General features: G+C 63.7%; 50 protein-coding genes (1 of these 50 running past the window's edge). 32 read left to right on the top strand and 18 right to left on the bottom strand.

Features of this window, described 5'->3' with window-relative positions; all coding sequences use genetic code 11:
• From VNN77_10765 to VNN77_10785, 5 genes are all read left to right on the top strand, one after another.
• Window positions 1–576, top strand: the end of a protein-coding gene (locus tag VNN77_10765; GenBank protein HXG51876.1) for a DegT/DnrJ/EryC1/StrS family aminotransferase. It extends 618 nt beyond the left edge of the window; 576 of the gene's 1194 nt are visible here — the last part of the coding sequence; the start codon falls outside the window, past its left edge; its stop codon occupies window positions 574–576.
• Between the two features lie 62 nt (window positions 577–638).
• Window positions 639–1217, top strand: coding sequence for a D-sedoheptulose 7-phosphate isomerase (locus VNN77_10770; protein HXG51877.1), 579 nt, complete (start codon window positions 639–641; stop codon window positions 1215–1217).
• 13 nt (window positions 1218–1230) lie between these two features.
• Window positions 1231–2178, top strand: a complete 948-nt coding sequence (locus tag VNN77_10775; protein ID HXG51878.1) for a hypothetical protein — start codon at window positions 1231–1233, stop codon at window positions 2176–2178.
• A 206-nt stretch (window positions 2179–2384) separates the two neighbouring features.
• Window positions 2385–3167 (top strand): SAM-dependent chlorinase/fluorinase, encoded by a 783-nt coding sequence (locus tag VNN77_10780; GenBank protein ID HXG51879.1) that lies wholly within the window; start codon window positions 2385–2387, stop codon window positions 3165–3167.
• A gap of 24 nt (window positions 3168–3191) precedes the next feature.
• On the top strand, window positions 3192–3668 hold the full coding sequence (locus tag VNN77_10785) for a dCMP deaminase family protein (protein ID HXG51880.1): 477 nt from the start codon (window positions 3192–3194) through the stop codon (window positions 3666–3668).
• Window positions 3669–3696: 28 nt separating this feature from the next.
• Here VNN77_10785 and atpE read toward each other — a convergent pair whose 3' ends face one another.
• The 5 genes from atpE to hemL all read right to left on the bottom strand — a co-directional run bounded on the left by atpE (window position 3697) and on the right by hemL (window position 6852).
• Window positions 3697–4023, bottom strand: a complete 327-nt coding sequence (gene atpE, locus VNN77_10790) for an ATP synthase F0 subunit C (GenBank protein ID HXG51881.1) — start codon at window positions 4021–4023, stop codon at window positions 3697–3699.
• A 67-nt stretch (window positions 4024–4090) separates the two neighbouring features.
• Window positions 4091–4888, bottom strand: a complete 798-nt coding sequence (atpB, locus tag VNN77_10795) for a F0F1 ATP synthase subunit A (GenBank protein HXG51882.1) — start codon at window positions 4886–4888, stop codon at window positions 4091–4093.
• 3 nt (window positions 4889–4891) lie between these two features.
• On the bottom strand, window positions 4892–5272 hold the full coding sequence (locus VNN77_10800) for a hypothetical protein (protein ID HXG51883.1): 381 nt from the start codon (window positions 5270–5272) through the stop codon (window positions 4892–4894).
• Window positions 5235–5453 carry an AtpZ/AtpI family protein gene (locus VNN77_10805; GenBank protein HXG51884.1) on the bottom strand — a complete coding sequence of 73 codons (219 nt, stop codon included), beginning with the start codon at window positions 5451–5453 and terminating at the stop codon, window positions 5235–5237. The genes VNN77_10800 and VNN77_10805 overlap by 38 nt, the downstream gene beginning before the upstream one ends.
• Window positions 5454–5556: 103 nt before the next feature.
• Window positions 5557–6852 (bottom strand): glutamate-1-semialdehyde 2,1-aminomutase, encoded by a 1296-nt coding sequence (hemL, locus tag VNN77_10810; protein HXG51885.1) that lies wholly within the window; start codon window positions 6850–6852, stop codon window positions 5557–5559.
• A 374-nt stretch (window positions 6853–7226) separates the two neighbouring features.
• Here hemL and dnaA point away from each other — a divergent pair, with 374 nt between their 5' ends.
• Both dnaA and dnaN read left to right on the top strand, forming a co-directional pair.
• Window positions 7227–8558: a chromosomal replication initiator protein DnaA gene (gene dnaA / locus VNN77_10815; GenBank protein HXG51886.1), complete on the top strand. Its 1332-nt coding sequence runs from the start codon at window positions 7227–7229 to the stop codon at window positions 8556–8558.
• A gap of 229 nt (window positions 8559–8787) precedes the next feature.
• Window positions 8788–9894, top strand: coding sequence for a DNA polymerase III subunit beta (gene dnaN / locus VNN77_10820; GenBank protein HXG51887.1), 1107 nt, complete (start codon window positions 8788–8790; stop codon window positions 9892–9894).
• A gap of 3 nt (window positions 9895–9897) precedes the next feature.
• On the opposite strand, the gene VNN77_10825 is transcribed toward dnaN, so the two are convergent.
• From VNN77_10825 to VNN77_10840, 4 genes are all read right to left on the bottom strand, one after another.
• Complete coding sequence (locus VNN77_10825) at window positions 9898–10764, bottom strand: isocitrate lyase/PEP mutase family protein (GenBank protein ID HXG51888.1); 867 nt, start codon at window positions 10762–10764, stop codon at window positions 9898–9900.
• 19 nt (window positions 10765–10783) lie between these two features.
• On the bottom strand, window positions 10784–11143 hold the full coding sequence (locus VNN77_10830; GenBank protein ID HXG51889.1) for a hypothetical protein: 360 nt from the start codon (window positions 11141–11143) through the stop codon (window positions 10784–10786).
• 115 nt (window positions 11144–11258) lie between these two features.
• The gene (locus tag VNN77_10835; GenBank protein HXG51890.1) at window positions 11259–11966 is read right to left on the bottom strand and encodes an SDR family NAD(P)-dependent oxidoreductase; all 708 of its coding nucleotides are present in this window, start codon (window positions 11964–11966) and stop codon (window positions 11259–11261) included.
• Window positions 11967–12157: 191 nt separating this feature from the next.
• On the bottom strand, window positions 12158–13120 hold the full coding sequence (locus VNN77_10840) for an ABC transporter substrate-binding protein (protein ID HXG51891.1): 963 nt from the start codon (window positions 13118–13120) through the stop codon (window positions 12158–12160).
• Between the two features lie 121 nt (window positions 13121–13241).
• Between VNN77_10840 and VNN77_10845 the strand changes: the two genes are divergently transcribed.
• Window positions 13242–14231 (top strand): ABC transporter substrate-binding protein, encoded by a 990-nt coding sequence (locus VNN77_10845; GenBank protein ID HXG51892.1) that lies wholly within the window; start codon window positions 13242–13244, stop codon window positions 14229–14231.
• A 10-nt stretch (window positions 14232–14241) separates the two neighbouring features.
• Here the strand turns inward: VNN77_10845 and VNN77_10850 are convergent, their stop codons facing one another.
• From VNN77_10850 to VNN77_10865, 4 genes are all read right to left on the bottom strand, one after another.
• Window positions 14242–14943, bottom strand: coding sequence for a class II aldolase/adducin family protein (locus VNN77_10850; GenBank protein HXG51893.1), 702 nt, complete (start codon window positions 14941–14943; stop codon window positions 14242–14244).
• A 50-nt stretch (window positions 14944–14993) separates the two neighbouring features.
• A complete protein-coding gene (locus tag VNN77_10855; protein HXG51894.1) occupies window positions 14994–16529 on the bottom strand; it encodes a benzoate-CoA ligase family protein in 1536 nt (511 codons plus the stop codon).
• Between the two features lie 12 nt (window positions 16530–16541).
• Window positions 16542–18014 carry an aldehyde dehydrogenase family protein gene (locus VNN77_10860; GenBank protein HXG51895.1) on the bottom strand — a complete coding sequence of 491 codons (1473 nt, stop codon included), beginning with the start codon at window positions 18012–18014 and terminating at the stop codon, window positions 16542–16544.
• 104 nt (window positions 18015–18118) lie between these two features.
• A complete protein-coding gene (locus VNN77_10865) occupies window positions 18119–19867 on the bottom strand; it encodes a thiamine pyrophosphate-requiring protein (GenBank protein ID HXG51896.1) in 1749 nt (582 codons plus the stop codon).
• Between the two features lie 154 nt (window positions 19868–20021).
• Between VNN77_10865 and VNN77_10870 the strand changes: the two genes are divergently transcribed.
• The 4 genes from VNN77_10870 to VNN77_10885 all read left to right on the top strand — a co-directional run bounded on the left by VNN77_10870 (window position 20022) and on the right by VNN77_10885 (window position 24370).
• On the top strand, window positions 20022–21059 hold the full coding sequence (locus VNN77_10870; protein HXG51897.1) for a cupin domain-containing protein: 1038 nt from the start codon (window positions 20022–20024) through the stop codon (window positions 21057–21059).
• A 39-nt stretch (window positions 21060–21098) separates the two neighbouring features.
• Window positions 21099–21578, top strand: a complete 480-nt coding sequence (locus VNN77_10875; protein ID HXG51898.1) for an NUDIX domain-containing protein — start codon at window positions 21099–21101, stop codon at window positions 21576–21578.
• Window positions 21579–21865: 287 nt separating this feature from the next.
• Window positions 21866–22420 carry a peptide-methionine (S)-S-oxide reductase MsrA gene (gene msrA / locus VNN77_10880; protein ID HXG51899.1) on the top strand — a complete coding sequence of 185 codons (555 nt, stop codon included), beginning with the start codon at window positions 21866–21868 and terminating at the stop codon, window positions 22418–22420.
• Window positions 22421–22534: 114 nt separating this feature from the next.
• A complete protein-coding gene (locus VNN77_10885) occupies window positions 22535–24370 on the top strand; it encodes a hypothetical protein (GenBank protein HXG51900.1) in 1836 nt (611 codons plus the stop codon).
• 193 nt (window positions 24371–24563) lie between these two features.
• Here VNN77_10885 and VNN77_10890 read toward each other — a convergent pair whose 3' ends face one another.
• On the bottom strand, window positions 24564–25514 hold the full coding sequence (locus tag VNN77_10890; protein ID HXG51901.1) for an ABC transporter substrate-binding protein: 951 nt from the start codon (window positions 25512–25514) through the stop codon (window positions 24564–24566).
• 297 nt (window positions 25515–25811) lie between these two features.
• Between VNN77_10890 and VNN77_10895 the strand changes: the two genes are divergently transcribed.
• The 11 genes from VNN77_10895 (at window position 25812) to VNN77_10945 (ending at window position 36417) form a co-directional block, all read left to right on the top strand.
• Window positions 25812–26378: a polymer-forming cytoskeletal protein gene (locus VNN77_10895; protein ID HXG51902.1), complete on the top strand. Its 567-nt coding sequence runs from the start codon at window positions 25812–25814 to the stop codon at window positions 26376–26378.
• A 135-nt stretch (window positions 26379–26513) separates the two neighbouring features.
• Window positions 26514–26942 (top strand): hypothetical protein, encoded by a 429-nt coding sequence (locus VNN77_10900; protein ID HXG51903.1) that lies wholly within the window; start codon window positions 26514–26516, stop codon window positions 26940–26942.
• Window positions 26939–27484, top strand: a complete 546-nt coding sequence (locus tag VNN77_10905) for an ATP synthase F0 subunit B (GenBank protein ID HXG51904.1) — start codon at window positions 26939–26941, stop codon at window positions 27482–27484. Before VNN77_10900 ends, VNN77_10905 begins: the two co-directional genes overlap by 4 nt.
• The gene (atpH, locus tag VNN77_10910) at window positions 27481–28023 is read left to right on the top strand and encodes an ATP synthase F1 subunit delta (GenBank protein HXG51905.1); all 543 of its coding nucleotides are present in this window, start codon (window positions 27481–27483) and stop codon (window positions 28021–28023) included. The genes VNN77_10905 and atpH overlap by 4 nt, the downstream gene beginning before the upstream one ends.
• A gap of 9 nt (window positions 28024–28032) precedes the next feature.
• Entirely contained in the window at window positions 28033–29541 is a 1509-nt protein-coding gene (atpA, locus tag VNN77_10915) for a F0F1 ATP synthase subunit alpha (protein ID HXG51906.1), read from the top strand.
• A 63-nt stretch (window positions 29542–29604) separates the two neighbouring features.
• Window positions 29605–30465, top strand: a complete 861-nt coding sequence (atpG, locus tag VNN77_10920) for an ATP synthase F1 subunit gamma (GenBank protein ID HXG51907.1) — start codon at window positions 29605–29607, stop codon at window positions 30463–30465.
• Window positions 30466–30490: 25 nt separating this feature from the next.
• Window positions 30491–31900 (top strand): F0F1 ATP synthase subunit beta, encoded by a 1410-nt coding sequence (gene atpD, locus VNN77_10925; protein ID HXG51908.1) that lies wholly within the window; start codon window positions 30491–30493, stop codon window positions 31898–31900.
• A gap of 9 nt (window positions 31901–31909) precedes the next feature.
• Window positions 31910–32326 carry a F0F1 ATP synthase subunit epsilon gene (locus VNN77_10930; protein HXG51909.1) on the top strand — a complete coding sequence of 139 codons (417 nt, stop codon included), beginning with the start codon at window positions 31910–31912 and terminating at the stop codon, window positions 32324–32326.
• Between the two features lie 25 nt (window positions 32327–32351).
• The gene (locus VNN77_10935; GenBank protein HXG51910.1) at window positions 32352–33485 is read left to right on the top strand and encodes a cupin domain-containing protein; all 1134 of its coding nucleotides are present in this window, start codon (window positions 32352–32354) and stop codon (window positions 33483–33485) included.
• Window positions 33486–33592: 107 nt separating this feature from the next.
• Window positions 33593–35110 (top strand): ethanolamine ammonia-lyase reactivating factor EutA, encoded by a 1518-nt coding sequence (locus tag VNN77_10940; GenBank protein ID HXG51911.1) that lies wholly within the window; start codon window positions 33593–33595, stop codon window positions 35108–35110.
• Between the two features lie 170 nt (window positions 35111–35280).
• Window positions 35281–36417: a cupin domain-containing protein gene (locus VNN77_10945; protein ID HXG51912.1), complete on the top strand. Its 1137-nt coding sequence runs from the start codon at window positions 35281–35283 to the stop codon at window positions 36415–36417.
• Window positions 36418–36424: 7 nt separating this feature from the next.
• On the opposite strand, the gene VNN77_10950 is transcribed toward VNN77_10945, so the two are convergent.
• Window positions 36425–37351 (bottom strand): LLM class flavin-dependent oxidoreductase, encoded by a 927-nt coding sequence (locus VNN77_10950; GenBank protein HXG51913.1) that lies wholly within the window; start codon window positions 37349–37351, stop codon window positions 36425–36427.
• A gap of 107 nt (window positions 37352–37458) precedes the next feature.
• On the opposite strand from VNN77_10950, the gene VNN77_10955 reads away from it, so the two are divergent.
• The 6 genes from VNN77_10955 to VNN77_10980 all read left to right on the top strand — a co-directional run bounded on the left by VNN77_10955 (window position 37459) and on the right by VNN77_10980 (window position 44552).
• Complete coding sequence (locus tag VNN77_10955) at window positions 37459–37890, top strand: cupin domain-containing protein (protein HXG51914.1); 432 nt, start codon at window positions 37459–37461, stop codon at window positions 37888–37890.
• A gap of 276 nt (window positions 37891–38166) precedes the next feature.
• The gene (locus VNN77_10960; protein HXG51915.1) at window positions 38167–39258 is read left to right on the top strand and encodes a mandelate racemase/muconate lactonizing enzyme family protein; all 1092 of its coding nucleotides are present in this window, start codon (window positions 38167–38169) and stop codon (window positions 39256–39258) included.
• A gap of 74 nt (window positions 39259–39332) precedes the next feature.
• Window positions 39333–40709, top strand: a complete 1377-nt coding sequence (gene mnmE, locus VNN77_10965; GenBank protein ID HXG51916.1) for a tRNA uridine-5-carboxymethylaminomethyl(34) synthesis GTPase MnmE — start codon at window positions 39333–39335, stop codon at window positions 40707–40709.
• A 198-nt stretch (window positions 40710–40907) separates the two neighbouring features.
• Window positions 40908–42773 carry a tRNA uridine-5-carboxymethylaminomethyl(34) synthesis enzyme MnmG gene (gene mnmG, locus VNN77_10970; GenBank protein HXG51917.1) on the top strand — a complete coding sequence of 622 codons (1866 nt, stop codon included), beginning with the start codon at window positions 40908–40910 and terminating at the stop codon, window positions 42771–42773.
• Between the two features lie 119 nt (window positions 42774–42892).
• On the top strand, window positions 42893–43693 hold the full coding sequence (locus tag VNN77_10975; protein HXG51918.1) for an AAA family ATPase: 801 nt from the start codon (window positions 42893–42895) through the stop codon (window positions 43691–43693).
• Window positions 43665–44552, top strand: a complete 888-nt coding sequence (locus VNN77_10980; protein HXG51919.1) for a ParB/RepB/Spo0J family partition protein — start codon at window positions 43665–43667, stop codon at window positions 44550–44552. Before VNN77_10975 ends, VNN77_10980 begins: the two co-directional genes overlap by 29 nt.
• 285 nt (window positions 44553–44837) lie before the next feature.
• Here the strand turns inward: VNN77_10980 and VNN77_10985 are convergent, their stop codons facing one another.
• The 3 genes from VNN77_10985 to VNN77_10995 form a co-directional block, all read right to left on the bottom strand.
• Window positions 44838–46877 carry a thioredoxin domain-containing protein gene (locus VNN77_10985; protein HXG51920.1) on the bottom strand — a complete coding sequence of 680 codons (2040 nt, stop codon included), beginning with the start codon at window positions 46875–46877 and terminating at the stop codon, window positions 44838–44840.
• Window positions 46878–46959: 82 nt separating this feature from the next.
• Window positions 46960–47625, bottom strand: a complete 666-nt coding sequence (locus tag VNN77_10990; GenBank protein ID HXG51921.1) for a class II aldolase/adducin family protein — start codon at window positions 47623–47625, stop codon at window positions 46960–46962.
• A gap of 60 nt (window positions 47626–47685) precedes the next feature.
• Window positions 47686–47889 carry a cold shock domain-containing protein gene (locus VNN77_10995; protein ID HXG51922.1) on the bottom strand — a complete coding sequence of 68 codons (204 nt, stop codon included), beginning with the start codon at window positions 47887–47889 and terminating at the stop codon, window positions 47686–47688.
• A 69-nt stretch (window positions 47890–47958) separates the two neighbouring features.
• On the opposite strand from VNN77_10995, the gene VNN77_11000 reads away from it, so the two are divergent.
• From VNN77_11000 to VNN77_11010, 3 genes are all read left to right on the top strand, one after another.
• Window positions 47959–49047: a hypothetical protein gene (locus VNN77_11000; GenBank protein HXG51923.1), complete on the top strand. Its 1089-nt coding sequence runs from the start codon at window positions 47959–47961 to the stop codon at window positions 49045–49047.
• A gap of 177 nt (window positions 49048–49224) precedes the next feature.
• Window positions 49225–50163, top strand: coding sequence for a 4-hydroxy-3-methylbut-2-enyl diphosphate reductase (gene ispH, locus VNN77_11005; GenBank protein ID HXG51924.1), 939 nt, complete (start codon window positions 49225–49227; stop codon window positions 50161–50163).
• Between the two features lie 212 nt (window positions 50164–50375).
• Window positions 50376–51740: an ammonium transporter gene (locus VNN77_11010; protein HXG51925.1), complete on the top strand. Its 1365-nt coding sequence runs from the start codon at window positions 50376–50378 to the stop codon at window positions 51738–51740.
• The last annotated feature ends 234 nt before the right edge of the window (window positions 51741–51974 follow it).

Raw genomic sequence — 51974 nt, forward strand, 5'->3', positions numbered from 1 at the left:
TTTCCGAGCAAGACCCTGGGCGGTTACGGCGACGGCGGCGCGGTCGTCGCCGCGTCCGAAGCCGCCGCCGAGCGCCTCCGCGTCCTGCGGATGCACGGCGAGCGCGTCAAGTACCGCCACGAGCTGATCGGCATCAACTCGCGCCTCGACTCGCTCCAGGCGGCGGTGCTTTCGGTCAAGCTCCGCCACCTCGACCGCTGGTGCGCGCAACGCGTCGAGCGCGCGGCGACCTACGACCGGCTGTTCCGGGAAAGCGGTCTGCCCGGCGCCGGAATCCTCGCCCTGCCGGAGCTTTGCCCGGGACTGGCGCATGTCTTCAACCACTACGTCGTCCGCGCAGAGCGCCGCGACGACCTCCGGAGCCATCTAGCCGACCGGGCCATTCAGGCGGAAATTTATTACCCGCTGCCGCTTCACCTGCAGCCCAGCTTTGCCCATTTCGGCCACCGGCCGGGAGATTTCCCCCGGGCGGAACGGGCCTCCCGGGAGGTGCTGGCCTTGCCGCTCTACCCGGAGCTTTCCGACGCGCAGCAGCGAACGGTGGTGGAGGCCGTCGCCGAATTCTACCGCGTATAGCTTTACGCCTTTCTTCGCGTGTGTTAGAAACTTCCGGAACCGCCAGGTTGCCGGGGTGCGCCATGCGAGAGACCATCCGACGCGCGTTCGAAGAAAGCGTGGAAGTCAAGCGGGCGTTTTTGCGCGACCACTGCGACGCGCTCATCGCCGCGGCCGAGGCCGTGGTCGATTGCCTCCGCCGGGGCAACAAGCTCTTGATCTTCGGCAACGGCGGCAGCGCCGCCGACGCGCAGCACATCGCGGCCGAATTCGTCAATCGCTACCGCGCCGAGCGACCGCCGCTCGCGGCCATCGCCCTGACCACCGACAGCTCCGCCATAACCAGCATCGCCAACGATTATGAGTACGCCGAAGTTTTCGCCAAGCAGCTCCGGGCGCTCGCCAAGCCCGGTGACGTAGCCTGGGCGATCTCCACCAGCGGCAACGCTGCCAACGTGCTCCGCGCCGTCGACACCTGCCGCCGCCTGGGGATCACCACGATCGGCATGACCGGCGGCGACGGCGGCAAGCTGCGCGGCAACGTCGACCACCTCCTGTGCGTCTCGGCGACAAAGACCACGGCTCGGATCCAGGAAACTCACATCCTCATCGCCCACGTCCTTTGCGAGCTGGTGGACGAGCAACTCTTTCCCTCGAGCTAACCCCACCGGCTCCATGGCCGCCAAGACCTTCAAACCGCTCGATTTTTCACGGGTCCGCACCTACCCCGCCGCCAGGAGGCCAAGCAAGGTTCAAAGCTCCCTGCTCGGGGGAAAGCTGCGCCGGGGAATCACCCTGCGGTCCTGGATCGAGAGTCTCCCGGACATCCTCGCCGCCCGCAACTTCAAGGCCGTCGCGGCCAAGATCGCCGCAGCGAGCCGGAGCGGGAAAACGGTTTTGCTCGGCATGGGCGCTCACCCGATCAAGGTGGGCCTGAGCCCGCTGATCATCGACTTCATGGAGCGCGGGATCGTCCATGCGGTCGCGCTCAACGGAGCCGGCATCATCCACGATTTCGAGCTCGCCTTCATGGGCAAGACCTCGGAAGATGTCGCTGCGAGTCTCAAAGACGGCAGCTTCGGCATGGCGGAGGAAACCGGCTCTTTCCTGAACCGGGCGATCAGCGACGGTGTCGCCGGCGGCCTCGGCATCGGCGCCGCGGTAGGCGCTGCGATCCTGGCGGCGAAGCTGCGGCACCGGCGGCTGAGCATCCTCGCGGCCGGGGCCCGCCTGGGCATTCCGGTGACCGCGCACGTCGCCATCGGCACGGATATCATTCACATGCATCCACGGGCCGACGGCGCCGCGATCGGGGAGGGCACGATGCGCGACTTTCGCACGTTCGCTTCCGTGGTCGCCACGCTCGACGCCGGTGTTTACCTGAATCTGGGCTCGGCAGTGGTGCTCCCCGAGGTATTCCTCAAGGCCGTAAGCCTCGCCCGCAACCTCGGCCACCCGCTGCGGAACCTTACCACGGTCAACCTCGACTTCATCGCCCACTACCGCCCGCTCACCAACGTGGTCTCGAGACCTACGCTCGACGGCGGCAAGGGCTATCACCTGACCGGCCACATGGAGATCATGGTGCCGTTGCTCTTCGCCGCCGTTCTGGAAGCGCTGTGAAAGCCGGCGCTTGCGGTCCGGCAACCCTCCTTTACGCTCCTTCGCTTTTCTGGTTACATACGAAGAGGGCATCCAGACGTCGACGGAAAACCGGCTCCGGTTTTTCCGCCGCTCAGTCCTGGGATCTTGAGCCAGTGAACCCGACGGGACGGAGACCTCGACGACGTCCGCCCGGCACCGGCGCACACCGGTAGACGCCGAATCCCATGCTGATCACGCTCACGACCGACTTCGGCTACGTCGACCCGTTCGTCGGCATCATGAAAGGCGTGATTGCCACGATCAACCCGGCCGCGCGGGTGATTGACATCACCCACGGCATTCGGCCCCAGGACGTTCTCGCGGCGGCGCTGGCGCTGAGGGAGGCCGTGCGCTACTTCCCCCCGGACTCCATTCACGTGGTCGTGGTCGATCCGGGGGTGGGCACGGAGCGGCGGCCGCTGCTGATCGGATACGGGGGCACCTACCTCGTGGGACCGGACAACGGCGTCTTGAGCCTCGCCTTCGAGGGACGCGAGCCCGATTGCCTGGTTTGCCTTTCGAACCCCGCTTACCATCTGCGCCCCGCGGCCGCGACCTTCCACGGGCGCGACATCTTCGCGCCGGCGGCGGCGCATCTCTCCTTGGGCGTTCCGCCGGCCGCCTTTGGCTACGGGGCGAGCACGTTCATCCGGCTTGAGCTGCCGGCGGTAAGAAAGTCGCCAGCCGCGCTCCATGGCTGCATCCTCTATATCGACGGCTTCGGCAACCTTTTTACGAACATTCGCGAGGCCGACCTGGCGGACTGGGACCGTCGGACGCTGACGATCACCGTTCGCGGGCAGATGATCCGCGGCCTGGCCTCGAACTATGCGGCCGGCGCTTCCGGCGAGCTGATCGCCCTGGTCAACAGCTGGGGTTTCGTGGAGATCGCGCTTTTTCGCGGCAGCGCTCAGCTGAAAACTGGAGCCGTCATCGGCGATCCGGTCAGCGTCGCCGTCGGCTCTTAGGGCCCGCCGGCCCAGGAGGTCATCATGAGCGAGAGGTTAACTTGGGATCAGTACTTCATGACCATTACACGCCAGGTCGCGGAGCGATCGACCTGCACGCGGGCCAAGGTAGGGGCGGTCATCGTCCGGGACAAGAACATACTCGCGACGGGCTACAACGGCGCTCCGGCCGGCATGCCGCACTGTACAGATGTCGGCTGCCTGATCTACCACTCCCGGACGCCAAACGGCGACACGGAGGAGAACTGCTTCCGCACGATCCATGCCGAGATGAACGCGATTGCGCAGGCGGCCAAGAACGGCTCGAGCATCAAGGACGCCTCCATTTACATCACGCACACTCCCTGCATTCACTGCCTCAAGGTGCTGGTGAATACGGGCATCAAGAACATCTATTATGAAAAGCCCTACAAGCTGAACACGCTGGACGAGCTGCTGCGCTATACGCAGGTCAACCTCTATCCCGTGGAGCTTCCAGAGGGGCCGGCGGGAGGGCAGTAGCCCTCCGCCGGCCCCCGGCCCCACGCACCTAAATCTTGGCTTGCAAGAGAATGGCGATCACGAAGCCGTAAAGCGCGAGAGCTTCAAGCAACGCGAGCGTGATCACCAGCGGCACGAACAGGCGATCGGCGGCGTTGGGATTTCGGCCGATGCTTTCCATTGCCGACGCGCCGACGCGGCCCTGACCGAGAGCCGCGCCGAAAGCGGCGATCGCGACGGCCACTCCGGCCGCAATCGCGATGGCGACCTTGGCCGGTGCTTCCGGACCGGCCGCGGCACCCTCGGCAGCGAACGCCAGCCCGGAATGGATCACGGCTAGGCCGACCGCCGCCGCAAGCGAGACCAGCTTCTTCATCTTACCCCTCCTTTCCAGCGAATCCGGCCATCCCCTCCTCTCTCCTCATCCTCTGCGCGGCCGGCGCTTAATGATGTCCGTGAGCCGAGTGTTGCGCCCCCTCTTCCTCGTGGTCGTGGCCATGGCTGATCGCCAGGGCGACGTAGATCATGCTCAACAGCGTGAAAACGAACGCCTGGATCACCGACACGAGGGTCCCCATCGCGTAAAATGCTACCGGCACGACGACTTTCGTGAGGCCGACGAAAGCTTCGATCACCTGATGGTCGCCCATCATGTTGCCGAAGAGCCGCAGCGACAGCGACACCGGTCTGAAACCGTGGGAAAACAGCTCGAGAATCAGGAAAAAGCTCGCGGAGATCAGCAGCACGGGAACGAACGCCAGCTTCGCCGCCGCGCTGCGCCCCGGGAGACTCGTCATCGGACCCAGAAAGTGCTTGAAGTAGCCGATCCCCTGCTCGCGCACGGCGATCACGTTGTAGCCAACGAACGAAACCAGCGCCAGACCGAGCGTGGTGTTCAAGTTGCTGGTCGGCGGCGAAAAGCCGGGCAGCAGTCCCAGAAGATTGCTGAGCAGAATGAAAAAGAAGAAGGTCGCGAAAAACGGCACGTACTTCCGCCCCGCCCTGCCGATGATCGCGTCGCTCTGGCTCACCACGAGCTGGAGCAGCAGCTCCGCGATGTTCCGTACGCCCAGGCCCTCGTCGGGAATGGCCGGGTCCCGAGCGCGCTCGAGCGCCGCACGAGCGGCTGCGGCGAAGAGGAACAGCAAAACCGCCGCGACCAGCGCAAAAAAGGTGTGATCCCCTACGGCGTGCCGCACTCCTTCGGGAAGCAGGAAGTACCAGGTGAAAGGATGTTCCATGGTTCAGCTCTCGCCGAGTCCGACGGCGCCGCGCGCCGTCTCGAACAGGATTGCGGGAAGCAACGCTGAGAAGCCGAGCGCGAACGACACCGGCTCGAGCTTCAGTCGGAAAAAGGCGAACGCCAGGATCCCGAGAAAGCAAAGCACCTTGAGCACGAGCAAACCCACGGCAGCCCTCGTCCGGCCTTTCCCCGCAAGCGGCTTGAGCACGACCGCAACCGCGCAGCTCAGGAGGTAGAAGTTCAGCCCCATGAACAGCCCGCCGGCTGCAACCGACCCAGGTTCCGCGACTCCCATGGGTCCGAGGGCCGCGATCAGCGCCACGACCACGAGCCCGTGCCACAGCTCAATCCGCTGGATGGTTTTCTTCGCCGCGTCGTTCACGGTCTTCCCCAGAAAAAAAACGGACCCACTGCACCAGGCGAACCATCGCGCCGCCGAACGCGACGGCCGTCACCGCGATGAACAACCATGGCGAGGTGTCGAAATACCGGTCGGCGAGATAACCGACCAGCGCGCCGCCGAGAACGGTTCCAGGCAGTTCGAACGCGATTCCCAGATACAAGCCTGCTTTCCGCAGGAGCGGAGCCTGGCGGTCGTGCCGGCCGTTGGGGCGGCCCCCAACTTTCTCCACTGCGGTAGGTTCTTAGCACGCGCGCCCCGGCGGGTCAACCGGAGCCTTCCCGGGCAGCCCACCGATCCAGAGCGTCGACGGCGCGCTCCAGATCGGCGCGGCTGTGCGCCAGGGAGACGAAGGCCGCTTCGAACGGCGCCGGCGGCAGATAGATGCCGCGGCGCAGCATGCCGTGAAAGAACCCGGCGAACCGGCGCCGGTCGCACCGGCGCGCGTCGGCGGCGTTGCGAACGCTGCGCACGCCGAAAAAGACGGTCATCATAGAGCCGACCCGGTTGATGACGGCCGCGATGTCGTGCCGTCGCAGCGCCTCGGTGAACCCCTCCTCCAGAAAGCGCGACTTCCGCTCCAGCTTGCGGTAGGCGTTCCGGTCGCGGGCAAGCTCTTCGAGCGTCGCAAGGCCGGCCGCAACCGACAGCGGGTTTCCGGAAAGGGTGCCCGCCTGGTAGACGGGGCCGTCGGGCGCCAGAAGGTCCATGATCTCGCGCCGCCCACCGAATGCCGCCAGCGGCAAGCCGCCGCCGGCGATCTTCCCCAGACAGGTCAGGTCCGGCCTGACTCGGTAAAGCTCCTGGGCGCCTCCAAGCGCCAGCCGGAAGCCGGTGATGACTTCATCGAAGATCAGCAGCGCGTGATGGCGGCGCGTAAGATCGCGCAGAGTGCTGAGGAATCCAGGCTGTGGCGGTATCACGCCCATGTTGCCGCACACCGGCTCCACGATCACGGCCGCGATCCGGCTGCCGTACCGGGCAAAGAGGCGTTCGACGGAAGGCGAATCATTGAACGCCGCGACGATTGTTTCACGGGCGGCTCCACCGACGACCCCGGGACTGTCCGGGAGACCGAAGGTCGCGGCTCCGGAGCCAGCGCGGACCAGCAGACCGTCGGCATGGCCATGGTAGCAGCCGTCGAACTTCACGATCTTCGGGCGCCCCGTAAAAGCCCGGGCCAGCCGCAGCGCGCTCATCGTCGCCTCGGTCCCTGAGCTCACGAGCCTGACCTTCTCTATCGAAGGCACGAGCTTGCTGATCAGCTCCGCCAGACGAACCTCAAGCGTCGTCGGCGCCCCGAAAGTGGTGCCGTGCTGCAGAGCGTCCCGGACGGCGCGCACGATCCGGGGATGACGATGGCCGAGAATCAGCGGACCCCACGAGCCCACGAAGTCGACGTACTCGTTCCCGTCGACGTCCCGCACGCGCGACCCGTTGCCCGAAGCGATCAGCACAGGATGTCCGCCGACCGCCTTCCACGCTCGCACCGGACTGTTGACGCCGCCGGGGATCAGTCGCTGGGCGCGCCGAAACCAGGCGCGCGATTTGGCGCTGCGCATCGTGCATTTCCCGTAACACCGCGCGCCGATTCCTGTCAACGTTGCGCGCCAGCGTGTGAAAAAAAATTTTTTTACTTTTTTTGTTGCAAAGGAAATGGAAAAGGATTATGAAATTTTCCTCGGTTGTTTGGGAGAAAATTTTTCGCGCCGTGTCAGCCGCGACCGGCGCAAGCGTCACGACGTTTTTTCCAGAGACTTCTCTTTCCGCGGTACCAAGGCTTTTCCATGGGTAGCTTGTTGACGTTTTTGCAGCGTGGCCTTCGAAAGAGGAGGCTTTTCGCATGGGTCTTGGAGTTATCCACAGCTGTGGATAACTCTGTTCGTAAGTACAACCCGGAATCGCCTGGAAATCCGCTCTCTTAGCGGTGTACGTCATGGAACTATGGGAAAAAGCCCTTGTCCATCTGAGAGAAAAGCTAGGGAAACAGAATTTCGAGACATGGATCAAACCGGTGCGGGCGGAGTCGATTAACGATGACACGCTTGTCCTCGAAGTGCCCAACAAGTTCTTTCGCGACTGGCTGTCAGAGCACTACCTGTCGCAGATCGCTGCCGTCCTTTCGGCGCTATCGCACAAGCAGATCCGCGTCTCGCTCGCCGTCAATAACCGCGTGCAACCGAAGGAAGCGCCGGCACGCGCACAAAAAAAAGAAGAGCCGGAGCCGCCGAGGGGGCAGCGATTCAATAACTTAATCCCGAAGTACACCTTCGAGAATTTCGTTATCGGCGCGAGCAACCAGTTCGCTCACGCCGCCTCGATGGCCGTGGCCAACCAGCCGGGAGACCACTACAACCCTCTGTTCATCTACGGCGGGGTCGGTCTTGGTAAGACGCACCTGGCCAACGCGATCGGGCACCGTGCGGTCGCTCACCGGCCGGGTCTCAAGGTGCTTTACCTGAGCTCGGAATCTTTCATGAACGAGCTGATCGCGTCGCTGCGCCGCGACCGCATGGACGAATTCAAGACGAAATTCCGCAACATCGATATCCTGATCCTCGACGACGTCCAGTTCATCGCCGGCAAGGAAAGGACGCAGGAGGAGTTCTTTCACACATTCAACTCGCTCTACGAGACGCACAAACAGATCGTGATCACGTCCGACAAGTTCCCCAAGGAGATCCCAGGGCTGGAGGACCGCCTGCGCAACCGCTTCGAGTGGGGGCTGATCGCAGACATCCAGCCGCCCGACATGGAAACCCGGGTGGCGATCCTGCAGAAAAAAGCGGAGAGCGAGGGCGTTCAGCTGCCGCACGAAGTCGCCATTTTCCTGGCTTCCAACATCGACTCGAATGTCCGCGAACTCGAGGGGTCGTTAACCCGCCTCGGCGCCTTCGCCTCCCTCACGAAGTCGGTGATCACCGTTGAACTGGCCAAGGAGGTCCTGCACAACACCCTCAAGAGCTCCCACAAGGAGATCACGATCGAGAGCATCCAGAAAACGATCTGCGAGTACTACAACATCAAGCTCGGCGATCTCAAGGCCAAGAGGCGCACCAAGAACATCGCGATTCCCAGGCAGGTCGCGATGTACCTATGCCGCAAGTATACGGAAACCTCGTTCCCGGCGATCGGCGACAAGTTCGGCGGCCGCGACCACTCCACGGTCATCCATGCCTCCAAAGCCATCGAGAAACGGCTCAAGGAGGATCCCTACATGCAGAGCACAATTGAAAAGCTCGAGCGGACGCTGAATGTCCGCAAGTAGCTTGTGCACATCCTGTGCGCAAACCGTGGCCGCAAACGGGGATAACCACCTGCCTTTGCTTCCCGCGCCGGGCCAGACCCAAAAAGCGGGCGCTGCGGTCCGGCACTAGGAACAAGCCAAGTCGGCGCCAGCGCTAGATTCTCAGCGCTTGTTGCTCTTGTCCACAGTGCTATTGCTACTGCGGATTTAATTCATATATACAAGGAAGGATAAGGGTCGGGAGGTTCCTATGGAATTAAACGCTACGCGAGGCGATCTCCTCGCCGCGCTCTACTGGACTCAGAGCATCGTCGAGCGGCGCAATACCATGCCGATCCTGGCCAACGTGCTGATCGACGCGCAAAAAGACGGTGTTCGCATCACGGCGACTGATCTCGAGGTTGGAGTCCGGGCGACGGTGGAGGGGCAGATAGGGAAAGAAGGGACGGTGACAGTCAACGCGAAAAAGCTCTACGAGATCGTTCGCGAGCTTCCGGGCGAGCAGGTGCGGGTGAAGAAGCTGGAAAACGAGTGGGTCGAGATCAGAAGCGGAAAGGCGGTTTTCAAGATCGTGGGCATGGAGGCACGGGAGTATCCGCAGTTTCCTAGGTTCAGCACGGAAGGGCTCGTGTCGGCGGCAGCGAGCGTCCTGCGAGGTATGATCGAGCGGACGATTTTTTCGGTGTCTATGGATGAAACCCGGTACAGCCTGAACGGCGTCTACATGGAGCAGGGGGATGGAAGTAAAGTGCGGATGGTGGCAACGGACGGCCACCGTCTGGCTTTCGAGGAACAGTCCCTTGGAAATTTCGGCTTGGCTAAGGGAGTGATCCTGCCGAGGAAGGGGGTGGCTGAGGTCAAAAAGCTCCTTGATTCCGGTGAGGACGGCACGGTCTCGATCGGTTTCCGGGAAAATATGGCCCTGATCGTCAGGGACAAGGTGGAGCTTTTCATGCGGTTGATCGACGGCGATTTTCCTGAATACAGCAAGGTAATTCCGAAGGGAAACCCGAACGTCGCCAAGCTGGACCACGACGAATTCCTGCAGGCGCTGCGGCGTGTGTCGATCCTGTCGAGCGAGCGTTACAAGGGCGTGAAGATGGAATTCAGGGACCGGCGCCTGCTGATCTCGACGAGCAACCCGGACCTCGGGGAAGCGGTTGAGGAAGCCGAGGTGGAATACACCGGGAAGCCCGTAACGATCGGCTTCAACGCGCGATACCTGATCGATGTGCTGAACGTTCTCGAGGCGGACTGCGAGGTCAAGATGGAGCTGAAGGACGAGGTGAGCCCGAGCGTGATCCGGAGGTGGGGGGACGAGACCTACCTCTATGTTCTGATGCCGATGAGGCTCTAGCCTCTAGCGGTATTTCTCGTCCTGCTCGTACTTTTCCTTGAGACCGACGATGGCGTTGAATTCGTCGAACGGCATCAGTCGGTCGATAACGGCGGCGGTCGAGCCGCTGCTGCGCAAGGTCGCGTAGACGTCGGTCAGGGCCCTCGCCGCCGCGAAGAGAGGCGCGAGGGGCCAAACGACGAGGGCAAAGCCGAGGCGGCGCAGCTCTGCGGCCTCCATGATCGGCGTGTCGCCCCGCTCAATCATGTTGGCGACGAGCGGGCCAGGCACGCGCGCTGCGATCTCCGCCATCTCTTCTCTGGTGAGAGGCGCTTCGATGAACACCGCGTCCGCCCCACACTCTTTGAACGCGCGCCCCCTGGCGATCGCCTCTTCAAGTCCGAGAGCCTGCCGGGCGTCGGTGCGCGCGACGATGTAGAAATCGCTTCCTTTCCTCGCGTCGACCGCGGCGCGCAGCTTTCGCAGCTGCTCGTCGACCGGAATCACCTGCTTGCCGCGCATGTGGCCGCAGCGTTTGGGCCAGACCTGGTCCTCGAGAAACATGCCAGCTGCTCCCGCGCGGATGAGCTCCTCTACCGTGCGGATAACGTTGATGGCGTTGCCGTACCCGGTGTCGGCGTCGACGATCACGGGAACGCGGGTGACAGAACAAATCCGGGTGGCCGCCGCAATAACCTCCGTCTGCGTGAGCAGTCCGAAGTCGGGTTGCCCGAGCAGCGTCGCGGAAAGGCTGTATCCGGTGATGAAGATGACCTCGAAGCCCGAGCGCTCGGCGATCTTGGCGCTCAGGGCATCGTACACGCCGGGCATTACGAGCTGGCCCTTTTCGGCGATAAGCTTTCGTATTTGTTCGCCTTTTCCAGTCGCCATTGGGTTTCCTAGAGGGGTCTCAGCGGCGGACGGTGCGCCCGAACCCGCGCTGCTGGCTTGGCTCGGGTCTGGGGGCGGCGCGCAGCAGGCGGGCGGGTTTGAGGCCGAGAACGTCGTCGCCGTAGCGGGAACGATCAAGGTGGTCGAAGCGCGCCTTGATCTTCTGGCGGATCTGATGGCGCTTGACGATGTCGGTCCGGGCGGCCGTGAGATCTTCCATGTTCAGCACCACCTCGCCCTCGTGACCCCGAAAGCTCAGGCGCAAGATGAACCGGGATCCTTCTCCCTCACGAGCGCTGTAATCGAGCTTCTTGTTGATGCTCCTAATGATGTCTCTGAGCAGCGCTTCCTCCTCCTGATACAGTCCCTTGCCGAACATAATGGCTCCTTCCCGTCCGGTCTGAACGGCCGAAACGCCCGGGCGCAGTGAAATCTATGCCAATCGGAGCGGAAGATCAATCGCGCCCGGTCGAACGGGGACGTCGGCGTCGCCGCTAGAAGGGCTCCACGCTCGGTCGGATGTCGATCTCGTGCGACCAGGCGCTGCGCGGCTGCTTCAGTGCGTGGATGACCGCCGCGGCGATCGCCTCCGGCTCGATCAGACTCCCGGCCGACGGGGCCGGGTCGCGCTCCCGGAGCTTCGGCGTGTCGATCTGACCGTCCACGACGATATGGACCACGTGAACGCCTTTCGGGTGGAATTCACGCGCCCACGATTGGGCCAGCATGCGGAGGGACGATTTGGCGATCGCGAATGGCGCGAAACCGGCGCGACCCCGGAGGGCGGCGGTGGCTCCCGTGACGGAGATGAAGCCCGCGCCGGCGCGAAGCATGTCGGGAATGAGGGCTTGTCCAAGATACACGGCGCCCATCACGCCGACCGCAAAGGCCCGGCGGAATGCCGCCGGATCCAGCTCCAGAAACGGCCCGCGGGCGTAGCCACCGGCATTGTAGGCGAGCGCTGCAGGAATGCCGAGATCGGCACGGATGCGCGCCACGGCTGCGGAGACTTCCTCCGGGCGAGTAACGTCGGCCGGGACCACCAGGGCCCGTCCGCCGGCGGCCGTGATCTCTCGCGCCGCCGGCTCGCCCGATGAGGCGTTGCGCGAAACCAGCGCAACCGCGTATCCCTGGGCGGCGAAGGCGCGCGCCAGGGACGAGCCGAGGCCCGGGCCGACGCCGGCAACGACTGCAACAGACATGGTTTTATTCAGGCTCCCACAGTTGCGCTTGACGCTGAACGCAATGGATCAGCGTCTCAGAGCGTGTACCGGTCGGGATGGGTCGCTGAGGGGCGACGCTGGGCCGCGCCGCCTGCCTCAACGGAGAAAGGCTGCGAAATGGCGCGTGGCTTCTTTGCTGCTCCAGCGTTGCTTGCACTGCGGACCCGCCTTTACTTTACATCGGTCGGCGCGAAAAGGCTGTCCAGCTCCATCTTTTTGTCGATCAGCCCTTGCTCGAACGAGTACTGCATGAGGGTTTCCAGGTTCTTCCGGTTGCTTTCGCCGAGGCCGTAGGGCCAGGGGTCCTTGCCGAGGAGGGCCTGCTGCTCTTCGAGCGCGTGGCGGAACCACGCGAGCGGCACGATCCGGGGATTTTCCAGCCGGCGGTAAGCAGCGAGCTTGGACTGCTCGAAGGCCTGGAGGAGGTTGATGGGGACCCATGGGTAGCGATCGACGATCTCCTGTTTGATGGCGGTCGTGTGCATGATGGGAAAAATTCCTGTCCGCCGGTAATAGTCGACCTCGAGCTCTTTGTAATTGGGGAAGAGGCGCCCGACGCGCGGGTCGTTGTCCAGGATGGGGCGTATGAGCTCCGGGTGGATCAGGGCGTCCAGCTCCCCATCGAGCAGCATGGTCTCGACGTTTTTTCCGGGCGGCACCCTGCGCAGCGAGAGGTCGGGCGGGGGAGTGAAGTCGACCTCCTCCTCGTCCTGTTTCAGCCACTCGATCTTGCGGTGGGGAACCCCGTATTCGTGCTCCAGGATGCCGCGCACCCAGAGGTTGGCCGTGGCGGAGAAGTTCCTCAAGCCGACCCTGCGGCCGATCAGGTCGGCCGGTTTGCGGACGCTGCCGGAGGTGTTGACGAAGACGAAGCTGTGGCGGAAGCGCCGGTGGAGGAAGACGGGAATCGCCGTAAACGGGAGACCCCGGAGCCAGGCGATCAGGTAGTTGGACATCGAAAGCTCGGCGACGTCGAACTCGCGGTTACGCAGCATCCGCCAGTGGCGGACATCGGAGGTCATGTCGGTCAGCACCGTCAGCTCGATGCCGTCCGGCTTGACGGTTCCTTCCTTGAGCGCGCGGATACTCTCGTAGTCGCCGCAGGCGAGGGTCAAATGCAGCTTCTTGCTCATGTCCGCTCTCTACCACGGCTGCGCCCGGTTGCCAATCGGGTTGGACTAAGGCCGGCAAAAAAGCTATTTTACTGTCGCCTCTGGCACGGAACAGCGGCTAATCAAAGCAAGGAGACAACGGATGCTCAATCCTATTTCGCTTTCGCTCTGGCTCGCCGTCGTCTGGCTCGCGGTTCTTCCCGGCCGATCCGCGGCCCAGCTGAAGACGCGCTTCAACTGGACGGCGGTCACCGGCGCCCAGAGCGGGATCTTCATGGCGCACCAGGAGGGGTTTTTCAAGAAGAACGGTCTCGACGTCGAGCTGATCCACATCCCGTCGAGCTCGCGTGCGATTCAGACGATTCTCGCTGGCGAGATCGCCCTTTCGTTCATGGACGGGAACAATGCGGCGCAGGCGAATCTGAAAGGTGCCAATCTCGTGCTGGTCACCGGCGCGACCAACCGCATGGTCTTTTCATTGATGGCGAAGCCCGAGATCAAGGCCGTGGGCGAGCTCAAGGGAAAGAAGATCGGCATCACGCGCGTGGGCTCCTCCACGCACACCGCCGCGCTGTTCGCGCTGGGTCAGGGAGGGCTCAAGCCGGGGGATTACCAGATCCTCCCCCTGGTCGAGGTGCCCAACATCTTCACCGCGCTTTCGGCGGGCCAGATCGACGCCGGCGTGGTTTCGCCGCCCACCAACAGCCGTGCGCGGAAAGCGGGATTTCGGGAGCTGGTCAACCTCGCGAAGGAAGGGCCCGAGTACGTCTCGGTCGCGATCGGCACGAGCCGCTCCTATCTCAAGAACAACGAGGAGGTCGTCCGCCGGCTGATCCGGGCCTACGGCGAGGGGCTCTATGCCTTCAAGACCAACAAGGCGGCGGCGATGCGAATGATTCAGAAATACCTCAAGGTGAGCGACGCGGAGATTCAGGAGGACACCTACAGCCAGTTCCGCGAGTATCTCCAGTATCCGCCTTACGTGAGCCGCAAGGGGATGGAGGCGGTGCTGGCGGACGTGGCGGAGAAGGAGCCGGCCGCGCGCAGCGCAAAAGCCGACGATTTCCTCGACATGCGTCTGGTCGCCGAGCTGGAGAAAGCCGGGGTTTTCAGGAAGGTCGCCGCGCGCTAGAGCGCCGGCCTCAACCGCGGCGGCGCAACTTCCTGGCCCGCCGCACGAAATACTCCCACATCGACTCGAGGCGGTGGGGAGTGTAGATCTGCTCGTACTTGATCTTCGCCTCCTCGTCGCTGGTCCAGGAGGGGTCGCCCGAGGCAGTGGCGAGGAGCTGAATACGCGCCGCCTTTTCGAGAAAGATCGCGTAGAGCGTCGCCACCTCGATGCTCGGGCCGACCACCGTGGAGCCGTGATTCTTCATCAGGACGCCGCGGCAGTTCCCGAGGCTCTTGGCGACCTCGCGGCCCAGCTCCGGCGTCCGGATCAGGGCGGTCGTGTAATCGAACAGCGGCAGCCCGTCGTAGAAGATGTTGCCCTCGTGGCTGATCGGGCGCAGCGGCTGGCGGAGCGAGCCGAAGGCGGTCGCGTAGGGCGGGTGGGAATGGACGACGCAGTTCACGTCGGGGCGCGCCTTGTAGATCTCGGTATGGATGAAGACCTCGGAATGGCGCTCGTATTTTCCCTCGACCTTCTTGCCGTTCAGGTCGACCACGATCAGGTGCTGCGGTCGAATCTCCTCGAAGCCGAAGCCATGGGGCTTCATCAGGATCCTGTCCTGGCCCGGGATCCGCACGGAGACGTGGCCGAGAATGTTGTCCCAATGGCCCTCGTTGGCCAGAATATTGCAGGAAAACGCCAGGGTTTCTTTCAGTTCTCTGAGATTCATCGGAGCTCCTCGATGTCCGGAGATGTCGGAAGCCGGCTCTGCGGCGAGCGTCAGCGGCGTAGCCGGAACCTCTGGATCTTTCCGGTAACGGTCTTCGGCAAGTCGTCGACGAACTCCACCCAGCGCGGGTACTTGTAGGGAGCGAGCCTGCCCTTGACGTAGTTCTGCAGCTCCTTCTTGAGCGCCTCCCCGGGCTGGTATTCGGCCTTGAGCAGCACGTAAGCCTTGGGCTTCACCAATCCATCGTCGTCGGGATCGCCGATCACGGCGGCCTCGAGGACCGCAGGGTGCTCCATCAAGGTGTTCTCGATCTCGATCGGGGATACCCAGAGACCGCCGACCTTCAGCATGTCGTCGGAGCGTCCGCAGTACCAGTAATAGCCGTCGGCGTCGCGGTAGTAGGTATCGCCGGTCTTGAGCCACTCGCCGAGCATGGTCCGCTTGGTTTGCTCGTGCTTGTTCCAGTAGTAAGGGGAGTTCGCGTCTCCCTTCACAAGGAGATTGCCGACCTGCCCGATGGGTACCTCCCGTCCCTCCTCGTCGACGATTTTTGCTTCGAACGCGGGCGTGACCTCGCCGCTGCTGCCCGGTTTGGCGCGACCGGGCCGGTTGGCGAGAAAGTCATGGGTGGCCTCGGTGGAGCCCACGACATCGAGCAGCTCCAGCCCGAACCGCTCCTTCCATTGATGAAAAAGCGCCGGCGGCAGGGGCTCGCCGGAGGACAGGCAGATCCTGAGCGAGCTCAAATCGTAGCGTTTCTCGACTCGCAGCAAGCGGGCGTAGAGCGTCGGCACCGAGAAAAAGAAAGTCGGACGGTAGCGCTCGATCACCTGCAGGACCTTCTCGGGCTCCGGCCGTTCCGGCCAGAGCACCGTCGCGGCGCCGAAACGAAAGGGAAAGTAGAGCGAGTTGCCGAGGCCGTAAGCGAAGAAGAGCTTCGATGCCGAAAAGCAGACGTCGCTCTGGGTCATTCCCAGGACCGGCTTCACGAACAGGTCGGTGATGTAGATCATGTCGTGCTGCAGATGGACCGCGCCCTTGGGCGGCCCTGTGCTGCCGGACGTGTATCCCCAGAAGCAGACGTCGTCCTTGCTGGTCTTTTCGGCTTCGAGCCGGTCGGAGGCCTTGTCGAGGAGCGCATCGAAAGATAGCCCACCGGGCCGCGGCCCGCCCACGACCACGAGGTGCTTCAAGAACCGCGCCTGACCGCGGATCTTTTCGAACTCTCCGGCGACGGACTCGTGCACGATGGCGGCACGGGCACGGCTGTCGTTGAGCAGGTAGTCATATTCCTTTGCCGTCATCCACGGGTTGGTGGGAATGGGCACGGCCCCGATCTTGATCGCACCGAAAAAGGCGAAGGCGAACTCGGGGCAATCGGGAAGCACCAGGAGCACCCGGTGCTCCAGCTCCACCCCGAGGTCACGCAGCGCGTTGCCCGCGCGGTTGACCCTCTCGAAAACGTCCCGGTAGGTGAACGTCCGGTCCTGATGGTAGATCGCGATGCGGTCGCCGCGGCCCTGGGCGATGTTCTCGTCGACGAAGGTCGTGGCGGCGTTGTAGATGTCGGGGAGGTCGATTTTCATCGCTCGACGGCGCTACTCGCCTCCGACGATCTCGGACTGCGTCTCGGTGGCGATGACGACCGATTTGGAGTCCGTGTAGTGCTCGATCGCCTCCTCGCCGTGCTCCTTGCCGAGGCCGCTCTGCTTGACCCCGCCGAACGGCAGCTCGTCATAGATGATCTGCGCCGAGTTGATCCAGGTGTAGCCGGCCTCGATACGCTCGGCGCCGGCCATGGCGCGATTGATGTCGCGCGTCCAGATGGAGGAGCCGAGGCCGAAGATCGAGTTGTTCGCCTGCTCAATCGCGTGATCGAGGTTCCTGACGCGAACGATCGGCAGGGCGGGGCCGAAAACCTCTTCCTGCAACAGGCGGGAGGCCGGGTCGACGTCGGTCACCAGCGTGGGCTTGAGATAAAAGCCTTTGTCGTACTCCTCGCCCCTGGGCCGCTCACCGCCGTAGAGGATCCGGGCGCCTCGCTTCACCGCGTCCTCGACCTGTTCCTCGACCTCCTGGCGCTGCTCCCGGGTGTGCAGCGGCCCCATCAGCGTTTCCTTGCTGAGGCCATTGCCGACGCGGATCTTCTTCACCTTCTCGATCAGCTTCTCGATGAACACATCGGCGATGTTCTCGAACAGGTAGAGCCGCTTGACCGCCAGGCACGCCTGGCCGCAGTTGAAAAAGCGGCCCACAGAGGCGGCGCTGACGGCGCGGTCGAGGTCCGCGTCGTCGCATACGATCATCGGATCGCTCCCGCCCAGCTCGAGGGTCACGTGCTTTAAATCCTTCGCGGCCGACTGCATGACCCGCCGGCCGGTATCGGTGGCGCCCGTAAAGCCGATCTTTCTCACCTTGGGGTTGACGAGAAGCTCCTCACCGACCACGCTCCCGGGGCCGGTCACTACGTTGAGCACGCCCTTGGGTCCACCCGCTTCCTGAATCGCCCGGTCGATGATCTCGCATACCCGGATGTCGGTGAGGGGCGTGGTGCCCGCCGGCTTTACCACCACCGTGTTTCCCGTGAGCAGCGCGGGTCCGAGCTTGTTGCCCATCAGGGAAACGGGGAAGTTCCAGGGAACGATGGCACCGCACACTCCCAGGGGCTTGCGCAGGATGAGCCCGTGACGGCCATTGTCGAGCAACACGGCCCCTGTGCGCAGGCTCTTGGCCATGCCCCCGTAGTGCTCCAGCGTGTGGACGAAGCGGCGGATCTCCAGGATCGACTCGCGCAGCGGCTTTCCCTGCTCGCGTGTAAGCAGCTCGGCCAGCTCGCGCTCCTGCTCGAGGATCATATGCCCCGCGCGAAGCAGGATCGCGCCGCGCTTGGACGGAGCCATGGCGGACCACTTTTTCAAAGCACCGGCGGCTGCGTCGATTGCCCGGCGAACGTCTCCCACCGTGCCTCGGGGAACGCTGTCGACCAGCTCGCCGGTGGCGGGATTTCGCACCGGCGTGGTCTCTTTGCTCTCGGAATCGGTAAACTCGCTGGCGACAAAAAGCTTTGCCATGAAACTCCTCCGCAATGTTTCGGAGCTTCAAAAACAATCATGTTCACCTGGGGTTGTCAAGAATTTGGCGCCGCGCGAGAAGCCGGCACGCGGCGCACGGGGCTTCAGGCCAGGGGGCTCTTGCAAATCACGTTGAGGAGCGCCTGGCGGTGCTCCTCCTTGACCGCCTTGAGAGCGCGCTCCAGAGCGGCGGGCAGCTCGTCGGGCTCTTCGACCCTCTCGGCATAGGCGCCGCAGGCCTGCGCGGTCAGCTCGAAGCGGGGCGAGGGCGTCAGGTCCGTGCCGGGGAAATTGCCGGTTTTGGCCGCCACGCCTTCGGGATAGAGGCCGCGCGCGGCGTTGATGCTCGCGTTCCAGGACTCGTTGTTGTAGATCACCGTCAGGAACGGGATGCCGTATTTCTGTGCCGTAAAGTGGCAAGCCGTGGGCGCGGCGAACATATACGAGCCGTCGCCCTCGGCGGCGATCACCGTGGCGCCAGGCGCGCCCAGCTTCGCGCCGATGGCGGCTCCCAGCCCCCAGCCGAGATGGCCCGCGGGCGGGGTGCCGAAAAGCGATCCGGGGCGGCGAAGGTCGAGCGTGTCCGCCAGGCGGGAGGTGACGGACTCGTTGACGATGATCGTGCTCTCATCGATGGCGTCGCCGATGCACTTGGAGAGCCAGAGCGGGTTGATGGGTTTGTCGCGGCGCGCTGCCTGAAGGCTCGCCGCCCGCTCCCGCGCCATTTCGTCGTGCTCCGCCGCGATTCGGCGGCGCCGCTCCTCGAGCTTCTCGGACGCCATGGCACCTGCGGTCAGCTTTTTGCGCACTGCGTCGATCAGCGCCGGCAGCGCCAGCTCGGAGCAGGCGGCGATCGGAAGGTGGGCGGGAAATCCCCACCCCGGGATCTCGGTGAACAGCGGGTCGCGGTCGAGGTGGATGATACGAGCGTCGGGGCGGAGCAGGGCGGGATCCGGAGGCTCCCACGGGACGTCGATGTCGATGAAGAACAGCACGTCGGCGCTGCGTGCGTGGCGTGGGGTGTGGGTCCCCAGCGAAAGCGGGTGATCGGTCGGGAAGTTCATGTAGGTCGGCTGCTGCACCACGGGAACGGCCAGGAGCTCGGCCAGCTCGATGAGCCGCGGCACGGCGTGGGGGTTCCGGCCGAGGTATTTGGTGACGATCAGCGGGCGGTCGGCCGCCAGCAGAAGGTCGGCGGCCCGTTCGAGCGCGCCGGGGTCCGCTTGCGTTGCGGTTGCCGGCGAAAGGGATTCGGCGGCCGGCAGACAGGTCGACTCGAGGTGCTCGCAAAGCCACTCCCGGGGCAGCGTGAGGTAGACCGGGCCGCGGGGCTCGCTCATGGCGATTCTGAACGCGCGCGCCACGACGGCCCCGAGGTTCTGGTTGGTTCTCAGCTCGTAGTCCCATTTGACGAATTCGCGGACCAGGGCGCCCTGGTCGCGCGACTCCTGACGCCAGTGGATGTTCTGGCTCTTGCCGCCGCGTAGCTCTCCATCCGTGACCGGCGTCCTGCCGGCGACGAGGAAAAGCGGAACGTTGGAGGAACGGGCGTTGATGAGGCCGCCAAGCGCGTTGGCGGTTCCGGGGAGCGTGTGCACGAGAACGAGCTGGGGGCGGCCGGTGACGTTATAGTAGCCGTGGGCCATGGAAACCGCCGCGAGCTCATGCGGCACCACGATCGTCCGGATGTCGCGCGGGTCTTCGCGCCCCGACTTCGCGAGGGCTTCGATGATCGGGCCGTGGTCCGTGCCGGTATTGGCGAACAGGTACCGGACCACGCCAAGAGACCGGAACTGTTCCAGGAAGGCTTCGGCACCGCTAGCCACCGGGACGATCTTCTCCTTTTGGTCCATCGGGCGTCTCCGTGTTATCGGCGCGGCCACTTTGTCACTTGCCGCGCCGTTTTGCAACGCGGGCGGACGCCGAGCACTCCGGTTTTCTTGACTTCCCGAGGACGTTGGCGTTAACTGGGCCCGGCCCGGAAGTGCGGACGGAGGACGAGAATCGATGCGGCTTCCCATTCGCGACGCGATCCAGCTGGGACCGACCCCTTACGAGGCTTTCCTGGCCAGAGAAGGGCTGCCGGTGATCCGCGGCTACTTCGTGGAAGACTTCACGGCGGTCGAGCTCAGGCCGTGGCGGCGGATGGGGGCGCTGGGCTGCTACCTCAACATGGGGGACCAGGACAACACGGACGCCTACGTTTGCGCCATTCCGCCGGGGGGCCAGACGCACCCGCAGCGGCACATGTTCGAGACGATCATCTACGTCGCGGAGGGACGCGGCGCGACCACGATCTGGCACGAGGAGAGGGCGAAGCGGACCTTCGAGTGGAGCGCGGGAGCGGTCTTCGCGATTCCGCTGAACGTCTCGTATCAGCATTTCAACGCCTCCGGCACGGAGCGGGTCTGCTTCTTGGCGGGAACCAACCTGCCGCACATCCTCAACCTGTTTCACAACGAGGAATTCATCTTTCGCAACGATTTTCGGTTCCGCGACCGCTACGACGACGATCCCGATTTTTTTCGCCATAACAAGCGGTTGACGGTGCGGAGCTGGGAAACCAACCTGATCCCCGACGTCAACACCTTTCCTCTCGACGATTACCCGATGAAAGGCAAAGGGGTGAAGATCATGCGCTTCGGCCTGGCGGGCACCACCTACGGGTGTCACATCCAGGAGTTCCCCGTGGGCAGCCGCAGCACGTTTCACCGTCACGGCCCCGGCGCGGTCGTCTGCGTCACGCAGGGCACCGGCTTCGCCATGGTCTGGCGCGAGGGCGAGCCGCGGCAACGCTTCGAGATTCGCCCCGGATCGATCTACTCGCCGGGAGACCTCATGTTTCACGCCCATTTCAACACCGGCCGCACGCCGATGCGGCACTTTGCGATGCGCGGCCGGAGCCCGAAGTACAGCCAGGACCGCTATCGCACGCCGCTCCACTACATGCTTCCCTTCGAAGAGGAACCGCCCGAGATCCAGGCCGAGTATCTGCGGGAGCTGGAGAAAAACGGCATCGAGGAATTCCAGCTGGTTCAGGAGTAGCGCCGCACGCCGGCGCGCGGCGGAGGAGACCGGCCGAGCATGGCTCGCGACAGCGCCGGCTTGCTTGTGTACCGCTTCCGAAACGGCCTGGAGGTCTTCCTGGTTCATCCCGGGGGGCCGTTCTGGGCCAACAAGGACGCCGGGGCGTGGACGATACCCAAAGGAGAGATCCGGGAGGGCGAAGAACCGCTGGCGGCGGCCAGGCGGGAGTTTGCCGAGGAAACGGGGATGGCGGTCGAAGGAGAATTCATCCCGCTGGATCCTGTGAGACAAAGCGGAGGCAAACGGGTTTTCGCCTGGGCGGTGGAGGGCGATATCGAAGCCGAGCGCGTCCGCAGCAATACCTTTTCGCTGGAATGGCCGCCACGATCGGGCAGGTATCGAGAGTTCCCGGAGATCGACCGCGCCGGCTGGTTTGCGCTCGAGGAAGCCAGGAAAAAGATCCTTACAGGGCAGCTCGGGCTGCTTCGGGATCTGGAGCGCAAGCTCGGTCTTTCGGGACCGCGGCGGCCGCGGTGACGGCACCGTGCCTTCCTGTTAGCGGGTTCGCAACGCTGTAAACATCGCATCGTGGCCGCCCGCGGCCGAGACGTTGCGGTCGCGGTCAACAGCCTTGGGCCTCGCAGGCCGCCACGCCATCCTCCCCGAGGACGGCTTATCCGGCCGCCGGGGCCGAACGAGTCTTACGTTTCCGTGCCCGCGCTCTCCAGGTCTCGAAGCCCGATGAACTCCCTGGTAAGCGCCTTGAGGCTTCGGGGGCGAACTGGTAGAGAACTGACGAGTGCGCCTGACGGCGCGCAAGGTCGATGACATCGGGCAAGGCCGAAATCGCGGTTTTCGGGGGCGGCTGCTTCTGGTGCACGGAGGCGGTCTTCGCCCAGTTGCGTGGAGTGGTCGCGGTTACGCCCGGCTACGCGGGCGGCGAGACGCCGGATCCGACCTACGAGGAGGTCTGCACCGGCCGGACCGGCCATGCCGAGGTGGTGCGGATCGAGTTCGACCCGGCGGAGATCGCTTTCCGAGACCTGCTCGCCGTCTTCTTCGCGACTCACGATCCGACAACGCGGGATCGCCAGGGCAACGATGTCGGCCCGCAATACCGCTCGACGATTCTTTACGCGGACGACGGCCAGCGGCGCGAGGCCGAGCGCTTCATCGCCGAGTTGAACCAATCGGCTGTTTTCGGCAAGCCGGTGGTGACGACGGTGGAGCCGCTGCGCGAGTTTTACGAAGCCGAGGATTACCACCGAAACTACTACGCGAACAATCCCTTGCAGCCCTACTGCCAGTATACGATCCCGCCGAAGCTACAAAAGCTCCACAGGCAATTTCGCGACCTGCTGAAAGGAAATGGTCGCTGATACGCTGGCGACCCTGAAGCGGGGAGCGACGGGAGGTTGCGGAGAGGGCCGGGCCGCGGCGGGGCTGAAGCAGCGTCCGCCGTTTTCGGCGGCTCGGCGGGAGGACGACGACTCTTGAGCGCCGATTCCGCCGTTGCCACCGATCGGGTCGCCGACCCCGTCTTCCTGTCCGGGAGAAAATTCCTGCTCGCCTGCGCCGCAGCCGCGCTTCTGCTGTTGGGCTGGAGCCGATGGAGCCCGCTTCCTGCGTGGCTTCTTGCGCTCGAGGTGTTCGCCACGATCCTCGGCCTGTTTCTTTTCGGCTCCTTCAAGTACCAGGTTCACAAGAACGCGCTCACGTACGGAATGGCGCTGCCCATCGGGGCGACTTTTTGCGGCCTTGGTACCTCGCCCTGGCACGTCGAGATCGCGACGGAGGGCTGGTGGCTCTGGGCGCGGCGCCACCTTCTGTCGTTTCGCGGGCTGGACGATCTCGTCCACGCCGACACCATGCTCTTTATTCTGGGGCTGACCTTCTTCGTGGCGGTGATCGCGCAGAGCCGTTTGCTCGAGGGGATCACGTTCGCATTGCTCCGGCGGTTTCGCGGCGCGGTGCTCCCCACGATTCTCTCCGCTACCGCCGTCGTCGCTTTCGCCTCGGGGATTCTCGACGGCGTGTCCATGATCGGCCTCAGCAGCCGGACGCTGGTGATCGTGCTGTTGCTGGCAGCAGCGCCGCTCGCGTCGATCCGCTATTCGGTCATGGTGTGCACCGCGGTCACGACCGTGTGCGGGATCTGGCTGGCCTACGGGGAACCGCCGAACCTCATCATGAAGGCCAATCTCTACCCCGTTCTCGACAACTCGTTTTTCCTGCGCTACTGCGCGCCAGCTGCGATCGCCAGCTATCTCGTCGTCGCCTATCAGCTGCGGTCGCGCTTTCGCGGACAGGTGATCGACCTGGGCGGGATGGACATACTGGAAGCGAACGCGGCGGACGTGCGGTTCATTCAGGCGATGCGCCACGGCGAGGTGCTGACGCCGCTCGAGCTCGTAGAGAGCCACGCGGCCGAGCTGGGCGACAAAACCGAAGCGGTCCTGGAGCGCTTGCACCGCGGCCTTTCTCTCGGGGAAGCCTTGGTTTTGGAGGAAGTGCCGCCCGCCGTTCGACAGCGCCTGCTCGGCCATTTCGTCACGGAAGATCTCGCCGGTGCGCTCGATCGCCACTACGTCCAGCGAGCGGCCGGCGATCGTGCCGGCGCGCGCGCGGCCGAGGGCGCGGTGGCCAGGGCGCTGTCGGCCTCCGCCCGCCGCCGGCGGTTTGCCCAGCGAACCGGTGCGCTGGCGCTGGCGCCGTTCATCGGCATGCTGGTCTGGCACGGAATCGATCACGACGTGCCTCTGTTCCTGGCCTCGTTCGCCGGTTTCGCGGTGGCGGTTTTGGGGATCGTGAGGATTCCCAACATGCGGGCACTGGCGCTGCGCGAGGCGGCGCACGAGTACGCCGAGTATTATTTTTTGTTTCCGCTGTTCTTCTCGATTACGCTGCTCGCAAGGGCGGGTTTTTTCGATCAGGTGCAGGCCCTCATCCATCGAGGGATCGAGACCTTGGGTCCCGGCCACGTCGCCTTCGCCCAGTTTCTGGCTTCCACCTTCCTGTCGGCGATTCTGGACAACAACGTCGTGGCCGATTTCGCCTCGCGGGCCCTGCGCGACCTCGATGTCTCGATTCTGCGCCTCTTCGCGCTGGCGCAGATCGCCGGTTATGCGCTGGGAGGCTGCTGGACGCATATCGGCTCGGCGCAATCCGTGGTGGCCTATGCCTTCATCCGGCGGGACGTCGACCACCATTACACGCCGCTTCGTTGGGTCCGCGAGATAACGCCCTTGATTTTGCAGACGATGGCCGCGCTCACCGGCGTTCTCTACCTCGAGAGTTTCCTGTTAGCGCGGCTCGGCGCCTCGAGTTGAGCGGGTGCGAGGAGCAGCCCCTCCGCAGCGAAGACGATGGGTGGGCGCCTCCGAGCAAGGTTCGATGGGGCTGCCCGGATGACAGCCAGTGCGCGAGAGGGCGCTGAGGGTCTCGAAGCGTCAAGACGTTGAAATTTTGCGGTTTCAGCGTCTTTGCCGCTCCGGGGTTGCCGCGGCTTTGTCGAAATCCCGATTATTTCCGCCCGAGCTCGCGTACGGCGTCGTTGACAAAGGTGAGGTTCATGTATTCCGCGGGGCGGCGCTTCGGCCGGGTGTTGAGCGCCACCGCCTGCCATTGCGCCATCAGCTCCACGCCCTTTTCGGTGGGAATGGGATTCAAGGACTCGCGAATCAGCTCGTAAGCGTCGGCCGCCGCGTCGCGCTCCATTCGCAGGTGCTTCATCATCACCTGGATCGCGTCCTCGGGATTGTCGCGCGTATGGTACACCCCTCGGACGATTGCGCGAACCATTCCTCTGGCCAGCCGCGGATTTTCCTTTACCGTTCTGCCGGTTGCCGCCAGGCCGGTAAAAGCGGTATCTCTGAAAACGTCCGCGAGATTCACCAGCCTCTTGAAGCCCGCCTTCACGGCGACGTAGTCGGACGGCGGCGCCAGCAGCGCCGCGGCAATGATGCCTTGCTTCAACGCGGCCACTTTGGGCCCGCTGCCGGGGATGTTGACATACTGGACGTCCTTGTCGGTGAGCCTGTGCAGCTCGAGCAGCGCCTTGGTGCCCGCGAACGTCGAGCCGCCGAAGCTCACGCCGATTTTCTTGCCCTTGAGGTCGCCGACTTTCTGGATGTCGGTTGTCGTGATCATCGAAAAGGTAGGCCGGCCGACCTGCTGGGCCAGCAAGACGATGTCGGTGCCCTCCCAGATCGCCGGCATCTGGGGCCCGATCGTCAAAACGAACTGCATCTGGTTCCCGATCAGCGCCTGGACCGCCGTGATCGCCGAGCGGACCGATACCAGCTCCACTTCCAGCCCCTCGCTGCGGTAGAACCCTTTCTCCAGGGCCACGAAAGCGGGGAGAAACTGGACGTTGGGAGACGGGTATCCCGCGCGCACCGGCTCGGCGCTGGCCGCCCCCGAGCGGAGAGCCAGGAAAAGCAGGGAAGCGATCGTCAGCATTGAAAAACCCATAAGGTCTCCTTGGGCAGGCTATCCCTCGTAGCGAGGGTCACGACCCGTCGTGGTTGCACCCACAGGGCTTCAGGCCGCGTCGAAGCGTTCAAGCAGCCCGAACAGGCAACCGGACCATGATTACCTGTTGACTGCCGCTTAGCATATATGCGACGGACGGCACGGCGGTCAAGCGGCCCTTGAGCCCGGGCCCGGGCGCCCTCCAGGGGACCTTTATAATTAAGGACCGAAAGGCACTTTTGACAACGAGGTTGGTGGATGCTATAGACCAATTTGCCGCGACAAGGGGGTCTCTCTATGGCTTGGTTCGATCGAAGCCCAGGGACGAGCAAGAGCGTGGAGAGGGAGCCGGAAAAGGCTCCCGAAGCGGCGAAGCCGGCTCCGGAAGCAGTAGCCCCGTCCCCAGCCGCTTCGGCTCCGAGACCCGAACCTGCACCTAAGCCCTCCGAACCGCCCGTTGTCGGCCACCTTTATAAAGGAAGCCGGGTGAGCGGTCAGCTGGTTTTCGAAGGGGCGGCCCGGATCGACGGGCACGTCGATGGGGAGATCCAATGTCACGGCACGCTGACCATTGGAGAAGGTGCCGAGGTGCGGGCCAAGATCTCCGGTCATGTGGTTATTATCCGTGGCAAGGTGGAAGGAAATGTGTCCGCCAAGGAGAAGATAGAGCTGGCGGCGCCGGCGCGGCTGTTCGGCAATATCGCCACCCCGCGGTTGATCATCACAGAGGGCGTGGTATTCGATGGTGACTGCTCCATGGGAGCGGGAAGGGAAAAAGGTGGAGTCGCGACGTCGCAAAGTATGAGTGCCGAAAAGGCTGTGGCCGGTCAGAAGATCGGACCGCAAGCCGATTCTGATCGATAGCCTTCGCCGTTCATCCACGTTCTCACGTCCTGCGTTCCTGAATAGATCGCTGTTGAAGCAGTAATTTGGCGGGCTCGGGTTGCTCGAGCGCCCGGGTCGACGCGGGTTTCGGCAAGCGCACAAGGCAATGACCCTATGATCTCGTTGGATCAGAGCATCATCTATCAGATCCTGTTGTTCCTGTTGCTGTGGGTCGTCCTGAGCCGGCTTCTTTTTCGCCCGTATCTGCACGTGCTGGAGGAGCGCGAACGCAGGACCTCCGGGACCGAGCAGGAAGCGAACCGTCTGGCGGGCGAGGCGGCGCGGCTGAAGGGCGAGTACGAAGAGCGCATCGCCCAGGCCCAGGCGGCGGGAGCGGCCGCCCGGGATGCCGTGGTGCAGGAGGGGCGCGAGCAGCGCGAACGGATCATCGCCGAGGCGCGGCGGGAGGCCGCGGCCACATTGGAACGCATACGCCGGGAGCTGCACGAGCAGATGCAGCGGGAGCGGGCGATCGCCGCGGCCGAGGCGGATTTGGTGGCCCGAGAAATGGCAAGCAAGGTGCTCGGGAGGAGGGTCGGGTGACGTTCCTGGGCGTTCTCGGAGGAGCCGTTGCGTGGGCGTCGGCTGCAGGAGAAGCGCACGAGCCATCGCCCGGAGGGATCCTTTTTCCGGCGATCAATTTTCTTCTCTACGCGGGCGTTCTCGCCTACTATGCATTGCCCCTGGTCCTCGACTATCTTAGAACCCGGCGAGAGGAAATCTCGGCCGCGCTCGAGGACGCAGCCGAGAGCAAACAGCGGGCGGAGGCGGCGTTGGCGGAGTATCGCTCCCGTCTGGCGCGTCTGGGCGAGGAGGCCGCTGCCCTGCAGGCGTCCCTTCGCACCGACGGCGAGCGTGAAAAGGCCAGGCTGCTGAACGAGGCGACGGCGCTGGCGGCCAAGATCCGGGAGGACGCGCGGTTCCTGGGGGAACAGGAGGTCAAGGTCGCGCGACAGCAGATCCGCAGCGAGATGGCGGAACGTGCCGCAGCGACGGCGCGCACGCTGATCGAGCAGCACATGTCCGAGGCCGATCGCGAGCGCCTGGTTGAGGATTTCATGCAAGAGATCGGGCAGGTCAGATGATCGAAGGCAGCCTCAGTCGCCGGTATACGAAGGCGCTGTTCGAGCTGGCTCGGGAGGGCGGCCGGGAAGAGGCGGTCGGCGAGGAGATCGATCGGTTCCTGAGCGTCTACAGGGGCACGCCGCTTCAAAACGTGCTCAACAACCCTGCGTTCGAGATCGGGCGCCGCCGGAGGATCCTGCTGGAGGTGGGCAAAAGCCTTCAGCTATCGTCGCTTACGGTGAATTTCCTCGCTCTTCTGCTGGAGCGGGACCGGCTCGCCTATCTGCCGTCGATGGTCGCCAGCTACCGTCGGTTGCTGAACGCGGCCAGGGGACGGGTGGAAGCCACGGTTCGGGCCAGCGCCCCGCTGTCGGCGGGACTGCTGGAGCGCCTGAGCGAGCGTCTGAGCAGGCTTTGCGGCAAGCAGGTGATCCTCCACGAACGTACCGACCCCGAGCTGATCGGCGGTCTCGTGGTCGAGATGGAGGGGACCGTTTACGACGGCAGCGTCCGCAACCAGCTGGAAAAAATGAAGCAGCGTATAGCGCGGGGCTACTAAGGAGCGACTATGGAGATCGGAACAGCGGAAATCAGCCGTATCATCAAAGAGCAAATCCGGGATTACGAAAAGGCGGTTGATGTCCAGGAAATCGGCACGGTGCTGTCCACCGGCGACGGGATCGCGCGCATCTACGGCCTGGACAAAGTCGCTGCGGGCGAGCTGCTCGAGTTTCCCCACGGCATTTTCGGGGTTGCGCTCAATCTCGAGGAGGACAACGTCGGCGCGGCGCTGTTCGGCGAAACCCATCTGATCAAGGAAGGGGACACGGTCAAACGGACCGGCAGAATCGCCGAGGTCCCGGTCGGCTCCGCCCTGGTCGGCCGCGTGGTCAACGCGCTCGGCGAGCCGATCGACGGCCGCGGTCCGATCGAGACCCGGGAGCGGCGCCGCATCGAGATCAAGGCTCCCGGAATCGTCGCCCGCCAGCCGGTCAAGGAGCCGCTGCAGACGGGGCTCAAGGCGATCGACGCCATGATCCCGATCGGGCGGGGGCAGCGGGAGCTGATCATCGGCGACCGCCAGACGGGCAAGACGGCGGTGGCGATCGACACGATCATCAACCAGAAAAACGGTAATGTGACGTGTATTTACGTGGCCATCGGCCAGAAGCGCTCTACCGTGGCCCAGGTGGTCGACAAGCTGCGGGAAACCGGCGCCATGGACTACACCATCGTGGTTTCCGCGACGGCCTCCGAAGCCGCCCCGCTGCAGTACATCGCGCCATATAGCGGCTGCACGATGGGGGAATATATCCGCGACAACGGCGGCCACGCCCTGGTGATCTATGACGACCTCTCGAAGCATGCCGTCGCGTATCGGCAGCTGTCGCTGCTGCTGCGCCGGCCGCCGGGCCGCGAGGCCTACCCGGGGGACGTTTTCTACCTCCACTCGCGCCTGCTGGAGCGGGCGGCGAAGCTGAGCGACGCGCGCGGCGGAGGCTCGTTGACGGCGCTGCCGATCATCGAGACGCAGGCGGGCGATGTATCGGCGTACATTCCCACCAACGTCATCTCGATTACCGACGGACAGATTTTTCTCGAGAGCGATCTTTTCTATTCCGGCGTTCGGCCTGCGATCAACGTCGGCATTTCGGTGTCGCGCGTCGGCGGGAACGCCCAGATCAAGGCGATGAAACAGGTGGCGGGCACCTTGCGCCTCGAGCTGGCCCAGTATCGCGAGATGGCGGCCTTCGCCCAATTCGGCTCCGACCTGGACCAGGCCACGCAGCGCCAGCTCAACCGCGGCAGCCGGCTGGTGGAGCTGCTGAAGCAGGGCCAGTACGAGCCGCTGCCGGTCGAGAAACAGATCCTGATCATTTATGCCGGCACCAACGGCTTCGTCGACCACCTGCCGGTCACCGCGCTCAAGCGCTACGAGCAGGAGCTGTACGCGTTCGTGGAATCGCGGCACCCGGATATCTTTGCCGACATTCTGAAAAAGCGGGAGCTCGACGGCGACCTGAGGGCCAAGATCAACAAGGCGCTCGAAGAGTTCAAATCGTTGTTCAAGGCATAGCTGCGGCTCCGTGTTTTTGGTCGACTAGGAGACAGAAAGCAGAGACCCGATTTTTTTCCGGCGATGGCGACGCTCAAGGCGATACGAAAGCGCATCGGTTCCATTCGCAACACGCAGCAGATCACCAAGGCGATGAAAATGGTCTCGGCTGCCAAGCTGCGCCGCGCGCAGGAGGCGGCCGTGGCCGCGCGCCCTTACGCCGAGAAGATGGCCGAGTTGCTGCGCAACGTGGCGGCGCGATTGCCGGCCGAGGCGCATCCGCTTTTGCGGGCACGCGAGGAGGCCCGGATCGACCTCGTGCTTTTCACGTCGGACCGGGGCTTGTGCGGCGGCTACAACGCCAATTTGATCCGCGCGGCAGAGGCGTTTGCGCGGCGCGAAGGAGCGGGCAAGGAGATCCGGCTGGTCGCGGTCGGACGCAAGGGGGCCGATTACTTTCGCCGGCGCGGCGCGCAATTCGCCGATCGCTACCTGAACGTCCTGGCGACGCCGGCGGAAGCGCTGGCGGCGGAAATCGCATCGAAGCTGATCGGGCGCTTTATTTCGGGAGAGACCGACGCCGTGTACCTGCTCTACGCTCGCTTCCGCTCGGCGCTATCCCAGATCCCGACGCTGGAAAAGCTGCTGCCGATGGCGGTCGGCGGCGCCGCCCAGCCGGACCAGCTGACCGAGTATCTCTACGAGCCGGGGCTCGAGGCCCTGCTCGCGAGCCTGCTTCCGAGGGTCACTGCAATCGCAATCCAGCGCGCGCTGCTGGAGGCGACCGCGAGCGAGCACGGTGCGCGCATGACGGCCATGGATTCGGCGACCACCAACGCTTCCAAGATGATGGCTGCCCTGACCCTGCAGATGAACCGGGCGCGCCAGGCTTCCATCACGCGGGAGCTGATGGAGATCGTCGGCACAGCGGAGGCTTTGAAGTGAAGAAGGGAACGGAGGAACCGGTGTCATGAACACGGGGAAGATAACCCAGGTCCTGGGGGCGGTGATCGACGTGGAGTTCTCCGACGGCGCGATCCCGCCGATCTACAACGCGCTCAGGGTGACCAACCCCGCGATCGGGGATCAGCCGTGGAATCTGGTGCTCGAAGTGGCCCAGCACCTGGGGGAGAATACGGTCCGCTGCGTCGCCATGGACACGACCGAAGGGCTGGTGCGCGGCATGGAGGTGATGGACACCGGAGCCGGGATCACGGTGCCGGTCGGGGCAGAGACGCTCGGCAGGGTTCTGAACGTGATCGGGGAGCCGGTCGACGAAGGCGAGCCGATCAAGGCTAAAAAGTACTACCCGATCCACCGGCCGACCCCGGAGTTCGTCGACCAGGAAACGAAGGTTCAGGCGCTGGAGACCGGGATCAAGGTCGTCGACCTGCTCGCCCCTTACGCGCGCGGCGGAAAGATCGGGCTGTTCGGGGGCGCCGGCGTGGGCAAGACGGTCATCCTCATGGAGCTGATCAACAACGTCGCGATGAAGCACGGCGGCTACTCGGTGTTCGGAGGAGTCGGCGAACGCACGCGCGAGGGCAACGATCTCTGGCTGGAAATGAAGGAGTCCGGCGTCATCAACAAGGCCGCGCTGGTCTACGGCCAGATGAACGAGCCTCCCGGGGCCCGCGCGCGGGTGGCGCTCACCGCGCTGACGCTTGCGGAGTACTTCCGCGACGAAGAGGGCCGGGACGTGTTGCTGTTCATCGACAACATCTTCCGCTTCACGCAGGCGAACTCGGAGGTCTCGACCCTGCTCGGCCGCATGCCCTCGGCGGTCGGCTACCAGCCGACGCTCGCCACGGACCTCGGCGAGCTGCAGGAGCGAATCACCACCACCCGCAAGGGCTCGATCACTTCGGTTCAGGCGATCTACGTGCCGGCCGACGACCTCACCGACCCCGCGCCGGCGACGACCTTCGCCCACCTGGACGCCACCACCGTGCTGTCACGCCAGATCGCCGAGCTGGGGATCTACCCGGCGGTCGATCCGCTCGATTCGACCTCCCGGATCCTGGACCCGCACATCGTCGGGACCGAGCACTACGAGACCGCCCGCAGCGTGCAGTTGATCCTCCAGCGGTACAAGGACCTGCAGGACATCATCGCGATCCTGGGCATGGACGAGCTTTCGGAGGAAGACAAGCTGATCGTGGCGCGGGCGCGCAAGATCCAGCGCTTCCTGTCGCAGCCGTTTCACGTGGCGGAAGCGTTCACCGGGACTCCGGGCGTTTACGTGGAGCTGAAGGACACCATCAAGGGATTCAAGGAGATCGTTGAGGGCAAGCACGACGATATCCCGGAGCAGGCCTTTTACATGGTGGGGACGATCGAGCAGGCGCTCGAGAAAGCCGAGCGGTTGGCGGCGCAGTAAGGACTGCCCATGGCGCAGAGCATCCGATTGCGGGTCGTCACTCCGAGCCGGCTCTTGCTGGACGAGGAGGTCGAAGAAGTGACCGCTCCCGGCGCACTGGGGGAGTTCGGGGTGCTGCCCGACCATATCGCCTTCCTGTCGCTGCTCGAGCCAGGAGAGCTGAGCTACAGGCAGGGGGCGAGCAGGACCTATCTCGCCGTCCGGGGCGGATACGCGGAGGTGCTGGACAACACGGTGACGGTGCTCGCGGATGCGGCGGAATTCCGCGAGGAGATCGACGTCGAGCGGGCGCGGGAAGCGCGCGACGGCGCCGAGAGGCGGATGCAGCAGTTGAATCCCGACGACCCTGAGTACGCGGCAGCCCAGGCCGTGCAGCGCTGGGCGGTCGTGGAGCTGCGGGTTGCAAACCGCGAAGGGCGGAAATAGTCTGGAAGATCAGGAGGGAAACGCTATGGCTGCGACGGCGGCAAAACAGGAACCCGTCATCACGATGTGGAGCAAGGAGTTCACCTACGATCGCTGGATGAAGTCCATCGGCATCCCGATCCATACCGGGTACCATATCGAGGACCTGCGCACCGTGGAGCTGGAATGGTGGGAGGAGCGGCAGTGCAAGGCCGCCTTCATTCAGCTCATGGGGCAGGAAGGAGTGACCTCGACGCGGGTGACCGAAATCGCTCCCGGGAAATCGCTGCCGCCGGTCAAGTTCGCTCTCGATGAGCTGGTCTACGTCTGCTCGGGGCGGGGCTTGACGACCGTCTGGGGCGGCAACAGCCCGAAGAAGAGCTTCGAGTGGCAGGAACATTCGCTGTTCCTGGTGCCGCGCAACTACCACCACGTTTTCACCAACATGCAGGGCGACAAGCCGGTGCGGCTGCTGCACTACAGCTACCTGCCGATGGCGATGTCGGCGCTGCCCGATCCCGAGGTCTATTTCAACAGCCCCTTCGAGCCGAAAAACGGCGCGCTGGACGGGGATTTTTACTCCGAGGCGAAGCTGGTGCAGGCCAAGAACGCGGACGAGGGCCTGGGCATGAGAGCTTTCTGGTACGGGAATTTCTTCCCCGATATGCGCGCCTGGAACAAGCTCGACGCCAACGAGCGCCGCGGCGCGGGCGGCAAGAGCGTATTCATCCAGTTCCCGAACTCCGAGCTGACCGCCCACATGTCGGTGTTCGCGCCCAAGACTTACAAGAAAGCACACCGGCACGGCCCCGGCCGCGCCATCGTCATTCCCGCGGGCGAGGGCTATACGATCATGTGGGAGGAGGGCAAGGAGAAGATCGTTTGCCCGTGGCACGAATGCAGCATGCTGACGCCGCCGAACAAATGGTTCCATCAACATTTCAACGCCGGCGGGGAGATGGCTCGGTACCTGGCACTGCACCCGCCGATGCAGTTCCACGGGCATGCCGAAAAGATCGAGGACCGGGCGCGGGACCAGATCGAGTACCCCGACGAGGATCCGTGGATCCGCCAGAAGTTCGAGGAAGAGCTCGGCAAGCGGGGCATCAAGAGCGAGATGCCGCCGGAGTGCTACACCAACCGGGACTACGAGTGGTCCAAGAGCATGGGGAAACAATGATCCCGGAGCGCAAGCCCGGGAGGATCGATCCGGAGTCCCCGCCGATGCGCGGGGATTCCTTTTTCTGCACGAATCCATAGGAGGACGACGGTTTCCGCGAGGCGCCGATGCACGACGATATTTACGATCACGATCATCCGGAAGCGTTTGACATCCAGGAAGGTGAGATCGTCACCGACATCGAAGGCCTGGAGATGTTCTCGCTCAAGAGCGTGGGCATCGATATCGGCTCGTCGACCTCCCACCTGATCTTTTCGCAGATCACGCTGCGGCGCGAGGGCGCTTCGCTGTCCGGAAAGTTCAAGGTGACCAATCGCGAGGTGCTGTACCGCTCGCCGATCATGCTCACGCCCTACCTGTCGGCGACGAAAATCGACACCGACCGCGTGACGGGGTTCATCCATCGCGCCTACGAGGAGGCGGGGCTGCGGCCCGAGGACGTGGACACCGGGGCGGTGATCATCACCGGCGAGGCGCTCAAGAAGGAGAACGCGCAGCCGATCGTCGAGTTTTTCGCCCGCTATTCCGGAAAGTTCATCTGCGCCGCCGCCGGCCACAACCACGAAGCGCTGCTGGCGGCATACGGCTGCGGCGCCGTCGACCTCTCCAGGTCGGAGCACAAGACCGTGCTCAACGTCGATATGGGAGGCGGCACGACGAAATTTTCCCTGATCGAAGACGGGACCGTCACCCAGACAGCCTCCATCAACATCGGCGCGCGGCTGATCGCGTTCGACGAGCAGGACAGGATCACGCGCATCGAGGACGCGGGCCGCATCATGATGCACGAGCTGGGCCACGACATCGAGCTAGGCCAGAAGCTCAGCGATGAGATGAAAGAGGATTTCGGCGCCTACATGGCGGAGCTGCTGTTCGAGACCATCGAGCGGGGACCGCAGTCGCCGATGGCGAGAAGGCTCATGGTCACGCCGCCGTTCACGAACTACCGGGGGCTCGAGCAGGTCCAGCACCTGGTCTTCTCGGGGGGAGTCTCGGAGCACGTCTACGATCGGGACCGCAATTCCTACGGGGATATCGGGCCGATCCTGGGTCGGCGCGTGCGGGAACATCTTGCCAGGCTACCCCGGGGAGTCCTGCGCGAGCCGGTGGAGGGTATCCGGGCGACCGTCATCGGCGCGGGGGAGTACACCATTCAGGCGAGCGGGAACACGAGCTACGTGTCGGCCACGGCGGCGCTGCCGGTCCACGGCCTCAAGGTGATCCGGGCGGCGATCGCCGACGGGCAGCCGGTGAGCGCGGCGCTCAGGCAGGCGCTGCAGAAATTCGATCTGCCGCGCTTCACGTCCGGCCTGGCGCTGTCGCTGACGGTGAACGGTGTTCCCGACTACCAGTCGGTCCGGCGCATCGCGGAAGGCATCGCCGAGATCCTCGAGGAGGCGGACGACCCCTCCTGCCCTCTTTATCTCACGCTCGACCTGGATATCGCAAAGTCCCTGGGGGCCATGCTCAAAGACGAGCTCCACGTGCCGCGGGAGGTCATCGCGGTTGACGGCATCGAGGTCGGCGATCTCGATTACATCGACATCGGCGAATGCCTGGGAATCACCGAGGTGATCCCGGTGACGGTGAAGTCGCTGATGTTTCCGGCGACCAAGCTGGATTGAGAAGGCGCCGGCCGGGCGCGGCGGCCCGGATCCAGGCGGGCGTTGTCCGGCTCCGGCCGCCCTTCTTCCCCCGTCCTGGGCGCGCGCCGGTCGGCACCGGCTCTGTCCTCGCCGCGCTTCGTGCAGTTCGAAAAATCGGCGGCGCTCGACCGCCGTTCAGGAGGCTCAGGATGTCTGAGGCGACGCGGACCGAAAGAAAGATGTGGAGCAAGGTCTACACCTACGACGAGTGGATGGAAGCACAAGGAATTCCCATCCACCGCGGCTACTACATCGAGGACTTGAGGACGCTGGAGCTGGGCTGGTGGAGCGAGCGGCAGTGCCGCTCTGCTTTCATCCAGCTCGTGGGACAGGAGGGGGTGAGCTCGGCCCGGGTCACCGAGATCGCGCCCGGAAAGACGCTTCCGCCTCTCAAGTTCGCGCTCGACGAGATCGTTTACGTCGTCGAAGGGCGCGGCCTGACGACGATCTGGTCGGGCGAGAGCCGCCCGCGAAAAACCTTCGAGTGGCAGAAGCACAGCATGTTTCTGCTGCCGCACCACTACACGCACCAGCTCACCAACATGCAGGGCGATAAGCCGGCGCGCCTGCTGCACTACAACTACCTCCCGCTCACCCTCTCGGGCGTGCGCGATGCCGGGTTCGTTTTCAACAACCCGTACGAGGTGCCGGACATCCACAACGAGGTGGATTTCTACTCGGAAGCCAAGATGATCCAGCAGACCGGGCTGGACAGCTCCTGGGGGCGCCGCGCCTACTGGTACGGCAATTTCTTCCCCGATATGCGGGCCTGGGACAAGCTCGACGCCAACGCCCGGCGCGGGGCCGGGGGGCGGAGCGTCTACATCCAGTTTCCCGATTCGGAAATGTCCTGCCACATGTCGGTGTTCGACGCCCGGCTCTACAAGAAAGCCCATCGCCATGGCCCGGGACGGGTAATCGTGATTCCCGCCGGCGAAGGCTACTCGATCATGTGGGAGGAAGGAAAGGAAAAGGTCGTCGTGCCGTGGCACGAAGCGAGCTGCTTCGTGCCGCCCAACCGCTGGTTTCACCAGCATTTCAACGCCGGGGCCGAGCCTGCGCGCTACCTCGCCCTGCATCCGCCGATGCAGTTCCACGGCCATGCCGAAAAGATCGAGGACCGGGCGAAGGATCAAATCGAGTACGTCAACGAGGATCCGTGGATCCGCGAGAAGTTCGAAGCCGAGCTGGCAAAGCGCGGTCTCACCTCCCTCATGCCGCCCCAGGCCTATTCGGACCCGAACTTCGAATGGAACTGGGCGCCTTTCCTAAAGGCGTCGAAGTAGCCGGCGCTCAACTGCGGCCGGAAAGCAGGCTTTTGAGCTCGGGTAATACCCTTTCGCCGAAGAGGTCGACCTGGCGGGGGTCGGGATCGGCAAGGCCGACGATCAGGGTTTGCAGGCCTTTTGCGAAGGCAGCGGCAAGTCCCGCGGCGCACTCTCGGGGCGCGCCGGCCGGATAGGTCTTGTCGACCTCGCCGCGCACCCGCCCGTAGTAGCGCGTGAGGTAGGCCTCGAGCCGGGCTATCGCGCGGTCCTTGCGGTCGTCGATGGCGATGAAGGTCAGCGCGGCTCGTTCTATGCTTTCGGGATCCCGGCCCGCGGCGCGCGCGTAGGCTGCCACCTTTTCCCAGACCGCCGGAAAATCGGCGATCGCGGAGCTCCCGCAGATGTAGCCATCGGCCCAGGTGCCGGCGCGCTTGAGCGCGGTTTCGGAACTCCCCCCGGTCCAGATCGGTGGATGCGGCTTCTGGAGCGGCTTCGGTCCGATAGTCAGGTTCTCGACGCGGTAGAACCTCCCGTGGTGCGTGACGTTTTCCTCCGTCCAGAGCCGTTTGATCAAGCGTACCTGTTCCACCGCCCTGCTGCCGCGGTCTGTAAACGGTATCTCGACGGAGCGGAAGTCGTTCTCGCGGCTTCCAAAGCCGATCCCCAACGTGATCCGGCCGCGGGAGAGAAAATCGAGTGTGGCGACGATCTTTGCAAGGTGCACAGGGTGGCGCGTGGCGGCGAGCAGGACCGACGTGCCGAGGCGGATCTTTTCGGTAACAGCGGCGGCTGCCGCCAGAAGCGTGAGCGGCTCGAGATTGTCGTACGCGATCCGATCGATGCTCCAGAAGGAGTCGAGCCCCAGGGGCTCGCAGGCTTTTGCCATTTCGAGGGCGGCGTCGAATTTGGTCAACGGGGCCGGGCTGACGAAGCAAAGGCCGATGCGGGCCATGATAGTCCCCTTCGAGCGGCGAAGTGGGCCCACCATAAACCAGCACCAGCTTCTTTTCAACGTCGAAGGGCTGCGATATAGGAAAGCGGCATGAGGAGGAGCACATCATGGAAGCTTCGACGTTCAAGCTGAGGACGCCGCGCATCACCGGAGGGCGGAGTCACATACCCCTGGCGAGGACAGAGCACATCAACGTGGGCCTTAACTACTATTGCGTAGGGCGGAAAAACAAGCTCCATACGCACCCCGGGGAGGATCACATCTTCGTGGTCGTGGATGGACAGGCGACGTTTTATGACAAGGACGATCGGCCGACGGTCCTGAACAAAGGCGAGGGAATCCTGTTACCGGAGAACCATTACTACTATTTTCAAAACAGCGGCGACCGTCCGCTTGCGCTCCTGCGCGTGAGCGCGAAGAAAGGCAGCCCGGCGTTCGTCCGCGTCGATGTCGAGGGCAACAGGAGAACGGAGGAGGAAAACGACTTTGTCGTGGTGGACGGGACGACCATCGAGGGGGAATTCTGGGAGATGAGCTGACTCGGGAAGCGAGAGGCAGCCATTTCTGAGCCAGGACGATGAGTCGGTGCCTCTGAGCAAGGTTTCGGTCGGGTTGCTTCAAATGAAACCGGTGCTCGACGACACCGCCGGGCTTTCGAAGCCGCCAAGGCTTTATTTTCGTTCGTCTTCGCTGCTCCGGGGGTCGCCGCTCGCTCTGGGAGCGGATGTCGGCGTATCAACGAGGTTCTGAGGAGAATGAGGATCACCGACGTTCGGACGATTCGACTGCGTGCCCCGATCCCGGAGGGGCACCGCATGACCACGCGATCCGGGCTCCGCCGGTATCGCTCGACCACGCTCGTGCAGGTGCTGACGGATGAAGGGCTGACGGGCATCGGCTCCTGTTCGGGAAACGGGGAGCTCGTCGAGGTGATCGTCGCTCGGGTGATCAAGCCGCTGGTGGTCGGCATGAATCCGGCGGATATCGATGCGGTCTGGGAGCGGGCTTACATTCGCGGGGGACACAAGGAATTCGGCACGCGAGGCGTCGGTGTGGTTGCGTTGAGCGGGGTCGACATGGCGCTCTGGGATCTCGCGGGGAAGTCGCGCGGAGTCCCGCTCTATGAGCTGCTCGGCGGCAAACGGCGCGACCGTGTCCCGGTTTACGCAACCGCGCTCTATCCCGAGGAGCCGGCGGAGGTCGCCGCGAAAGCTCGCCGGCTCGCCGGGGAAGGATTTGCGGGGATCAAGATCAAAGTGGGCTTCGACCTGGAACGGGACATCCGGATCGTAGGCGCGGTCCGGTCCGAGCTGGGCAACGAATATCCGCTGATGGTTGACGCTAACCAGGGATACAGCAACGGGGCCGCGCTAACGGCGGCGCGGGCATTCGCCGAAGCCGGCGTCGTCTGGTTCGAGGAGCCGTTGTTCGCGGAGGACATCGAGGGCCATGCACGCCTGCGACGCGCGGGGGGTGTGCCGATTGCGGTAGGCGAGAATCTTCACACCTGTTTTGCGTTCGAGAACTTCGTCGTGCGCGGGGCGATCGATTATCTTCAGCCCGATGTGGCGCGCGTCGGCGGGATCACCGAGGTCCGCAAGGTTGCCTCGCTGGCGATGAAGCATGGACTTGGCCTTTCGTTGCACACGTGGGGAGACGGCGTGGCGCTCGCCGCCAGTCTCCAGCTCACTGCAGCCCTGGACCCCTGCACCCTTCCGATGGAGCTCGACATCACTCACAACCCGCTTGTCACCGCTCTCTTGCGCGAGCCCATGAAAGTAGACCGGGGCACGATGGCGGTCGGAGCGAGGCCGGGTCTCGGCGTGGAGGTCGACCCCACAGCCCTCCGGGAATTCTCCTGGACCGGAAGCGAGGAGCTCGCGGTTCATCTCCAGACCGTTCGGTGAGTGAACGGGCCCCGGCGGGTCCGACGTTTGTATTGCCTTGAGCCTGGACGTTGTTAAGATAGTTCGGTCCGCCGATGTACGTAGAGGATACCATCGCGGCGATCGCCACCCCTCCAGGCGAAGGGGCGATTGCGATCATCCGGGTGAGCGGGCCCGACGCCGAGGTCATCGCCGATAAAGTCTTCGTCCGCCAGGCGGGAGGAAACGGCAGGCTCCGCTCGCACGGTCTTTACTACGGGGTCCTGAAGGACCCCGGCTCGCAGGAAATCGTCGACAACGTGCTGCTCACCGTGATGCGCAAGCCGCGCAGCTACACAGGCGAAACCGTGGTGGAGATCCATTGTCACGGCGGGCCTTGGGTCAGTCGCCGCGTGCTGGAAGTAGTGCTCGCAGCCGGGGCGCGCCATGCAGAGCCCGGCGAGTTCACGCGCCGGGCCTTTCTGAACGGCCGGCTCGATCTCAGTCAGGCCGAGGCGGTTCTCGACCTGATCCGCGCGCGCACCGCCGAGGGAGCGTCGCTGGCGCTAAGCCAGGCGCGGGGCGGGCTGTCGGTCTACGTCGAGGAGCTGCGCGCGGAGTTGCTGGCGATCATGGCGGAGGTGGAGGCCGCAATCGACTTCGCCGAGGAAGAGATCGAGCTTCTCGGGGCGCCCGAGCTGCACGCGAAGATCAATGGGCTTAGAGAGAAAATCAAGCTTATTTCAAATAGTTACCAGTGGGGCAAGCTTTTTCGAGAGGGCGCTGCAGTATGCATATGCGGCCGACCGAACGTCGGCAAATCGAGCTTGCTGAACGCCCTTCTCGGCGAGGATCGGGCCATCGTCACTGCCGTGCCGGGAACGACGCGGGATGTCATCGAGGACTCGATGAACCTGGGCGGGCTGCCGGTCGTCTTGTGGGATACCGCCGGCATTCGGCCGACCGAGGACCAGGTGGAGAAGGTCGGTGTTGAGCTTTCGTTGCGACACATCTCGAAAGCCGATGCCATTCTGCTGGTGCTCGATGGTTCGGCTCCGCTCACGGACGAGGACCACGCGCTCCTGGAGCGCATAAGATGCAAGAAAGCGTTGCTTGCGATCAACAAGTGTGATCTTGAGCAAGTCTGGTCCGCCGACGCTGCAATGCAGGCGGCGGGAAACGCGCGCTGCTACTACGTCTCGGCGAGGTACGGTAAGGGCATTAACGATCTCAAGCACGGCTTGCGCGAGCTCCTTCTGGGCACGGCGCCACAAACGCCGGTTGTCATCACCAACGCCCGTCACCAGGCGGCTCTCGCTCGGAGCGCGGCTTCTCTCGATAGGGCGCTCGCTGTTCTCGGTAGCGGCAATCCGCCGGAACTGGCTTCGATCGATCTCCAGCAGGCGATGGAAAGCCTCGAAGAGATCATCGGCAAAGTGACGACAGAGGATATTTTAGAACATATTTTTACACAATTTTGTATTGGGAAATAGTATATTGAGTGTAAATACCGTTGGCGTTTTGTTGAGGAGCTCGGGGGTGAGCGCGACTTGGAAGCCTTCGGGCGGCCGTGTGCTCCCTGTTCAAGGGGCACCCTTTGACTTATAGGCTCGACAACGGGGCCCCTTTGATAGCCTCTAACCCCCGTCGGTCGCTGTGGTAACGGTCGAGCTATACGTTTCACGTGAAACATGAATAGCAGCCAGTATGACGTGATCGTCGTAGGCGCAGGCCATGCCGGCATAGAGGCGGCGCTCGCCGCCGCACGAATGGGTTGCAAGACCCTGATGCTCACATTGAACCTCGACCACATCGGTCAGATGTCGTGCAACCCCGCTATCGGAGGGATCGGCAAGGGACACCTAGTCAAGGAAATCGACGCCCTCGGCGGCGAAATGGCGCGGGCGATCGACGAAACCGGGATACAGTTTCGCACGCTCAACACGAAAAAAGGTCCTGCCGTAAGGGCGTCGCGGGCGCAGGCGGACAAGGCTCTTTACCGGCAGCGGATGAAGCGTGTGGTCGAGAGCTGTCCGGGCCTGACTCTGCGACAGGGCAGCGTCGAGAAGCTGATCGTGGAAGGTAGCCGTGTTAAGGGTGTAGAAACGCAAATCGGAGAAGTATTCCTGGGGGCAAGGGTCGTCCTTACGACCGGAACGTTCTTGAAGGGGTTGATTCACATTGGCGACCGGAACTATCCGGCAGGGCGAGCCGGCGATTTTGCAGTTCAGGGCTTGAGCGGGTCGCTGGCTGAGCTGGGCTTCAAGCTCGGCCGGCTGAAAACCGGCACCTGTCCCAGGCTCGATTCAAGGACGGTGGATTATTCCGGGCTACAGATTCAGTACGGAGACGAAAAACCCACGCCGTTTTCTTTCTCCAGCGATTCTATCGTACAGCCGCAGGTCCCGTGCCATATCACATACACCAATAAACGGACTCACGAGATCATACGGTCGGCGATACACAGATCACCCATGTATTCCGGGGTGATCAGGAGCCGTGGCCCGCGCTATTGCCCGTCCATTGAAGACAAGGTTGTTCGTTTCGCCGACAAGCCCAGACATCAGATCTTCTTGGAGCCAGAAGGGCTCGACACGGTGGAACTCTATCCAAACGGGCTCTCGACCAGTCTCCCGCTTGACGTTCAGCTGGCCTTCGTGCGCTCGATCGAGGGTCTGGAAAAGGCCGAAATCATGAGGCCTGGGTATGCGATCGAGTACGATTACGTCGACCCGCTTCAGCTCTATCCTTCTCTCGAAACCAAGCTCGTTGCCGGCCTGTACCACGCCGGTCAGATAAACGGGACGACCGGGTACGAAGAGGCAGCTGCACAGGGGCTGATGGCCGGCATCAACGCCGCATTGAGCTTGCGCGCCGAGCCTCCGCTGGTGCTGTCAAGGGACCAGGCTTATATAGGAGTCCTCATCGACGACCTGGTGACCAAAGGGACGGACGGTGAACCCTACAGGATGTTCACGTCAAGGGCCGAGTATCGACTGCTGCTGCGCGAGGACAACGCGGACCTTCGCTTGACCGAAATCGGCTACCGGATCGGGCTGGTAAGCGGGGCGGCGTACCGTCGGCTGGCCGACAAAAAAGCAGCTATGGAACGCCTGCTGGATTATCTTCGCAATACGCAAATCCGTCCCACGAACGAGACCAACTCAAAGCTCAAGGCTCTGGGGTCCGCGCCGTTGCGGAGTCCGGTCTCGCTGGACCAGCTGCTCAAGCGTCCCGAGATCTCGCTCACAAACCTCGCCGAGCTTTTCGCTCCGGCGCTTGCCTCGTTAAAACTCGACATCGCTCTCCAGGCCGAAGTCGAAATCAAGTACGCCGGATACGTAGAGAGACAAATGGAGCTGGTCGGCCGTTTTCGCAAGATGGAGTCGGTTGCGCTTCCGGCAGATTTCGACTTCTCCAGCATTCAAGGTCTTTCCCGAGAGGTTCAGGAAAAGCTCAGCAAAATTCGACCGAGGTCTCTGGGACAGGCGTCCAGGATCTCTGGTGTGACGCCAGCTGCGATCTCGCTGCTTTCCGTCCATCTGAGGCGACGGTAATCGGGTTTGCCGGTGACGATTGCTGCCGTTTCACGTGAAACGTGAAGAATTTTCTTTTATTCAGTGACCATCTGTGATAAAAAGTAATAGGCACTTTCAGTTAAGTTATTGATTTTATTATGATTTTTGGCAAGCTCATCGCAGTAGCCAATCAAAAGGGAGGCGTCGGGAAAACCACCACAGCGGTCAATCTCGGGGCAGCGCTTGCCGTCGAAGGGAAGCGCACGGTGATCGTCGACCTCGACCCCCAGGGTAACGCCACAACGGGGCTGGGATTTTCTCGGGGTCGCACTGAAGGGGGGGTGTACGACGTTCTCTGCGGCAACCGCGTGCTTGGCGAGGTGGTCTCCCCCACGGAGATACCCCAGCTTTTTCTTTTGCCTGCAACCACGGACCTCGCTGGCGCCGAAGTCGAGTTGGCGGTGGCGGACCGGCGGGAATATCGGCTGAAAGAGGCGTTGGGCCCGATGCGGGGCGCTTACGATTTCATTTTGCTCGACTGCCCGCCGTCTCTCGGGCTGTTGACGCTCAATGCGCTTACGGCGGCCGACTCCCTCCTGGTGCCGATTCAGAGCGAGTACTACGCCCTCGAGGGACTCGGGGCCCTGCTCGACACGTTGCGCCTGGTTCAGCGGAGCCTCAATCCGTCTCTCCGTCTGGAAGGGATCCTGGTGACGATGTTCGACGGGCGAAACCGGTTGTCGCATCAGGTGGTGGAGGAGATTCGAGCGCATTTTCCCGACAAGCTTTTTCGGACCATCGTCCGTCGAAACGTGCGGTTGAGCGAAAGCCCGAGCTTCGGCAAGCCCATTTGCCTGTACGATCCGTTGTGCACCGGCGCGCAGGATTATCTGGCGCTTGCCAAGGAGTTGCTCGGTCGTGGAGAAATGGATGTCACTGCCGAAAAGGGGATTAGGTAAAGGCCTGAGCGCGCTGATTCCCGGCGCGCCTGAACCACGAGTGGAAGAGCCGGGCCAGCGAGCCCCCCTCCAGGTCGCGATCGACCGCATCACGCCGAGCCCGTTTCAACCGCGCCGCGCCTTCGACGAAGCCACCCTGGAAGAGCTGGCCGCTTCGATCCGGAATCAGGGAATCATCCAGCCGCTCGTGGTTCGCCCGAAAGACAGCGGCTTCGAGCTGATCGCTGGCGAGCGCCGGTGGCGTGCCGCGATGCGCGCGGGGCTGACGCAGGTTCCGGTCGTGGTTCGCCAGGCGAGCGACCACGAGGCGCTGCAGCTCGCGCTCATAGAGAATCTCCAGCGCGAAGACCTCAATCCGATCGAGGAAGCGAACGGGTACCGCCGCCTCCAGGAGGAGTTTCAGTGGAGCCAGGAGGAAATGGCGGAAAAGGTCGGCAAGAGCCGGCCGGCGATCGCCAACTCGTTGCGCCTGCTATCATTGCCCGCGGAGATCCAGGAAGAGGTCGCCTCCGGGAAGCTTCCCGCGGGGCAGGCCCGGGCGCTGCTCGGGTTGCACGTGGAAGCGCTGATGATCGCGGCGTGCCGCGAGGTGATCGCGAAGGGTCTTTCTACTCGCGAAACGGAGAAGCTGGTGCGGAATCTTCTCTCGGGCCGTCGCCGTCGGCGCCAGAGCCAGGCGGTGGACCCCGATCTGCGCGCCGTCGTCGAGGAGCTTCAGCGGCTGCTGGGCACGCGGGTTCGGCTGATTCCCAAAGCGCGGTCGACCCGCGGAAAGATCGAGATCGAGTATTACACGTTCTCCGATCTGGAACGCATCGTCAGCAGGATCACCCGCAAGGAAGCGGAAGCCTCCGCCTGATTCGCTTCCGGGTGGGCCACGGCCTGAAAGAGCGCCCGGAAGCGGGAAATACCGGTTTCAGGGTTTCTTTTGGCGGTTTCCGGTTCGAGACGGTGACGAAGCGGATTTCAGCCGCGATCGACGCGGCCTGGGAGTGGCAACCCTTTTGGTTGCCTCGCCTTGTTTCTCGATTGCGGAATCCGGGTTCAACCTCCCGCAGCTCGACGGTCCAACATTCCCGTCCGCTTCGGACGGCTTGAACGGTTTGAAGGATCGTTGGCCGGGTTCCTCGTCTCTCGCTGATAACTACGTAACCAGCAGCGTTTTTAGAGACGGCCAGTCCGTCGCCGGCAGGGAACAGGAGAAATTGTGGCAGACGTACGCCGCGGCCTTTCCCGGCGCCGGCGCCTCCGCTCCTGGCGGAAGCTCTCCGGCCGAAGCAAGACGCAGCGTGGCATTGGGCAGGTAGAGCGCGCGGATACCGTCCAGGAACTGGCGAGTTCGCGGCTCCTCCAGCCCCCCCGCCACGACGATCTCCTTGGGCTTCTTCAGGTGGAAATCGAGAGCTGAGAGCATGTGGGCGAAGCCGAAAGGCTGGCTTTCCATGGCCTCATAGTAGCAGCGCAGGACCCGCTCTGCTTTATCCCCGTGGGCCGTGTTGCCGGAATAGTACGACAGACGCAGCAGAAGATGCGCTGCGGCGGCGTTGCCCGAAGGGATCGAGCCGTCGAACGCGGGTTTGGGCCGCGCGATCAGCGTTTCGTGGGATCGGCCGGTGTAGAAGAACGCTCCTTCGCTCTCGTCCCAGAACTCGCTCACCATCTGTTCCGCGAGTTCCTCAGCCCGCTCGAGGCAAGAGCGCTCAAGAGTCGCCTCGTAAAGGTCGAGCAGCCCGAGGCCGAGGAAAGCGTAGTCGTCGAGGTAGCCAGCGAGCCTGGCGGTGCCGTCTTTGTAGACGTGGAGCAACCGCCCGTCGTGGACGAGCTTCGAGAGGAGGAATTCACGGGTCCGGCGCGCCGCCTCGAGATAGGCCGGCCGGGGCGAGACCTTGATCGCCTCGGCCAGTCCGGACAGGGCGAGGCCGTTCCAGGATGCAAGGATCTTCTCGTCGCGGAAAGGCTTGACGCGCCGCTCGCGCGCCGCGAACAGTTCGCGTCTCGCTTCCTCCAGCAGCGCGGTCAGCTCGCCCGGCGACATGCGGAAATACCTGCCGGCCTGCTCCGGGCTCAGAATCCGATGAAGGATACTTTTCCCCTCGAAGTTACCGGGGTCGCCGACGTCGTAGATGCGGCAGAAGATCTCTCCCCGGTCCGCTCCGATCACGCGCAGAACCTCGTCCGCGGTCCAGAGGAAAAACTCTCCTTCGCGCCCTTCGCTGTCGGCGTCCTGTGTCGAATAGAAGCCCCCTTCGGGGTGAGCCATCTCGCGCAGCAGGTAATCGACGGTCTCCTCCATCACCTCGCGGAACCGCTCGTTTGCGGTCGCGCGGTAGGTGAGAGCGTAGATGCGAACCAGCTGTGCGTTGTCGTAAAGCATCTTCTCGAAGTGCGGCACCAGCCATTTTTCATCGACCGAGTAGCGATGGAAGCCGCCGCCGAGCTGATCGTAGATGCCGCCGTTCGCCATCCTTTCGAGCGTGTGGACGACCATTTCCAGCGGGCGCGGGTCGCGGCCGTGGTGATGCTGGCGGAGAAACAGCTCGTAGACTCCGGGGTGGGGGAATTTCGGCGCCCGACCGAAACCGCCGTTCTCCGCGTCATAGGATTCCGCCAGCTTCTCCACGCTGCGCGCGATGATGTCGGGCGAAAACGGGCGTTGCGTTTCCCGGGAGGCGGAAAGGCCCTGCAGGGCGGAAACGATGCGGCTCACGCTTTCACCGACTTCCCGCGGTCTGTCGCGATAAGCCGCCGCCACGGCCTTGAGGATTCGGGGAAAACCCGGCATGCCGTAGCGGTCCTCCGGCGGGAAGTAGGTGCCGCCGTAAAACGGCTTGCCTTCGGGGGTGAGAAAAACCGTCATCGGCCAGCCGCCCCTGCCGGTGAGCATTTGCACCGCGCTCATGTAGATCTCGTCGAGGTCGGGCCGCTCCTCGCGGTCGACCTTGACGTTCACGAACAGCTCGTTCATCAGGGCGGCGATCTCTTCGTTCTCGAACGACTCCCGCTCCATCACGTGGCACCAATGACAGGCGGAGTAGCCGATGCTCAGAAGGATCGGCTTGTTCTCGGCGCGGGCTTTGGCGAACGCTTCGGGTCCCCAGGGATACCAGTCCACCGGGTTGTGCGCGTGCTGAAGCAGGTAAGGGCTGGTCTCGTGCAACAGGCGATTGGCAGGCTTGTTTGCCATGGCGGCTCCCGCTCGAAAACCCTCGTTTTCACGCTAGCACACCAGAACGGCGGAACAAGCCGGAGCGCAGGAGCGGCCGCTCTCAGCTCGCCGCCTTGGCCTTGAAGTGCTCCCAGGCTCTCAGCGTCGACTCGGGATTGAACGTCTGGCGCGCGATCCTTTCCGCTTCTGCGGCGGTTATGAATTTCGGAGCCCCGAGCTTCATTGCCTCGGCCTGGAGTCGCGCGGATTCTTCGAGGTAGAGGGCGAGAACGCAGGCCTCGGGAACGTTGTGCCCGACCACTACGGCACCGTGCCCTCGCAGGATGATCGCCTTGGCGCCGCCGAGCAACCGCGCGATCTCGGCGGCCCGTTCCGCGGACTCGACCTGCCCCGTGCCCTCGAACAGCGGCACCCCTTCGTAGAAAATGGCGCTGTAATTGTGCATCGGTTGCACCGTCTGGCCCACCACGCTGAGCAGGATGACGGCAGGCGAATGGAAGTGAATCACCGAACCGGCATCGGGGCGTGCTTTGTAGATCGCCTGATGCACCGCGGATTGCGGGACCGGTTTTTCGAGGCTCACGATGAAAAGGTCTGCGGTTCTGATGATCGCCGGGCTCTTGCGGGGCATGAAAAGCATCCGGTCGGGACCGAGCCGCGCGCTCAAATGAGCGAAAGCATCGCTCAAGCCCTCGCGCGACACGATCCTCAAGGCCGCCACGAAGTCCTTTTTCAGTGCGCCGAGCCGGGAGGATGCTTGCTTCACGCTCTTTTTTCCCTGACGGGCCAGTTGTGTCCCGGAAGACCGCGCGGAGAGGGCGGCGTTTCAGCGGATCTTGAGGTCGAAGGCTACCGGGCCTTTCTCTCCCCGCCGGGTCTGAAACTGTACCGTGTCGCCTTCGTTGAAGTCCTCGAACTGAACGCGAGGCGCGAGGCTGCCGCGGTGGAAAAATACCTCCTCGCTCCCGTCGTCGGGAACGATGAAGCCGTAGCCCTTCTGCCGGACGATTTTCTTGATGGTCCCCGTCATGCTCCAACCCTCCGCCGAAGCTCCTTGCTATTGACGCCCCGGATCTTTAGAAGATAACCCCAAAGCGCCATGGCTGCAATTCTTTATTACCTGACGGGCCACGGCTTCGGGCACGCGGTTCGCTCCCTCGAGGTGGCGCGGCGCCTGATGGCGCTGCGGCCGCAGGTTGCCGTCCACGTCCGGGGCGCCGTGCCGCAGTGGCTGGTCCGAGGAGTGGAGGCCCGGCTCGTTCACACCGGCTGCGCCATCGACGTGGGGATGGTGCAAGGCGACAGCCTGGAGCTCGATATCGCGGCCACACTGGCGGCGTGGGAGCGCTGGCGCGAGCGCTCCGCAGAGCTGATCGAACGGGAGCTGGCCTATATCCGGGCGAACGAAATCGCTCTGGTCCTCGGCGACATCCCGCCGCTGGCATTCGAGCTGGCTGCGCGGGCCGCAATTCCCTCGATAGCGATCGCCAATTTTACCTGGAGCGCCATCTACAGCGGCTATGTCGAGGCCCATCCCGGCTTCCGCCCGCTCATCGAAGAGATCGACGGGCAGTACCGCCGCGCCACCCTCGCTCTGGCGCTTCCTTATTCCTGCGCTGGCGCTCCGTTCGAGCGCATCGAGTCGATTCCCTGGATCGCCCGGAGGTCGGTCCTCTCACGCGAGGAGGCGAGGCGGCGGCTGGGGTTGCCGCCGCAGAGGAAAGCCGTGCTTTTGAGCTTCGGCGGGCTGGGCCTGCGCCGGTTGCCGTGGGAAGAGCTACGCCTCTGCCGGGACTATCTTTTCATAACCACGGGTGACGACGTCGGCCGCCGCGGGAATCTGCTCACCCTTCCCCCGGCCCAACACAGCTACGCCGACATCATCCGGGCCGCCGACGTCATCGTCACCAAGCCCGGCTACGGGATTGTCGCCGACGCCATCGCGCACCGCGTCGCCGTGCTTTACACCGATCGCGGCGATTTCGCGGAATACCCCAGGCTGGTGCAGGCGCTTCGCGAATGCGCCACAGCGGAGTTCATTCCCCGAAGCGATCTTCTCGCGGGAAATCTCGTCCCCTATCTCGAGCGGCTTCTGGCGCGCGAGCCCCACTGGCCGGAGGTGGCGCTCGACGGGGCGGCGGTCGCCGCACGAAGAATCCTCGACGTGCTCGACGGCAGGCCTGGTTGACGGTTTTCGGTTCCCGGTTTCCAGCTTCTGGCTTTCACATTGAGCTCTGGAATCGTTGCGCGATTGAACCAGCGCCAAACGGCCGACGGGAGCCAGCTCCCTGTCTCCTCTTCTCCGGTCCCAGGTGGCCTTGGTTGACAGCCTGGAGAGTTTCATCCAGACTGGATCTGAGGCGTCATGTCAGTCGAGAAGGTCGTTCTCGCCAAGCCGCGCGGCTTTTGCGCCGGCGTAGAAATGGCCATTGAAACCGTGGAGCGGGCGCTCAAAAAGCACGGCGCGCCGATCTACGTGTTCCACGAAATCGTCCACAACGTCCACGTGGTGCGTGATTTCACCACCCGGGGCGTGCGGTTCGTTCAGTCCATCGAAGAAGTTCCCGTCGGCGCCAAGCTGATTTTCAGCGCCCACGGGGTTTCTCCGGACGTCTGGCGCCGGGCGAAAGAGCGCGGCGTAAGCCTCGTTGTCGACGCCACCTGCCCTCTCGTCGAGAAGGTGCACCGCGAGGTGCGGCGTTTTGCCGCCCAGGGATTCTGGATCATCCTCGTGGGCCACGACAGGCACGACGAGATCGTCGGGACCAGCGGGGAAGCTCCGGATCGGGTCCGGGTCGTGGGGAGCGTGACCGAGGCCCGCGCGGTTTCCGTGCCGGACCCTGACAGAGTCGCCGTGCTCACGCAGACGACGCTCAGCGTCGACGATACGCGCGAGATCCTGGAGACGCTGGCGCAGCGGTTTCCGGCGATGGTTGTCCCTGCAAAAGAGGACATCTGCTATGCCACGCAAAACCGCCAGGACGCGGTCAAAGGGCTCGCCCGATCGGTCGATCTCGTGCTCGTGATCGGTTCGCGTAACAGCGAAAATTCGAACCAGCTCTGCCGCGTCGCGCGCGCTCAAGGCACCGCCGCGTACTTGATCGACGACTACCGCGGCATCGATCCGCGGTGGCTCGAAGGCGTCTCGCGCGTGGGAATCACCTCGGGCGCTTCCGTTCCCGAAAGCCTGGTAAGCGAAACGGTGGAATTTTTCAGGGCCCTGGGAGCGGAAGTCACCGAAGCCGGGTTCGTCGAGGAGAACATTCACTTCGCCCTGCCGCCGGAGGTCTTGCCGGCTACGTGAGAATCCTGGGGCGCCACCGCTGCCCACTGCCTAGGCAAACGCCTAGATTCTAAGCAGCAGCGTTCAGAAGCGGAAATCCCCTCGGTCGGTAACTCTCTGATATTTCGAGGCCCTCTTCCCTCAGCCGATGGCACATCGGTTGCTCTCCGCCTAGCAGCCGTCCACAGCTCCACAAGGCGAATTTTGGCGTCATTCGTAAAGGGGGAATGGCCGTGAGAAGACGACCGCCGGGTTGGATAAGATTCGTTGCAATCGGGCTGCTGATTCTGGTTTCCCTGCCGTTGGTCTCCTACGCTCAGGACGCTCCGCCGTCTGCCGCTCCAGCTTCCGCGCCGGCGGCGGCACCGGCTCCTCCCCAGATCGACAAAGGCGACACCGCCTGGCTGCTCACTTCATCGGTTCTCGTGCTGATGATGACCATTCCCGGGCTTTTCCTGTTTTACGGCGGGTTGGTGCGCGGAAAAAACGTCCTCGGAACCATCATGCAGAGCTTTATCATCGTGGCTCTCATCAGCCTGCAGTGGGTCCTGTTCGGCTATAGCCTCGCTTTCGGCCCCGACTTGGGCAAGATTATCGGAAGCCTCGCGTGGGTGGGGTTGCAGGGCGTGGGAACGGCGCCGAACGCGGACTATGCCCCGACCGTGCCTCATCTGGCGTTCATGCTGTTTCAGATGATGTTCGCCATCATCACCCCGGCTCTGATCACCGGCACCTTCGCCGAGCGGGCGAAATTCAGCACCTTTCTCGTCTTTATCCTTCTCTGGGCGACCTTCGTCTACGACCCGCTGGCGCACTGGGTGTGGGGAAAGGGCTGGTTGGGTGCGATCGGGGCGCTGGACTTTGCGGGAGGAACGGTCGTGCACATCAGCTCGGGGGCGTCCGCGCTGGTGGCGGCCATGATGTTCGGCAGGCGGATCGGATACGGCTACGAAACAATGGCGCCGCACAACTTGCCGTTCAGCGTCATCGGGGCATCCCTGCTCTGGGTGGGCTGGTTCGGCTTCAACGCCGGCAGCGCCCTGGCGGCCGACGGCCTGGCGAGCATCGCCTTCATGACGACCAACACCGCGACGGCTGCGGCAACGCTCTCGTGGATGTTCGCTGAGTGGTTGTCGCGCGGCAAGCCGACGGCCCTCGGCGCGGCCAGCGGTGCCGTGGCGGGTCTGGTTTCGATCACGCCCGCGGCGGGCTTCGTCGGCGCGGTCCCGGCGATCGTGATCGGCGCGGTCGGCGGCGCGCTTTGCTATACCGCTTGTAACATGAAGAGCCGTTTCGGTTACGATGACTCGCTCGACGTCGTCGGCGTCCACGGCGTCGGCGGAACCTGGGGCGCGCTCGCCACCGGGCTCTTCGCCAGCAAGGCGGTCAACCCCGCGGGAAACGACGGGTTGTTTTTCGGCAATCCGGGGCAGCTTGGCATTCAGCTGATCGGAGTGTTGGCGACCATCGTTCTCGCCGTGACCCTTACCGCCGTGATTTTGGGAATCTTGAAGGCGACCATGGGCCTCAGGGTCGCCGAGGAGGAAGAGCGAATGGGCCTCGATTTGAGCCAGCACAACGAGCGCGGTTACTCCTAGAGCTTCAGGAGGCGAAGGGGTAGCCCGGACCGGGAGAATATGATAACAAAATTTTCGCTTGCAGAATCGTCGAGATTGAGGGAGGAGCAAGAGCAATGAGCGTGAAGGACGTATTGGATCTGGTGAAGAAGAACCGGGTGGAGATTGTGGATTTCAAGTTTGTGGACGTACCCGGGCTTTGGCAGCATTTTTCGGTGCCGGCCTCGGAGCTGACGGGGGAGTTATTCGAGGAGG

This window comes from Candidatus Zixiibacteriota bacterium (genome assembly GCA_035574315.1).
Lineage (GTDB): Bacteria > Desulfobacterota > Binatia > UBA9968 > UBA9968 > DATLYW01.

Bases quoted from the DNA above. Each gene is read 5' to 3' on its own strand.
- VNN77_10770 (HXG51877.1), top strand. From the start codon at position 639: ATGCGAGAGACCATCCGACGCGCGTTCGAAGAAAGCGTGGAAGTCAAG.
- VNN77_10775 (HXG51878.1), top strand. From the start codon at position 1,231: ATGGCCGCCAAGACCTTCAAACCGCTCGATTTTTCACGGGTCCGCACC.
- VNN77_10780 (HXG51879.1), top strand. From the start codon at position 2,385: ATGCTGATCACGCTCACGACCGACTTCGGCTACGTCGACCCGTTCGTC.
- VNN77_10785 (HXG51880.1), top strand. From the start codon at position 3,192: ATGAGCGAGAGGTTAACTTGGGATCAGTACTTCATGACCATTACACGC.
- atpE (HXG51881.1), bottom strand. From the start codon at position 4,023: ATGAAGAAGCTGGTCTCGCTTGCGGCGGCGGTCGGCCTAGCCGTGATC.
- atpB (HXG51882.1), bottom strand. From the start codon at position 4,888: ATGGAACATCCTTTCACCTGGTACTTCCTGCTTCCCGAAGGAGTGCGG.
- hemL (HXG51885.1), bottom strand. From the start codon at position 6,852: ATGCGCAGCGCCAAATCGCGCGCCTGGTTTCGGCGCGCCCAGCGACTG.
- dnaA (HXG51886.1), top strand. From the start codon at position 7,227: ATGGAACTATGGGAAAAAGCCCTTGTCCATCTGAGAGAAAAGCTAGGG.
- dnaN (HXG51887.1), top strand. From the start codon at position 8,788: ATGGAATTAAACGCTACGCGAGGCGATCTCCTCGCCGCGCTCTACTGG.
- VNN77_10825 (HXG51888.1), bottom strand. From the start codon at position 10,764: ATGGCGACTGGAAAAGGCGAACAAATACGAAAGCTTATCGCCGAAAAG.
- VNN77_10830 (HXG51889.1), bottom strand. From the start codon at position 11,143: ATGTTCGGCAAGGGACTGTATCAGGAGGAGGAAGCGCTGCTCAGAGAC.
- VNN77_10835 (HXG51890.1), bottom strand. From the start codon at position 11,966: ATGTCTGTTGCAGTCGTTGCCGGCGTCGGCCCGGGCCTCGGCTCGTCC.
- VNN77_10840 (HXG51891.1), bottom strand. From the start codon at position 13,120: ATGAGCAAGAAGCTGCATTTGACCCTCGCCTGCGGCGACTACGAGAGT.
- VNN77_10845 (HXG51892.1), top strand. From the start codon at position 13,242: ATGCTCAATCCTATTTCGCTTTCGCTCTGGCTCGCCGTCGTCTGGCTC.
- VNN77_10850 (HXG51893.1), bottom strand. From the start codon at position 14,943: ATGAATCTCAGAGAACTGAAAGAAACCCTGGCGTTTTCCTGCAATATT.
- VNN77_10855 (HXG51894.1), bottom strand. From the start codon at position 16,529: ATGAAAATCGACCTCCCCGACATCTACAACGCCGCCACGACCTTCGTC.
- VNN77_10860 (HXG51895.1), bottom strand. From the start codon at position 18,014: ATGGCAAAGCTTTTTGTCGCCAGCGAGTTTACCGATTCCGAGAGCAAA.
- VNN77_10865 (HXG51896.1), bottom strand. From the start codon at position 19,867: ATGGACCAAAAGGAGAAGATCGTCCCGGTGGCTAGCGGTGCCGAAGCC.
- VNN77_10870 (HXG51897.1), top strand. From the start codon at position 20,022: ATGCGGCTTCCCATTCGCGACGCGATCCAGCTGGGACCGACCCCTTAC.
- VNN77_10875 (HXG51898.1), top strand. From the start codon at position 21,099: ATGGCTCGCGACAGCGCCGGCTTGCTTGTGTACCGCTTCCGAAACGGC.
- msrA (HXG51899.1), top strand. From the start codon at position 21,866: ATGACATCGGGCAAGGCCGAAATCGCGGTTTTCGGGGGCGGCTGCTTC.
- VNN77_10890 (HXG51901.1), bottom strand. From the start codon at position 25,514: ATGGGTTTTTCAATGCTGACGATCGCTTCCCTGCTTTTCCTGGCTCTC.
- VNN77_10895 (HXG51902.1), top strand. From the start codon at position 25,812: ATGGCTTGGTTCGATCGAAGCCCAGGGACGAGCAAGAGCGTGGAGAGG.
- VNN77_10900 (HXG51903.1), top strand. From the start codon at position 26,514: ATGATCTCGTTGGATCAGAGCATCATCTATCAGATCCTGTTGTTCCTG.
- atpH (HXG51905.1), top strand. From the start codon at position 27,481: ATGATCGAAGGCAGCCTCAGTCGCCGGTATACGAAGGCGCTGTTCGAG.
- atpA (HXG51906.1), top strand. From the start codon at position 28,033: ATGGAGATCGGAACAGCGGAAATCAGCCGTATCATCAAAGAGCAAATC.
- atpG (HXG51907.1), top strand. From the start codon at position 29,605: ATGGCGACGCTCAAGGCGATACGAAAGCGCATCGGTTCCATTCGCAAC.
- atpD (HXG51908.1), top strand. From the start codon at position 30,491: ATGAACACGGGGAAGATAACCCAGGTCCTGGGGGCGGTGATCGACGTG.
- VNN77_10930 (HXG51909.1), top strand. From the start codon at position 31,910: ATGGCGCAGAGCATCCGATTGCGGGTCGTCACTCCGAGCCGGCTCTTG.
- VNN77_10935 (HXG51910.1), top strand. From the start codon at position 32,352: ATGGCTGCGACGGCGGCAAAACAGGAACCCGTCATCACGATGTGGAGC.
- VNN77_10940 (HXG51911.1), top strand. From the start codon at position 33,593: ATGCACGACGATATTTACGATCACGATCATCCGGAAGCGTTTGACATC.
- VNN77_10945 (HXG51912.1), top strand. From the start codon at position 35,281: ATGTCTGAGGCGACGCGGACCGAAAGAAAGATGTGGAGCAAGGTCTAC.
- VNN77_10950 (HXG51913.1), bottom strand. From the start codon at position 37,351: ATGGCCCGCATCGGCCTTTGCTTCGTCAGCCCGGCCCCGTTGACCAAA.
- VNN77_10955 (HXG51914.1), top strand. From the start codon at position 37,459: ATGGAAGCTTCGACGTTCAAGCTGAGGACGCCGCGCATCACCGGAGGG.
- VNN77_10960 (HXG51915.1), top strand. From the start codon at position 38,167: ATGACCACGCGATCCGGGCTCCGCCGGTATCGCTCGACCACGCTCGTG.
- mnmE (HXG51916.1), top strand. From the start codon at position 39,333: ATGTACGTAGAGGATACCATCGCGGCGATCGCCACCCCTCCAGGCGAA.
- mnmG (HXG51917.1), top strand. From the start codon at position 40,908: ATGAATAGCAGCCAGTATGACGTGATCGTCGTAGGCGCAGGCCATGCC.
- VNN77_10975 (HXG51918.1), top strand. From the start codon at position 42,893: ATGATTTTTGGCAAGCTCATCGCAGTAGCCAATCAAAAGGGAGGCGTC.
- VNN77_10980 (HXG51919.1), top strand. From the start codon at position 43,665: ATGTCACTGCCGAAAAGGGGATTAGGTAAAGGCCTGAGCGCGCTGATT.
- VNN77_10985 (HXG51920.1), bottom strand. From the start codon at position 46,877: ATGGCAAACAAGCCTGCCAATCGCCTGTTGCACGAGACCAGCCCTTAC.
- VNN77_10995 (HXG51922.1), bottom strand. From the start codon at position 47,889: ATGACGGGGACCATCAAGAAAATCGTCCGGCAGAAGGGCTACGGCTTC.
- VNN77_11000 (HXG51923.1), top strand. From the start codon at position 47,959: ATGGCTGCAATTCTTTATTACCTGACGGGCCACGGCTTCGGGCACGCG.
- ispH (HXG51924.1), top strand. From the start codon at position 49,225: ATGTCAGTCGAGAAGGTCGTTCTCGCCAAGCCGCGCGGCTTTTGCGCC.